46 protein-coding genes are annotated in these 55,230 nt (G+C 66.1%); 27 read left to right on the top strand and 19 right to left on the bottom strand.

Annotation, left to right across the window (positions count from 1 at the left end; translation table 11 throughout):
- Positions 1-207: 207 nt before the first annotated feature.
- The gene (locus BN1263_RS10675; protein WP_058981075.1) at positions 208-531 is read right to left on the bottom strand and encodes a phasin family protein; all 324 of its coding nucleotides are present in this window, start codon (positions 529-531) and stop codon (positions 208-210) included.
- 118 nt (positions 532-649) lie between these two features.
- Positions 650-1,012 (bottom strand): 6-carboxytetrahydropterin synthase QueD, encoded by a 363-nt coding sequence (gene queD / locus BN1263_RS10670; RefSeq protein WP_005407953.1) that lies wholly within the window; start codon positions 1,010-1,012, stop codon positions 650-652.
- 192 nt (positions 1,013-1,204) lie between these two features.
- On the opposite strand from queD, the gene BN1263_RS10665 reads away from it, so the two are divergent.
- Together BN1263_RS10665 and BN1263_RS10660 are read left to right on the top strand one after the other, a co-directional pair.
- Positions 1,205-3,844 carry a TonB-dependent receptor plug domain-containing protein gene (locus BN1263_RS10665; RefSeq protein WP_058981074.1) on the top strand — a complete coding sequence of 880 codons (2,640 nt, stop codon included), beginning with the start codon at positions 1,205-1,207 and terminating at the stop codon, positions 3,842-3,844.
- Between the two features lie 73 nt (positions 3,845-3,917).
- Positions 3,918-6,512: a M14 family zinc carboxypeptidase gene (locus BN1263_RS10660; RefSeq protein WP_058981073.1), complete on the top strand. Its 2,595-nt coding sequence runs from the start codon at positions 3,918-3,920 to the stop codon at positions 6,510-6,512.
- A 535-nt stretch (positions 6,513-7,047) separates the two neighbouring features.
- On the opposite strand, the gene BN1263_RS10655 is transcribed toward BN1263_RS10660, so the two are convergent.
- Positions 7,048-8,460, bottom strand: a complete 1,413-nt coding sequence (locus BN1263_RS10655; protein WP_019660948.1) for a DEAD/DEAH box helicase — start codon at positions 8,458-8,460, stop codon at positions 7,048-7,050.
- A gap of 851 nt (positions 8,461-9,311) precedes the next feature.
- On the opposite strand from BN1263_RS10655, the gene BN1263_RS10650 reads away from it, so the two are divergent.
- Positions 9,312-10,301 carry a fumarylacetoacetate hydrolase family protein gene (locus tag BN1263_RS10650; RefSeq protein WP_058981072.1) on the top strand — a complete coding sequence of 330 codons (990 nt, stop codon included), beginning with the start codon at positions 9,312-9,314 and terminating at the stop codon, positions 10,299-10,301.
- A 14-nt stretch (positions 10,302-10,315) separates the two neighbouring features.
- Complete coding sequence (gene maiA / locus BN1263_RS10645; RefSeq protein WP_058981078.1) at positions 10,316-10,984, top strand: maleylacetoacetate isomerase; 669 nt, start codon at positions 10,316-10,318, stop codon at positions 10,982-10,984.
- A 33-nt stretch (positions 10,985-11,017) separates the two neighbouring features.
- Here maiA and BN1263_RS10640 read toward each other — a convergent pair whose 3' ends face one another.
- The 3 genes from BN1263_RS10640 to BN1263_RS10630 all read right to left on the bottom strand — a co-directional run bounded on the left by BN1263_RS10640 (position 11,018) and on the right by BN1263_RS10630 (position 15,014).
- Complete coding sequence (locus tag BN1263_RS10640) at positions 11,018-12,514, bottom strand: UdgX family uracil-DNA binding protein (protein ID WP_058981071.1); 1,497 nt, start codon at positions 12,512-12,514, stop codon at positions 11,018-11,020.
- On the bottom strand, positions 12,495-13,778 hold the full coding sequence (locus BN1263_RS10635) for a putative DNA modification/repair radical SAM protein (protein WP_058981070.1): 1,284 nt from the start codon (positions 13,776-13,778) through the stop codon (positions 12,495-12,497). Before BN1263_RS10635 ends, BN1263_RS10640 begins: the two co-directional genes overlap by 20 nt.
- A gap of 108 nt (positions 13,779-13,886) precedes the next feature.
- Entirely contained in the window at positions 13,887-15,014 is a 1,128-nt protein-coding gene (locus BN1263_RS10630) for a PilT/PilU family type 4a pilus ATPase (protein ID WP_014035879.1), read from the bottom strand.
- A gap of 121 nt (positions 15,015-15,135) precedes the next feature.
- On the opposite strand from BN1263_RS10630, the gene BN1263_RS10625 reads away from it, so the two are divergent.
- The 15 genes from BN1263_RS10625 (at position 15,136) to BN1263_RS10555 (ending at position 32,136) form a co-directional block, all read left to right on the top strand.
- Positions 15,136-15,501, top strand: coding sequence for a DUF4398 domain-containing protein (locus tag BN1263_RS10625; RefSeq protein WP_058981068.1), 366 nt, complete (start codon positions 15,136-15,138; stop codon positions 15,499-15,501).
- On the top strand, positions 15,498-16,382 hold the full coding sequence (locus BN1263_RS10620) for an OmpA family protein (RefSeq protein ID WP_080398806.1): 885 nt from the start codon (positions 15,498-15,500) through the stop codon (positions 16,380-16,382). The genes BN1263_RS10625 and BN1263_RS10620 overlap by 4 nt, the downstream gene beginning before the upstream one ends.
- A gap of 323 nt (positions 16,383-16,705) precedes the next feature.
- Positions 16,706-16,942, top strand: coding sequence for an HP1242/YdcH family protein (locus tag BN1263_RS10615; protein WP_005407964.1), 237 nt, complete (start codon positions 16,706-16,708; stop codon positions 16,940-16,942).
- A 301-nt stretch (positions 16,943-17,243) separates the two neighbouring features.
- Positions 17,244-18,614: a pyridoxal-phosphate dependent enzyme gene (locus BN1263_RS10610; protein WP_058981066.1), complete on the top strand. Its 1,371-nt coding sequence runs from the start codon at positions 17,244-17,246 to the stop codon at positions 18,612-18,614.
- A gap of 123 nt (positions 18,615-18,737) precedes the next feature.
- Positions 18,738-19,919 (top strand): cystathionine gamma-synthase, encoded by a 1,182-nt coding sequence (locus BN1263_RS10605; RefSeq protein ID WP_058981065.1) that lies wholly within the window; start codon positions 18,738-18,740, stop codon positions 19,917-19,919.
- 2 nt (positions 19,920-19,921) lie between these two features.
- On the top strand, positions 19,922-20,716 hold the full coding sequence (locus BN1263_RS10600; RefSeq protein WP_019338011.1) for an ABC transporter permease: 795 nt from the start codon (positions 19,922-19,924) through the stop codon (positions 20,714-20,716).
- Entirely contained in the window at positions 20,706-22,064 is a 1,359-nt protein-coding gene (locus BN1263_RS10595; protein ID WP_058981063.1) for an ABC transporter ATP-binding protein, read from the top strand. Before BN1263_RS10600 ends, BN1263_RS10595 begins: the two co-directional genes overlap by 11 nt.
- Positions 22,065-22,102: 38 nt before the next feature.
- On the top strand, positions 22,103-25,513 hold the full coding sequence (locus BN1263_RS10590; protein ID WP_058981061.1) for a class I SAM-dependent methyltransferase: 3,411 nt from the start codon (positions 22,103-22,105) through the stop codon (positions 25,511-25,513).
- Positions 25,510-26,538, top strand: a complete 1,029-nt coding sequence (locus BN1263_RS10585; protein ID WP_058981059.1) for a GHMP family kinase ATP-binding protein — start codon at positions 25,510-25,512, stop codon at positions 26,536-26,538. Before BN1263_RS10590 ends, BN1263_RS10585 begins: the two co-directional genes overlap by 4 nt.
- Positions 26,535-27,113, top strand: a complete 579-nt coding sequence (locus tag BN1263_RS10580) for a D-sedoheptulose-7-phosphate isomerase (protein WP_058981057.1) — start codon at positions 26,535-26,537, stop codon at positions 27,111-27,113. Before BN1263_RS10585 ends, BN1263_RS10580 begins: the two co-directional genes overlap by 4 nt.
- Before the next feature lies 1 nt (position 27,114).
- Positions 27,115-27,807 (top strand): sugar phosphate nucleotidyltransferase, encoded by a 693-nt coding sequence (locus tag BN1263_RS10575; protein ID WP_058981055.1) that lies wholly within the window; start codon positions 27,115-27,117, stop codon positions 27,805-27,807.
- Positions 27,807-28,415 carry a D-glycero-alpha-D-manno-heptose-1,7-bisphosphate 7-phosphatase gene (locus BN1263_RS10570; protein ID WP_080398805.1) on the top strand — a complete coding sequence of 203 codons (609 nt, stop codon included), beginning with the start codon at positions 27,807-27,809 and terminating at the stop codon, positions 28,413-28,415. Before BN1263_RS10575 ends, BN1263_RS10570 begins: the two co-directional genes overlap by 1 nt.
- Before the next feature lie 51 nt (positions 28,416-28,466).
- Positions 28,467-30,809: a hypothetical protein gene (locus BN1263_RS10565; RefSeq protein ID WP_144435341.1), complete on the top strand. Its 2,343-nt coding sequence runs from the start codon at positions 28,467-28,469 to the stop codon at positions 30,807-30,809.
- Positions 30,810-30,820: 11 nt separating this feature from the next.
- Positions 30,821-31,300, top strand: coding sequence for a GtrA family protein (locus BN1263_RS10560; RefSeq protein WP_058981051.1), 480 nt, complete (start codon positions 30,821-30,823; stop codon positions 31,298-31,300).
- Positions 31,297-32,136, top strand: coding sequence for a glycosyltransferase family 2 protein (locus tag BN1263_RS10555; RefSeq protein ID WP_058981049.1), 840 nt, complete (start codon positions 31,297-31,299; stop codon positions 32,134-32,136). The genes BN1263_RS10560 and BN1263_RS10555 overlap by 4 nt, the downstream gene beginning before the upstream one ends.
- Positions 32,137-32,157: 21 nt before the next feature.
- On the opposite strand, the gene BN1263_RS10550 is transcribed toward BN1263_RS10555, so the two are convergent.
- The 4 genes from BN1263_RS10550 to BN1263_RS10535 form a co-directional block, all read right to left on the bottom strand.
- A complete protein-coding gene (locus tag BN1263_RS10550; RefSeq protein ID WP_058981047.1) occupies positions 32,158-33,123 on the bottom strand; it encodes a glycosyltransferase family 2 protein in 966 nt (321 codons plus the stop codon).
- Complete coding sequence (locus BN1263_RS10545) at positions 33,113-33,805, bottom strand: NAD-dependent epimerase/dehydratase family protein (RefSeq protein ID WP_058981045.1); 693 nt, start codon at positions 33,803-33,805, stop codon at positions 33,113-33,115. Before BN1263_RS10545 ends, BN1263_RS10550 begins: the two co-directional genes overlap by 11 nt.
- Positions 33,806-33,975: 170 nt before the next feature.
- Positions 33,976-34,917 carry an electron transfer flavoprotein subunit alpha/FixB family protein gene (locus BN1263_RS10540; protein ID WP_058981043.1) on the bottom strand — a complete coding sequence of 314 codons (942 nt, stop codon included), beginning with the start codon at positions 34,915-34,917 and terminating at the stop codon, positions 33,976-33,978.
- Positions 34,917-35,663 carry an electron transfer flavoprotein subunit beta/FixA family protein gene (locus BN1263_RS10535; protein ID WP_058981041.1) on the bottom strand — a complete coding sequence of 249 codons (747 nt, stop codon included), beginning with the start codon at positions 35,661-35,663 and terminating at the stop codon, positions 34,917-34,919. The genes BN1263_RS10540 and BN1263_RS10535 overlap by 1 nt, the downstream gene beginning before the upstream one ends.
- Before the next feature lie 262 nt (positions 35,664-35,925).
- On the opposite strand from BN1263_RS10535, the gene rfbB reads away from it, so the two are divergent.
- From rfbB to rfbD, 4 genes are read left to right on the top strand one after another with little or no spacing between them, the layout of a single operon-like run.
- Positions 35,926-36,981 carry a dTDP-glucose 4,6-dehydratase gene (gene rfbB / locus BN1263_RS10530; protein WP_058981039.1) on the top strand — a complete coding sequence of 352 codons (1,056 nt, stop codon included), beginning with the start codon at positions 35,926-35,928 and terminating at the stop codon, positions 36,979-36,981.
- A 14-nt stretch (positions 36,982-36,995) separates the two neighbouring features.
- Positions 36,996-37,883 carry a glucose-1-phosphate thymidylyltransferase RfbA gene (gene rfbA / locus BN1263_RS10525; RefSeq protein WP_058981036.1) on the top strand — a complete coding sequence of 296 codons (888 nt, stop codon included), beginning with the start codon at positions 36,996-36,998 and terminating at the stop codon, positions 37,881-37,883.
- Entirely contained in the window at positions 37,880-38,437 is a 558-nt protein-coding gene (gene rfbC, locus BN1263_RS10520; RefSeq protein ID WP_004141806.1) for a dTDP-4-dehydrorhamnose 3,5-epimerase, read from the top strand. Before rfbA ends, rfbC begins: the two co-directional genes overlap by 4 nt.
- Positions 38,434-39,327 carry a dTDP-4-dehydrorhamnose reductase gene (gene rfbD, locus BN1263_RS10515; RefSeq protein ID WP_058981034.1) on the top strand — a complete coding sequence of 298 codons (894 nt, stop codon included), beginning with the start codon at positions 38,434-38,436 and terminating at the stop codon, positions 39,325-39,327. The genes rfbC and rfbD overlap by 4 nt, the downstream gene beginning before the upstream one ends.
- 75 nt (positions 39,328-39,402) lie before the next feature.
- On the opposite strand, the gene BN1263_RS10510 is transcribed toward rfbD, so the two are convergent.
- The 3 genes from BN1263_RS10510 to BN1263_RS10500 form a co-directional block, all read right to left on the bottom strand.
- Positions 39,403-40,806, bottom strand: a complete 1,404-nt coding sequence (locus BN1263_RS10510; RefSeq protein ID WP_058981032.1) for a mannose-1-phosphate guanylyltransferase/mannose-6-phosphate isomerase — start codon at positions 40,804-40,806, stop codon at positions 39,403-39,405.
- Between the two features lie 12 nt (positions 40,807-40,818).
- A complete protein-coding gene (locus BN1263_RS10505; protein ID WP_058981030.1) occupies positions 40,819-42,165 on the bottom strand; it encodes a phosphohexomutase domain-containing protein in 1,347 nt (448 codons plus the stop codon).
- A 97-nt stretch (positions 42,166-42,262) separates the two neighbouring features.
- The gene (locus tag BN1263_RS10500; protein WP_058981028.1) at positions 42,263-45,580 is read right to left on the bottom strand and encodes a DEAD/DEAH box helicase; all 3,318 of its coding nucleotides are present in this window, start codon (positions 45,578-45,580) and stop codon (positions 42,263-42,265) included.
- A 158-nt stretch (positions 45,581-45,738) separates the two neighbouring features.
- Between BN1263_RS10500 and BN1263_RS10495 the strand changes: the two genes are divergently transcribed.
- Genes BN1263_RS10495 through BN1263_RS10485 form a run of 3 tightly spaced genes read left to right on the top strand, consistent with a single transcriptional unit; the run spans position 45,739 to position 47,739 of the window.
- A complete protein-coding gene (locus BN1263_RS10495; protein ID WP_058981027.1) occupies positions 45,739-46,470 on the top strand; it encodes a CoA transferase subunit A in 732 nt (243 codons plus the stop codon).
- 1 nt (position 46,471) lies between these two features.
- On the top strand, positions 46,472-47,104 hold the full coding sequence (locus BN1263_RS10490; protein WP_058981026.1) for a CoA transferase subunit B: 633 nt from the start codon (positions 46,472-46,474) through the stop codon (positions 47,102-47,104).
- A 47-nt stretch (positions 47,105-47,151) separates the two neighbouring features.
- Complete coding sequence (locus BN1263_RS10485; protein ID WP_058981025.1) at positions 47,152-47,739, top strand: alpha-ketoglutarate-dependent dioxygenase AlkB family protein; 588 nt, start codon at positions 47,152-47,154, stop codon at positions 47,737-47,739.
- Between the two features lie 4 nt (positions 47,740-47,743).
- On the opposite strand, the gene BN1263_RS10480 is transcribed toward BN1263_RS10485, so the two are convergent.
- Genes BN1263_RS10480 through BN1263_RS10465 form a run of 4 tightly spaced genes read right to left on the bottom strand, consistent with a single transcriptional unit; the run spans position 47,744 to position 51,262 of the window.
- Positions 47,744-48,385 carry an ABC-type transport auxiliary lipoprotein family protein gene (locus BN1263_RS10480; protein ID WP_021202701.1) on the bottom strand — a complete coding sequence of 214 codons (642 nt, stop codon included), beginning with the start codon at positions 48,383-48,385 and terminating at the stop codon, positions 47,744-47,746.
- Positions 48,382-49,308: an MlaD family protein gene (locus tag BN1263_RS10475; protein WP_019660980.1), complete on the bottom strand. Its 927-nt coding sequence runs from the start codon at positions 49,306-49,308 to the stop codon at positions 48,382-48,384. The genes BN1263_RS10480 and BN1263_RS10475 overlap by 4 nt, the downstream gene beginning before the upstream one ends.
- A gap of 3 nt (positions 49,309-49,311) precedes the next feature.
- On the bottom strand, positions 49,312-50,139 hold the full coding sequence (locus BN1263_RS10470; RefSeq protein WP_021202702.1) for an ABC transporter ATP-binding protein: 828 nt from the start codon (positions 50,137-50,139) through the stop codon (positions 49,312-49,314).
- A 1-nt stretch (position 50,140) separates the two neighbouring features.
- Complete coding sequence (locus BN1263_RS10465) at positions 50,141-51,262, bottom strand: ABC transporter permease (protein WP_058981024.1); 1,122 nt, start codon at positions 51,260-51,262, stop codon at positions 50,141-50,143.
- A 91-nt stretch (positions 51,263-51,353) separates the two neighbouring features.
- Here BN1263_RS10465 and BN1263_RS10460 point away from each other — a divergent pair, with 91 nt between their 5' ends.
- On the top strand, positions 51,354-52,613 hold the full coding sequence (locus BN1263_RS10460) for a threonine/serine exporter family protein (RefSeq protein ID WP_019660983.1): 1,260 nt from the start codon (positions 51,354-51,356) through the stop codon (positions 52,611-52,613).
- Positions 52,614-52,722: 109 nt separating this feature from the next.
- Here BN1263_RS10460 and BN1263_RS10455 read toward each other — a convergent pair whose 3' ends face one another.
- Together BN1263_RS10455 and BN1263_RS10450 are read right to left on the bottom strand one after the other, a co-directional pair.
- Positions 52,723-53,106 carry an H-NS histone family protein gene (locus tag BN1263_RS10455; protein WP_010480700.1) on the bottom strand — a complete coding sequence of 128 codons (384 nt, stop codon included), beginning with the start codon at positions 53,104-53,106 and terminating at the stop codon, positions 52,723-52,725.
- Positions 53,107-53,327: 221 nt separating this feature from the next.
- Positions 53,328-55,031, bottom strand: coding sequence for a proline--tRNA ligase (locus BN1263_RS10450; protein WP_058981022.1), 1,704 nt, complete (start codon positions 55,029-55,031; stop codon positions 53,328-53,330).
- Between the last annotated feature and the right edge of the window lie 199 nt (positions 55,032-55,230).

Raw genomic sequence — 55,230 nt, 5'->3', positions numbered from 1 at the left:
CGGCGCCGGGACATTTGCCCAGGCCCCTGCCTGTCCCGGCGGGGCCCCTCAGTTCGCAGAGACATCGGACGAAGACGCACTCCGGAATCCGGACGCCAGGCAAAAAAGACCCGGCAGAGGGAGGGATCTGCCGGGTCCGGATTGCATGGGGGGAGGGACCCACGCAATGAGCGTTGCGTCGCGTCAGTGGTTGCTCGCGTCCGCCGTTTATTCGTTGTAACCCTGCACCAGTTCGGACCACGCCTTGCTGGCCACCAGGCCGAGACCGACCACGTCCTGCTGGGCCTGGCCCAGCCGCTGCAGGTTGTCCTGCCACAGCTGTGCGCCCTTGTTGAGCATCCCGGCCGCGTCGTCGCTGCGGGCCAGTTCGCCCAGCCAGCCGCCGGTCGCGGTCAGGTTGCGCTCCATCACCTTCAACTGCACGCCGAACATGCTTTCCGCGTTCTCCAACGCCAATCGGTTTGCGCGCGTTGCGGCGGCGGCGAACTGACGGGTGGCATCACTGAAGCGATCGCTGAAGGCGGCGGCCATGGGGGGCATCAGGGAGTGGCTTGATGCATTGCAGCATACGCCGTTGATGCGGCAATGCAACAAAAATAACAAAGGCGCTCAGGGCGCCTTTGAAAAGCCTTTCAGATCAATGGGTTGATCAGGCCGTCGGGCCGCGGTAGCGACAGCCGGAGGTGCAGGTTTCGTGCACGGTGATCTCGCTCAGCGCCGGCAGGCTGGGCTTGAGTTCGTTCCAGATCCACACCGCCAGGTTCTCGCTGGTCGGGTTCTCCAGGCCGGGGATGTCGTTGAGGTAGTGATGGTCCAGGCGGTCATAGATCGGCTGGAAAGCCGCCTTCACGTCGCCGAAGTCCATGATCCAGCCGGTCTGCGCGCCGGGCTCGCCCTCGACCTTCAGTTCCACCCGGAACGAGTGGCCATGCAGGCGCGCGCACTTGTGCCCCGGCGGCACGTTGGGGAGGCGGTGCGCCGCCTCGAGCATGAAGACTTTGAAGATTTCCATGGCGCGATTGTACGCCGCAGGTGGCCGGCCATCCTGAGCGGTTGTTGGGCTTTCGTGAATTAATTCTTTCCATCCGGATGAAGAGATGATAGTTTCTCTTATATCCGTATGAAGAGATGTTATTGGCCGGACCCCGGCCAGGCATGGACTACTGCGGAACTACGTCGCCCTTTCCACCTCCCCCACATCGTCATGCCCAAGCACACCCTGCTCGTGGCGGCCCTGGCCGTCGCTCTGGCCGCGCCTTTGTCCGCCGCCGCCGAAACCTCCGCCGACGCCAGTGGCGAAGCCAGCACCCTGGCCGCCGTGCGCGTCACCGGTTCCAACATCAAGCGCACCGATACCGAGGCCTCCAACCCGGTGCAGGTGATCGGCCGCCAGCAGTTGGAACAGACCGGCAAGGCCACCGTCGCCGACGTGCTGCGCTCGATCTCGGCCAACACCGGCAACGCTGCCAACGAAACCACCAACAATGGCTGGGCGTCCGGCTCGGCCGGCATCGGCCTGCGCGGCCTGTCGCAGAAGAACACGCTGGTGCTGCTCAACGGCCGCCGGCTGGCCAACTACGGCTTCCCGGCCGGTGGCCTGTCCGACACCTTCGTCGATCTCAATGCGCTGCCGCTGGTCGCGGTCGAGCGCATTGAGGTGCTCAAGGACGGCGCCTCGGCGGTGTACGGCTCCGACGCCGTGGCCGGCGTGGTCAACATCATCACCCGGCAGAACTTCGAAGGCGCCGAGATCGGCGGCAGCTTCGGCGGTGCCGACCAGGGCGGCCTGCACGAGCAGAACCTGAAGTTCGTCGGCGGCCTCGGTGATCTGGACACCGATGGCTACAACATCCTCTTCAGCCTGCAGGGGTACAACCGTGAGCGCCTGGACCAGGACGAACGCAACCTGACCAGGAGCGGCATCTACACCGACAAGCCGGGTGGCCGCTGGAACGGCTGGGCGGCCAAGGGCGCGCGCTACCTGGTCAACGGCGTCTCGGTGCCGATGCTCGATGCCAACGGCAACTGCCCGGCCGGCACCACCCGCGTTGCCAGCGCGCCGATCGATGGCCTGTCCGGTGATACCTGCGGCTTCAACCAGGCGCCGTTCACCACGCTGATTCCCTCGACCAAGCGCTACCAGGCCTATGCCAACGGTACCTTCCGCCTGAACGACAACGTCGAGGCCTTTGGCGAAGTGCTGTACAGCCAGATCAAGAGCGCCGCCTGGTTCGGCAGCAGCCCGTTCTTTACCCTGGAAAGCGGCCGCTTCGCGTTGAACGCCAACAGCGGCCTGGCCGAGCCGGTGTCGTCGCTGCTGCCGGCCAACAATCCGTACAACCCGTACGGCCGTGCGATCCCGATCGAGTACACCTTCTTCGACCTCGGCGGCACGATCAAGACCAACCGTTCCACCGCCTACCGCGGCGTGTTCGGCCTGCGTGGCACCACCGCGTCGTGGGATTGGGAAGTGGCCGCGTTCGGTGCACGCAGCAGCGAGCGCGAGAGCGTGTCCGGTGGCTTCGCCAACCGCTGGGCGCTGGCCGATGCGCTGGCCACGGGCAGCTACAACCTGCTCAACCCGGCGGCCACGCCGCAGTCGGTGCGTGATTCGATCAACATCGCCACGCTGCGTCCGGCCGAATCCAAGCTGCAGGGTATCGATGCGAAGATTTCCGGCAGCCTGGGCCATACCTGGGCCGGCGAGATCGGCTTTGCGGCCGGTGCCGAGTGGCGCCGCGAAAAGCTCGACTCCAACAACCCATGGCAGATCGATGCCGGCCTGCAGGTGCGCCCGGCCATTGCTGAAGTGCACGGCAAGCGCCAGGTCAGTGCGGCCTACGCCGAAGTGAACGTGCCGCTGGCCTCGACGCTGGAGCTGTCCGCCGCCGCGCGCGCTGATCACTACGATGATTTCGGCGATGCGTTCTCGCCGAAGATCGGCCTGCGCTGGCAGCCCCTGGATGTCCTGCTGGTGCGTGCGTCCGCTTCCAAGGGCTTCCGCGCACCGTCGCTGTCGGAAAACTCCAACAGCACCAGCATCGCCTACGGCAGCGTGGTTGATCCGCGTGATCCGGACGTGCCGGGCTCGCGCCAGAACCCGACCTTCTTCACCGTCGGTAACAACGCACTGAAGCCGGAGCGAACCAAGAGCGTGAACTTCGGCGTGGTGCTGTCACCGTGGGCCAACACCAACCTGAGCGTGGACTATTACCGCATCCAGCTGGACAACCTGGTCGGCACCAACAATACCCAGACCCTGGTCAACGACAACGTGGCTGGCGCCGTGCAGCGCGATGAGCGCGGCAAGCTGCAGGCGGTCTACAACCGCTACCAGAACCTGAGCGAGCTGAAGACCTCGGGTATCGACGTCGAACTGCGCCAGCGCATCCCGACCGCGGCGCTGGGTGACTTCACCGTGTCCTCGGCCTATACCCACGTGCGCGACTACCGTCGCCCGACCGTGGTCGGTGGCCCGCTGGTGGACTACGCCGGCAGCAACCTGGGCGCGACCCTGCCCAAGGACAAGGCCACCACCACGCTGGACTGGAAGTACGGTGATTTCAACGCCGCAGTAACCTGGTACTACACCAGCAGCTACCGCCAGGAAGCCAGCACCGCAGCCAAGGCCGTGCAGCAGCGCGTCGGCAGCTATAGCCAGTACGACCTGTACCTGGGCTACACCGGCATCGACAAGCTGACGCTGTATGCCAAGGTGCAGAACCTGGCTGACAAGACGCCGCCGTACGACGCTTCGTTCCCGGGCATCCGCGCGCCATACGACTTCAGCCAGTACGACCTGCGCGGCCGCTACTTCACGCTGGGCTTCGATTACCGCTTCTGATCCATCCGCTGCGGCCGGTTTCTTCAGGGAGCCGGCCGCGCGACCGTCTGCCGTTGTGTCCTGGGGAGTCACCGTGTCCTTGCATCGTCGTGCCGTTCTTCCGTTGCTGATCGCCGCCGCCACCGCACTGTCCTGCCCGCAGCCAGCGCAGGCACAGAGTGCGTACTTCTTCCCGCAGGCCGTCGACGCGGCCGCGTTCGATACGTCCATTCCCACACCCGAGCAGTTCCTCGGCTACCCGATCGGCAGCCGTTACACCCGGCACGACCAGCTGGTGGCGTACTTCCAGGAACTGGCCCGGCGCTCGGACAAGATCAGCGTGCGCGAGATCGGCCGCAGTTACGAGGGCCGCCCGTTGCTGATCGCCACGGTAACCGCTGCCGGCAACCACGCGCGGTTGGAACAGATCCGCCAGCAGCACGCGACCCTGGTCGATCCGGCGCAGCCGCGCAGTGCGGCGGGCGACAGCCCGGTGGTGGTGTGGCTGGGTTACAGCGTGCATGGCAACGAGACCTCCAGCGCCGAGGCGGCGATGCTGACCGCCTACTACCTGGTGGCCAACCGCAGTGCCGAGACCCAGCAATGGCTGCAGCAGGCGGTGGTGCTGTTCGACCCGGCGCAGAATCCGGACGGTCGCGATCGCGCCGCCAACTGGCACAACGCGTGGGCCTCCGATCCGGCCTCGGCCGACCCGGCTGACAAGGAGCACGTCGAGCCGTTCCCGCAGGGCCGCACCAACCACTACTTCACCGATCTCAACCGTGACTGGCTGGCCCTGACCCAGCAGGACTCGCGGCCGAAGGTGGAGGTGTTCCACCAGTGGTACCCGAACGTGCAGATCGACTTCCACGAAATGGGCAAGGACAGCACGTACTACTTCGAGCCTTCGCCGAAGAGCATGCACAGCCCGTTGATTCCGGCGCCGTCGTACGAGTTCAACAAGACCCTGGCCAAGTACCACGCGCAGGCGCTGGATGCCTTGGGTTCGCTGTACTACACCGGCGAGAATTTCGACAACTTCTCGCCGGTGTACGGCTCGACCTATCCGGACTTCCACGGCGCGGTCGGCGTCACCGTCGAGCAGGCCAGTTCGCGTGGCCGCGTGCAGGAATCGGTGAATGGCCTGCTGACCTTCCCGTTCACCATCCGCAACCAGGTCGCCACCGGGCTGGGCACGGTGCGTGGTGCGGTGGCCGAGCGTAGTGGCCTGTTCGACCTGCAGAAGCAGTTCTTCCAGAGCGCGCTGAAGCAGGCCGCACAGCAGCCGATGAAGAGCTTCGTGTTCGGCGACGCGCACGATCCGGCACTGACCCGCCGCCTGCTGGAACTGTTGCTGCTGCATCGCATCGAGGTACGTGCGCTGGAGCGTGCAGTCACCGTCGATGGGCAGCGCTTCGATGCCGGCAGCGCTTACGTGGTGCAGGTGCAGCAGGCGCAGTTCCGCCTGGTGCATTCGATCTTTGCCGAGACGCCGCCGATCAAGGGCGACGTGTTCTACGGCAGCACCAGCTATGCAATCGCACCGGCCTACGGCGTGGCCTTCGCCGGTAGCCGCAGCCGTATCGAAGGCGGCGCACGGGTGACTGCGTTGCCGGCGCAGCAGGGCGCGGTGCTGGGTGGCCAGGCCGGGTTCGCCTACGCGATCGACTGGCGCGACTACAACGCCGGGCGCGCGCTGGCCGCGCTGCAGGGCAAAGGCGTGAGCGCACGTGCGGCATTCCAGCCGTTCACCACCGCGACCGCGCAGGGCGACGTCAGCTTCGCCGCCGGCAGCCTGGTGATTCCGGTTGCCGGGCAAGCGCTGCAGGGCGCGGCGCTGCTTGAGGCAGTGACATCGGCCGCGCGCGAGGCAGGTGTGCAGGTGCACGCGCTGTCCAGTGGCCGCAGCCGCGAAGGCATCGATCTGGGCAGTGACGGCGTCAAGGCGCTGCGCAAACCCGCGGTTGCGCTGGTGATGGGTGAGGGCGTGGCCGCCACCGAGATCGGCTCGGCCTGGTTCCTGCTCGACCAGCAGTTGCATTTGCCTGCCAGCAAGCTGGACCCGCAGCAGCTGGGCAAAGTGTCCCTGGACCGCTACACCACGATCGTGCTGTCCGGGGGGACCTACACCGGCGTCGATACCACGGCGGTGGCTGCGCTGAAGCGCTGGGTGCAGGCGGGTGGCTCGCTGGTTACCTACGGCAGTGCATCGAAGTGGGCGATCGAGCAGAAGTTGGCCGACGGCGAGAAGCTCGGCAAGGAAGAAGAGACTGCCGACGAGAGCCGCCGTGCATTCGGTGACCAGCGCGACATCGCCGCGATCGAGCGGGTCAGCGGCAACATCCTGAGCGCCGATGTGGACACCAGTCATCCGCTGGCGTTTGGTGTGCCACGCCGGCAACTGGCGATCAACAAGGAGAGCACGGTGACGCTGCAGCCGAGCACGAATCCGTTCTCGACGGTGGTACGCATCGACACACCGCCGCGGGTGAATGGCTATCTTTCCGAGCGCAACCGTGCGCGGGTGGCGGGCAGCGCGTGGGTGCTGGTGTCGGCGCAGGGGCAGGGCAACGTGGTGCTGTTTGCCGATGACCCGGCGCACCGCAAGTACTGGCACGGCACGGACCGGCTGCTGATCAACGCGATCTTCTTCGGGAATCTGGTGAATCCGAGTAAAGCGCGGGGTTGAGGCGTGTGGCGCCGAGTCGTTGTTGTGCTTGGGAGGCAGGGGGCCTCAGCCAGGACACGCCGTGAACCCATCCATGGGGGCTCGATGGCGCCATCCTTGGCGCCAACGGTCCTGGCTGAGGTCCCCTGCCTCCCATGACAGTTTCCTGCGGGCGCGGACGCATCAGACCCCAAGGCGGGAGCAAGGGCAAAAGCAAAGGCAAAGGCAAAGCCAGGAATTGCGGCTTCGGCTTTTGAATTTGAATTTGAATTTGATCTTTCTTCTACCGGCTACCCTGCGGGAGAAGTAGGCGCTGGTGATCTCTGAAGCGGCGCAGGGCGCAGTGGGTGCAAAACCGTGAGCGCCATGGATGGCGCGATCGAGCCCCCATGGATGGGTTTACGGCGTGTTTTGCACCCACTGCGCCCTGCGCCGCCCCAAGCCAAACCATCCGCGTGCTTTCACCCACGGTAGCCGGCAAAAAAAAGACGGCGCGTCAGCGCCGTCCCTCGATAGCCCCCCGCGCAGCGGGAAGCACCCTCCATGTCAGCTGGGATCAGCCAGCGCGACCACCGCCGCCACCCTGGCCACGACCACGGCCGCCACCATTGCCACCACCGCCACGGCGCTGGCCCTGGCCGGCACCTGCACGCTGCTGGCCATTTCCACCGCCTTCGCGGCGGCCACCGCCGGCCTTCTTCGGGCCGGCATGCGCATGGCGCGGCGCATCACCGTGCGGACGGCGTGCGTGGCTCTTGCGCGGTGCGCGCTCGCCGGTATCGTGCTCGGCCTTGCCCGGCGCGCTGTTGCCCCAGCGGATCGGAACCTGCAGTTCGAAGCCCGGTACATCGCGGATGTCCATGTCGCGGCCCAGCAGGCGCACGATCGCGCGCAGCAGCTTCACTTCATCCTGCGCCACCAGCGAAATCGCCTGGCCGGTCGCGCCGTTGCGGCCGGTACGACCGATGCGGTGCACGTAGTCCTCGGCCACCATCGGCAGGTCGAAGTTGATCACCTTCGGCAGCTCGTTGATGTCGATGCCGCGCGCAGCGATGTCGGTGGCCACCAGCACGGTCACGCGGCCGGCCTTGAAGTCGCCCAGCGCACGCAGGCGCTGGCCCTGGCTCTTGTTGCCATGGATCGCCGCGGTCTTGATGCCCGACTTTTCCAGGAACGTGGCCAGCTTGTCGCTGCCGTGCTTGGTACGGGCGAACACCAGGGTCTGCTCGCGGCTGTCCTGCGCCAGCAGGTGCAGCAGCAGGTCGCGCTTGCGGCCGGCATCGACCGGGTGCACGCGGTGGGTGATGGTTTCGGCCACGGTGTTCTTCGGCGTCACCTGGATCTGTTCCGGGTTGCGCATGAACTCCAGCGCCAGCTGGCGGATGTTGTCCTCGAAGGTGGCCGAGAACAGCAGGGTCTGGCGGTTCTGCTTCGGCAGCTTGGCCAGGATGCGCTTGATCGACGGCAGGAAGCCCATGTCGAGCATGCGGTCGGCTTCGTCCAGCACCAGCAGTTCAATGCCGGACAGGTCGACGCTGCGACGCTCCAGGTGGTCGATCAGGCGGCCCGGGCAGGCCACCAGCAGGTCCACGCCACGGCGCAGGATGTCCAGCTGGTTGCCCATGCCGACACCGCCGTAGATGCAGGCGCTGGGGATACGCAGGTACTTGCTGTAGCCGCGCAGGCTGTCATGCACCTGGGTGGCCAGTTCGCGGGTCGGGGCCAGGATCAGCGCACGCGGCTTGCGCGGGCCGGCACGCACTTCCTGCGAGGCGGTGCCCAGGTGCTGCAGCAACGGCAGGCCGAACGCGGCAGTTTTGCCGGTACCGGTCTGTGCGCCGGCCAGCAGGTCGCGACCGGCCAGCGCCAGCGGGATCGCCTGCTGCTGGATCGGGGTCGGGTTTTCGTAGCCCTGCTCGGCAAGCGCACGCAGCAGGAAGGGCGCCAGGCCCAGCGATTCAAAAGACATTGAGATTGCTCCAGGTACAAGAAACGCCTGTCCGAACGGACAGACGGGGGCAGATCAAAGTGATCGGCTGACTCGGAGCGTTCCCGTGAACCGCGCTGCGAGAAGTTGGGTGCAGCCGGCACGAAGCGCCGGCTGGAATGCGTGACGAACGGCGTCGGAGTGGGGGCGGGCGAAGAGGGCGGACCCTGGTCGCCGGCGATCCCGGAGGGAAACGGACGGCCGCTGCAGACCTGCCTAGTCTAACCGATGGCTGAACCTCGCGCAAAAAGCCCCGTTCAGGTAAGGGGGGGCTCTCTGCAGGGCTGCGCCCTGCACCCGCAGAGGCCAAAGCGACGTCAACGTCAAAAGCGGGTTTCCTGAGGGATGGCGGGGTGGGTCCGGTGGCAGGGGACGCTGCAAGTACGTCCATGTAAGCTCGGTCGCCGCATCCATGCGGCTCACGCCCCTGCCACCGGACCCACCCCGCCTTCGACAGTTTTCCGCGATCTGTCGAATCTCATTCGATCAATTTCGGTGTCTGACGGATCTCGACGATGAATGATGTGGATGTTCGATCAGTCATTGGGAACCTGTCGGGGGTGGGGCGGTGTGGGCGGGCAGGACCGTTGGCGCCATGGATGGCGCCATCGAGCCCCCAGGGATGGGTTTACGGCGTGTCCTGCCCACCCACACCGCCCCGCCATCCCACGGGATGCAGGCTTTTGACGTTGCCGTTGCTTCTGCAGGTGCAGGGCTGCAAGCCCTGCCGACCCCCACTACGATAGGGTGGGCCGATGCCGCGCTGCAGCTTGGCGTCGTCGCAGATTTGATTACACTTGAAACTTGTTTGCCCACGACTCCGGACACCACCCATGAAGCTTGGTTCTTTGAAGGAAGGCGGCCGCGACGGCACCCTGATCGTCGTTTCGCGTGACCTGCGCCACGGCGTGCGCGCCACCGGCATCGCCGCCACCCTGCAGCAGGCCCTGGAGGACTGGAGCCACATCGCACCGCGCCTGAACGCCCTGTACGAATCGCTCAACGCTGGCGACGCCGATGGCGTGTTCGACCTCGATCCGCAGGCGCTGGCCGCACCGATGCCGCGTGCCTATGAGTTCGTCGATGGCAGCGCCTACCTGCCGCACGTCGAGCGCGTGCGCCGCGCCCGCGGTGCCGAGGTGCCCGAGAGCTTCTACACCGACCCGCTGATGTACCAGGCCACCAGTGCGGGCTTCTACGGCCCGCGCGATGCGGTCAAGGTGGTCAGCGAGGACTACGGCATCGACCTGGAAGCGGAGATCGTGGTGATCACCGACGACGTGCCGATGGCGGCCACCCCGGAACAGGCCGCCAGCCACATCCAGCTGGTCGGCCTGGTCAACGATGTCTCGCTGCGCAACCTGATCCCGGGCGAGCTGGCCAAGGGCTTCGGCTTCCTGCAGTCCAAGCCGCGTTCGGCGCTGTCGCCGGTGTTCGTCACCCCCGATGAGCTGGGTGCTGCGTGGCAGGACAGCAAGGTGCACCTGCCGCTACTGACCCACATCAACGGCCAGTGGTTCGGTGCGCCGGAGGCGGGCGTGGACATGCAGTTCAACTTCGCCCAGCTGGTCGCGCATGCGGCCAAGACCCGCCCGCTGGATGCCGGCACCATCGTCGGCTCGGGCACCATCGCCAACGAAGACACCAGCAAGGGTGCCTCATGCTTCGCCGAGCAGCGCGTGGTCGAGACCCTGCGTGACGGCAAGCCGAGCACGCCGTTCATGTCCTTCGGCGACGTGGTCCGCATCGAGATGCTCGACGCTGCCGGCAACAGCATCTTCGGTGCGATCGAGCAGCGCATCGAACAGGCGGCCAGGCCCTGAGCATGGAGGCGGCGATGGAGATTCCGGTCGACGACGGCATCGTGCTGTACACCTACTGGCGATCCAGCGCCGCCTACCGCGTTCGCATCGGCCTGGAGCTGAAGGGCCTGGCCTGGGAGGCGCGGCCGGTGCATCTGGTGCGCGACGGTGGCGAGCAGCACCGGGATGCCTATCGCGCGCTCAATCCGCAGCAGCAGGTGCCGACGCTGCTGCATGAGGGGCATGTGCTGACCCAGTCGCTGGCGATCCTCGAATACCTGGACGAGCGCTTTCCGCAGGTACCGCTGCTGCCGGCCGACGCCGCCGGCCGTGCGCGGGTGCGGGCGCTGGCCCAGTTGGTGGCCTGTGATATCCACCCGATCAACAACCTGCGGGTGATGCAGTACCTGGAGCGCACGCTGCAGGTGCCCACCGACGCACGCACGCAGTGGACGCTGCACTGGATCGCCGAGGGCTTTGCGGCGATGGAAACGCTGTTGGCCAACAGCCGCGACACCGGCACCTTCTGCCACGGCGACCGTCCCGGCCTGGCCGACATCTGCCTGCTGCCGCAGCTGTACAACGCCCACCGCTTCGGCCTGGACCTGGCGCCGTACCCGACCTTGCGCCGCATCGAGGCGGCCTGCCAGGCAGTGGATGCCTTCGACCGCGCGCGTCCGGAACACCAGCCCGACGCTGCCTGACGGGCCGCTTCGCTCGCCGGGCGCGGCCCGGCGCTACCGGTCCCCGGTCCGTGGTAGCGCCGGGCCATGCCCGGCGGATGCCCCATCCCCTCGCAACATCTGCCGAAGGTCTTCCCGGAACAGCCGATAGCCGGCCTCGCGGCGTGCATCGTCGGTCTGCCGCAGCACCCACGCCGGGTGCACCGTGGCGTAGCCGCGCGTGCCATCTTCGAGGGTGTGCCAGCGTCCGCGGTCGCGTGAGAGGTCGAAGTCACGACCGAATACCGAGGCTGCCGCTGTCGCGCCCAGGCACACGATCACCCGGGGCCGTACACGCGCGATCTCACCCATCAGCCAGGGGCGGCAGGCTTGGATGTGGCGGCTTTCCGGTCGCTTGTGCAGCCGCACCTTGCCGCGCCGCTCATGGTGGAAGTGCTTCACCGCGTTGGTGAGGTACAGCTGGGCGCGATCGATTCCCAGCTCCGCCAGTGCGCGGTCCAGCACCTGGCCGGCGGGTCCTGCGAACGGCTGCCCGCGCAGATCCTCGGTGTCGCCGGGTTGTTCTCCGACCAGCATCACCTCGGCCCCTGCCGGCCCCTGGCCGAACACGGTCTGCGTGGCCTGCTCCCACAACGGGCACTGGCGGCAGGCGCTGGCCTGTCCGCGCAGATTGTCCAGACTGCTGGCATCGGTTGCCGGCGCCGCAGCGTTCGCACGTGGGCGAATCCTGCGTTGCGGCGCCTGCGCCGGCCGGTCATGCATCTCCTGCACGCGGTCGGCCGCATCGCGCACCAGGCGTGGCAGCAACTGTGCTTCAGGCAGATGGCGCCAGTACTTGGCCGGCATTTCCTGCATCATCATCCGTGTGTTGAGCCGCGCCGGATTGAAGATGCTGGCGTAGTAGGTCTGCCACAGCGACTCGCGTGCATCCTCGGCCGGGGCATCCTCACGCCGTGCACCGGGGCCGAAGGCAAGCGCCTGCCCATCCCAGGCGACGCTGCGCGAAGGCGTGAGGATGGCCCAGCGCATGCCGGTGAAGCGGCGCGCGAAGAAGGGCGCGACCCGGTCGACGATGTGGTGCTGTGGCTCGAACCAGGCGATGAACGCATCAGGCTGGCCAGGCACCTCGCGGAAGCGCACGAATGCCTTCATCTTGTGCGTGTCACGGCGGACCGCCTGTGCCATGGCCAACGCCCGCAGTACGTCGGCATCGGCGGGGTTTGACAGCACCGAGCGTTCGTCATGGGTGATGCGCCACAGCAACCGGTACAGGAGGGCCATGCGCTGTCCGTCGCGATGGCACAGGCAGGTGGCCGCCAGCTCCAGGAAGTCGCGCGGTACCGTCGGTGCGCCAGCATCGGCCTGTGCGGGCGCCGAGGTGACCGCTGGCGCGTCCAGCAGTGATGCGTCGCTACCCTCGAGCCAGTCCAGCTGCTCCGGCGCGACGCCGCGCAGCAGGGCTTCGCGCGCACCGCTGCGCCAGGCGTCCAGCGACCATGCCGGATCCACCCGCAGCGACCAGCGCTGCGCGTCAGGCTGCGGGCGGGGCATCGAACAGCGAACCCTGGCGCGGCGGCGGGGCCAGCTGCGCGCGCAGCGCCGCCGGATCGTCCAGCGCTTTGCGCGGGTGATGGTCGGCCAGCAGCACGAACGGCAGCAGCTTGCTCATCGGTGCCTTCAGGCGCGCGATGTCGGCCACGCGCAGCCGCCCGTGGCGGCGCGCCATCAGCACGCGTTTGACGTTGCGCACGCCAAGGCCGGGCACGCGCAGCAGCATCTCCTTCGGTGCCCGGTTCAGATCGACCGGAAAGCGCTCGGGATGGCGGATCGCCCAGGCCATCTTCGGGTCGATATCCAGGTCGAGCATGCCGTCCTGGGTGGTATCGGTAATCTCATCCACGCCGTACCCGTAGAAGCGCAGCAGCCAGTCGGCCTGGTAAAGGCGATGTTCGCGCTGCAGCGGTGGCGGCTGCAGTGGCAGCTGCCGGCTGGCGTCCGGAATCGGGCTGAACGCGGAGTAGTAGACCCGGCGCATCCGGTAACTGCCGTACAGGCTGTCGGCGCTGGCCAGGATCTGCTGGTCGTTGGCCCCGTCCGCGCCGACGATCATCTGCGTGCTCTGCCCGGCCGGGGCGAAACGGGGAGGGCGCGGGCGTGCGCTGCGGCTGGCCGTCGGCGCCACCGCTGCGGGGGCCTTGCGCGCCTCCTTGGCTTCCTCGATGCGCCAACGCAGTTCGCCCATCGCGCCACGGATGGAATGAACCGTCTTCTCCGGCGCCAAGGCGCTCAGGCCGGCTTCGGTCGGCAGTTCCACGTTGATGGACAGGCGGTCGGCATAGCGCCCGGCACTGGCCAGCAGTTCCGGCGAGGCCTCGGGAATGGTCTTGAGGTGGATGTAGCCGGCGTAGCGGTGTTCTTCGCGCAGTTGCCGGGCCACCTCCACCATCTGCTCCATGGTGTAGTCCGCATTGCGGATGATGCCGCTGGAGAGGAACAGGCCCTCGATGTAGTTGCGCTTGTAGAAGTCCAGGGTGAGCGTGACCACCTCGTCTACGCTGAAACGTGCACGCGGCACGTTGCTGGAGACCCGGTTCACGCAGTAGGCGCAGTCGTAGATGCAGAAATTGGTCAGCAGGATCTTCAGCAGCGAAACGCAGCGGCCATCCGGTGTATAGCTGTGGCAGATGCCCACGCCCTCGGTGCTGCCGATACCGCCGCTGGCGCGCGAATCGCGCTTGCCCGAGCCGCTGGAGGCGCAGGAGGCATCGTATTTGGCGGCATCGGCCAGAATGGCCAGCTTGCGGATGGTTTCCATTGCGGAAACCTACGGATGAGCGGTCTCAATGGATGAGATCGGCCCTGAATCCTTCAGGCTTGCGCCGGGCATGGCCCGGCGCTACCGGTGTCGAAAGAGCTGCGCGGATCAGAACCCGTGGGTGATGCTCGGCGCGCCGGCCGAGAAATCCGCGTACGGGTCGTGTTCGCCGCTGCTGCCTTCGGACAGGCGGAACTTCAGGGCCAGGCCATCGCGCGAGTCGGCCGCGCGCAGCGCTTCTTCCTGCTCGATGATGCCGGCCTTGGCCAGCCGGAACAGGCACTGGTCGAAGCTCTCCATGCCTTCTTCCAGCGAGGCTTCCATCGCCGCCTTGATCTCGTGCACCTGGCCGCGGCGCAGCAGGTCGCGGATCATCGGCGTGTTGATCAGCACCTCGGTGGCCGGCAGGCGACGGCCCTCCTTGTTCTTCACCAGGCGTTGGCTGATCACCGCACGCAGGTTCAGCGCCAGGTTCATCAGCACGTTCTTGTGCGCGCTTTCCGGGAAGAAGTTGAGGATGCGCTCGATGGTCTGGTCGGCGTTGTTGGAATGCAGGGTGGCCAGGCACAGGTGGCCGGTCTCGGCGAAGGCGATCGCCGCCTCCATCGTTTCCGCATCCAGGATCTCGCCGATCAGGATCACGTCCGGCGCTTCACGCATCGCGTTCTTCAGCGCGTTGTGGAAGGCATGGGTATCCAGGCCGACCTCGCGCTGGTTGACGATCGACATCTTGTGCTTGTGCAGGTACTCGATCGGGTCCTCGATGGTGAGGATGTGACCGGTGGTGGTGCTGTTGCGGTGGTCGATCATCGACGCCAGCGAGGTGGACTTGCCGGAGCCAGTGGACCCCACCACCAGCACCAGCCCGCGCGGGGTCATGATGACGTCCTTCAGCACCTGCGGAAGGTTCAGCTCCTCGATGCTCGGGATGCGGCTGCGGATGGCGCGGATGACCATGCCGACCTCGCCCCGCTGCTTGAACACGTTGACGCGGAAGCGCCCGGCGTCGGGCAGGGCGATGGCCATGTTGAGCTCGAGTTCGCGCTCGAACTGCGGCACCTGGCCCTCGTCCATCAGCGAGTAGGCAATCTTCTTCACCATGCCCGGCGGCAGGCCGGTGTTGCCCAGCGGATAGAGCTTCCCCTCGATCTTGATGTAGACCGGTGCCCCGGTGGTCAGAAACATGTCCGAAGCGTTCTTTTCGGTCATCAGCTTCAGGAAGTAGCCGATATCCATTGCGAATTTTCCCCAACGAAACGGCCGACGCCCGTTGCCAGCACGGTGTCGGCTTGACGACAATGGCCGTGAACCGACAACCGGTACGGCCTCCCCAATGAAACGACTTAGCTTCGCACGAATGCGCCATGGCCTGTATGTGATGGCGTTTGCATTCGCACTGTCTGCCCCCGCCTGGGCGCAGGACGCCGCCCTGGAACTGGCGCAGGCCCGGCAGGCGGTCGACAAGGCCACCCAGGCCGATGCCGACCAGTACGCCCCGGACCTGATCGGGCTGGCCCGGCAGGGGCTGGAGCAGGCCCAGCGCGCCGCAAGCGACCGCCGCGAGCGCAAGAATGCGCCGGCAATGGCCCTGCGCGCCGCCGCCGATGCCGACCTGGCCCGCGTCCGCAGCGAGGAAGCCACCGTCAGCGCGCAGCTGCAGCTGCGCCGCAACGAGGTCAACCAGCTGCAACGCCAGCTGTCGACCGGGGAGGACCGCCGGTGAAGCCGATGACCGCCGCAACCCTGGCCGCGCTGCTGGCGCTGCCGACCCTGGCCGTGGCCGCCGACAACCCGATGGTGGCGCAGCTGAGCCAGCGCCTGATGGCCATCCAGGCCAACCCGGATACCGCTGAGCTGGGCGCGTTCGAGCGCATGCAGGCCCAGCAGGCCATCGCCACCCTGGACAAGGCCAAGCGCCGCGATCAGGAGCTGGCCACCTACCTGGCCGAGCGCCGGGTCGAGATCGCCGAGACCGCCGTGCGCACCGCACTGGCCGCGCGCGAGGTGGACCGCCTGGATCGGACCCGCAGCGACCTGCTGATCGAGGCCAGCCGCCGCGATGCGGCCCGTGCCCGCCAGGAAGCCGAGCAGCTGCGCATGCAGGCGCAGATGCAGGCCGAGGAGGCCGAACGGTTGCGCCAGGCCGCCGAAGCCGAGACCCTGGCCCGCCAGGACGCCGAGAACGCCCTGACCAGCGTGGCCGGCAAGCAGCAGCAGCGTCTGAGCGCCGCACAGCAGAACGCCGCCAAGCTGGCCCGCGAGGAAGCCGAACTGGTGTCCGGGCAGAAACTGCCGGGCTCGAAGTTCGATGGCCGTGGCGAAGTTTTCACCTTCGGTGGTGACGCGTTCGCCGCAGGCGCCTCCAGCCTGTCGGGTGGCGCCCGCAACCAGGCCAAGGCCCTGGCCGAGTACCTGAACATCGGCAAGAAGGGCCGCCTGCGCATCGAGGCCTACGACAGTGCCAACGGCGTGGGCCAGAAGCGTGCCGAAGCGCTGCGCGACGCCCTGGTCGCGGGTGGTGTCGCCAGCAACCGCATCCAGGTCAGCGGCAAGAAGGCTGCGTCCACCCGGGCGCGCTCGGCCGAGGTCATCATTGCCCCGTAATGCATTGATATTGTTTGTTTTTCGTTGTGATGAGCATTCAGCCTGAACCCCGCCCCGGCGGGGTTCGGTCTTTTGACGCAGGGGTCTTGTACCCCGCCTTGAGCAGGCGTAGGGTCAATCGTCCGGGACGCAATGCCGCGGACCGGACGATGGGAGGGCCGGGCCGATGCAAGCAGGGCGCGAACCGCAGCAGATCGACGTGCGCAGGCCAGTGCCGCAGGTCGTTGCACGCGTCCAGGTGGCCATCGACCGGCGCTCCTCCATGAACAACGCCCCGTGCCTTTCGGCCGGGGCGTTCGTGTATCTGTCGAAGGAGGTCCATCATGTTTGAAGATCAGCCCCAGAGCGAGATCGACGCACGTCGCGCGCGTGATCCGGAGTTCAGGGCACTCCATGACCAGCACCGCAAGTTGAACAAGAAGTGCATGGACGCGGAGTTGGGTGTACTCCCGATCGATGATGTCACCCTGGGTCGCATGAAGCGCGAGAAGCTGCTGGCCAAGCAACGTCTTCTGCGAATGTACGAAACACCGCTCCCAACGACGTCCCCCACGCTTTGACGCACATCGTCGCGCCCGGAACGGCGTGACCCGGCCATCGATGGCCCTGCCGGGGGCTCCTGCCCCGGCATCGCGGCCGCGCCGATGAGGCGGCCGCGCCAAGGCACCACAGGCGGTGGTGCCTTGGCCTTCAGGCACAACTCACCGATGCGGGCGGCACCGGTCTCCTCGTCGATCCGGGGCCGTCCGCATCCCTTTTTTGCGGGCTTCCGGCCCCGCGGCGCAACGACCTGACATTCATCGCCATCCGACGGATAATCATCGGTCCGGCCCTGCGCGGCGCGAATCGAAAGTCCTCCGAATGCCCATTCATTCTTCCGTCCTCGAACTCATCGGCCAGACCCCGATCGTCAAGGCCCAGCGCCTGGACACCGGCGTCTGCGAGCTCTACCTGAAGCTGGAGAGCGCCAACCCGGGCGGATCGATCAAGGATCGCATCGGCCTGTCGATGATCGAGGCGGCGGAGCAGCGTGGCGACCTGAAGCCGGGCGCGACCCTGGTTGAAGGTACCGCCGGCAACACCGGCCTGGGCCTGGCGCTGGTGGCACAGCAGAAGGGCTACAAGCTGATCCTCGTCGTTCCCGACAAGATGAGCCGCGAGAAGATCTTCAACCTGAAGGCGATGGGCGCCGAAGTCCGCCTGACCCGCTCGGACGTGGCCAAGGGCCATCCGGAGTACTACCAGGACCTGGCCAAGACCATCGCCGAGCAGACCCCGGGCGCCTACTTCATCAACCAGTTCGGCAACCCGGACAATCCGGCAGCGCACGAATTCGGTACCGGCCCGGAGATCCTGGAGCAGATGGGGGGTGACCTCGACGCCATCGTGTTCGGCTGCGGCAGCTCCGGCACCATGACCGGCCTGTCGCGCGCGTTCGCCAAGCTGTCGCCCAAGACCGAGCTGGTGCTGGCCGATCCGGTCGGCTCGATCCTGGCCGAATACATCAACGACGGCGTGCTCAACGACAAGTCGGGCAGCTGGCTGGTGGAGGGCATCGGCGAGGACTTCCTGCCGTCGATCTCCGATTTCAGCCGTGTCAAGAAAGCCTATGCAATCAGCGACGCCGAGAGCTTCCACACCGCGCGCGAGCTGCTGGGCAAGGAAGGCATCCTGGGCGGTTCGTCCACCGGCACCCTGCTGGCCGCAGCGCTGAAGTACTGCAAGGAGCAGACCACGCCGAAGAAGGTGCTCGTACTGGTCTGCGATACCGGCAACAAGTACCTGTCGAAGATGTACAACGACTACTGGATGCTGGACAACGGCTTCCTGCAGCGCCCGCAGCACGGCGACCTGCGCGACCTGATCCTGCGTCCGTACGGCCAGCGCGACACTGTCGTCATTGGCCCGAACGACCTGCTGACCACCGCCTACCAGCGCATGAAGCTGTATGACGTGTCGCAGCTGCCGGTGATGGACGGCGAGCAGCTGGTCGGCATCGTCGATGAAAGCGACGTCCTGCTGCATGTCTATGGCGACGAAGCGCGCTTCCGCGACACGGTTGCCACGGCGATGGTCAGCAAGCTGGACCGGCTGGACGTGAAGTCGCCGATCGAGGCCCTGCTGCCGGTGTTCGACCGCGGCCAGGTGGCGATCGTGATGGACGGCGATGCTTTCCTGGGCCTGATCACCCGTATCGACCTGCTGAACTACCTGCGCCGTCGCGTGCAGTAAGCCGCCGATCACGGCAGTTCACCGCTGAATTCCGGTTTATTCGCGTCAAAGCTCGTTAAGGCTGCGCTGATAGACTCCCGATCCTTTGACGGCGCCGCACGTCGGCGCCATTCAGGAAACGACATGTCCAACTCCTCTTCGCCCGACCGTGCGCTGGCCCTGGCCACGCTGGCCATCCACGGTGGCCAGTCGCCCGACCCCAGTACCGGTGCGGTGATGCCGCCGATCTACGCCACCTCGACCTATGCCCAGTCCAGCCCGGGCGAGCACCAGGGCTTCGAGTACTCGCGCACGCACAACCCGACCCGTTTCGCCTATGAGCGTTGCGTGGCGTCGCTGGAAGGCGGTACCCGTGGCTTTGCGTTCGCTTCGGGCATGGCGGCCAGCTCGACGGTGATCGAGCTGCTGGACGCCGGCAGCCACGTGGTGGCGATGGACGATATCTACGGCGGCAGCTTCCGCCTGTTCGAGCGCGTGCGTCGCCGCACCGCCGGGCTGGATTTCAGTTTCGTCGACCTGACCGATCTGGCGGCGTTCGAAGCCTCGATCACGCCGAAGACGAAGATGGTGTGGATCGAGACCCCGACCAACCCGATGCTGAAGATCGTGGACATCGCTGCGGTCGCCGCCATCGCCAAGCGCCATGGCCTGATCGTGGTGGTCGACAACACCTTCGCCTCGCCGATGCTGCAGCGCCCGCTGGAGCTGGGCGCGGACCTGGTGCTGCATTCGGCCACCAAGTACCTCAATGGTCACTCGGACATGGTCGGCGGCATGGTGGTAGTCGGCGACAATGCCGAGCTGGCCGAGCAGATGGCCTTCCTGCAGAACTCGGTGGGTGGCGTGCAGGGCCCGTTCGACAGCTTCCTCGCCCTGCGTGGCCTGAAGACCCTGCCGCTGCGCATGAAGGCACATTGCGCCAACGCGCTGGCCCTGGCCCAGTGGCTGGAAAAGCACCCGGCGGTGGAGAAGGTGATCTACCCGGGCCTGCCGTCGCACCCGCAGCACGAGCTGGCGGGCAGGCAGATGGCCGGCTACGGCGGCATCGTCTCGATCGTGCTCAAGGGCGGTTTCGAGGCGGCCAAGCGCTTCTGCGAGAAGACCGAGCTGTTCACCCTGGCCGAGTCGCTGGGCGGTGTGGAAAGCCTGGTCAACCACCCGGCGGTGATGACGCATGCCTCGATCCCGGTCGCACGCCGGGAGCAGCTGGGCATCAGCGATGCGCTGGTGCGGCTGAGCGTGGGTGTTGAGGAGTTGGGGGATCTGCAGGTGGATCTGGAACGGGCGCTGGGCGGGAACGTCTGAGAATGGGCATCCTTTCGGTCTTCGGCAAGCACCGCTCGCTTGCCTTCGAGCTGACCCAGCGCGAGGTTCTTGGGCGCTACCGCGGGGCCAGCTTCGGTCTGCTGTGGTCGCTGATCAGCCCGTTCCTGATGCTGCTCGTCTATACCATGGCCTTCGGCTACATCATGAAAGGCCGCTGGCCCGGATCGACCGGATCGACCACCGACTTCGCCCTGATCCTGTTTGCCGGCCTGACCGTGCACGGCTTCTTTGCCGAGTGCTTCACCCGTGCACCGCAGCTGATCGTCAGCAACACCAGCTACGTCAAGCGCGTGGTGTTTCCACTGGACCTGCTGGTCTGGAGCATGGCGTTCTCGGCGCTGTTCCACCTGCTGATGAACATGGTCGTACTGCTGATCCTGCACTTGTGCGTGAAGGGCAGCGTCCCACCTACCGCGGTGCTGCTGCCGGTCGTGGTGTTGCCGCTGGTCATCCTCACCGTGGGCGTAGGTTGGATCGTTTCCGCGCTGGGTGTGTACCTGCGCGACATCGGCCAGATCGCCGGCGTCATTGCCACCGCAATGCTGTTCCTGTCCTCGGCCATTGTGCCGCTGGATTCGGTGCCGGCCAGCTACCGCATCGTGTTCGAGCTCAACCCGCTCACCTTCATCATCAACCAGGTGCGTGAAGTAGTGATCTGGGGGCGCCTGCCGGACTGGACTGGCCTGGCCATCTACACCGTGATCGCTTGCGTGGTCGCCGTCATCGGCCACCGCCTGTTCAACAAGCTGCGCGTGGGGTTTGCCGATGTCCTCTGAAACTGCCCTGGCCGAGACCGTCATCCAGGTCAACGGTGTCGGCAAGTCGTATCACATGTACGAGCGGCCCTCGCATCGCCTGTGGCAGGCCCTGGCCGGCAAGCGCAAATCCTTCTACAAGGATTTCTGGGCACTGCGCGAAGTCAGCTTCTCGGTCCGTCGCGGACAGACGGTAGGCATCGTCGGGCGCAACGGGTCGGGCAAGTCGACCCTGCTGCAGATGATCGCCGGCACCCTGAACCCCACCGAAGGCAGCATCACGGTGAAGGGGCGCGTGGCCGCGCTGCTTGAACTGGGCAGTGGCTTCAACCCCGAGTTCACCGGCCGCGAGAACGTCTATCTCAATGCCACCATCCTGGGCCTATCGCGTGCCCAGATCGATCAGCGATTGGAGAGCATCCTCGCCTTCGCCGACATCGGTGAGTTCATCGATCAGCCGGTACGCAGCTATTCCAGCGGCATGTCGGTGCGCCTGGCTTTTGCGGTGATCGCGCATGTCGACGCCGACATCCTGATCATCGATGAAGCACTGGCCGTGGGCGATGCGTTCTTCTCGCAGAAGTGCATGCGCTTCCTGCGTGAGTTCCAGAAGAACGGCACGCTGCTGTTCGTCAGCCACGATGCCGCCGCTGTCACCAACCTGTGCGAGAACGCGGTGTGGCTGCAGAACGGACGCATGCGCCTGTCGGGCACCTCACAGGAGGTGGTCGAGGCGTACATGACCGAGCAACATGTGGTCGGCCGTCGTGAAGTGGGTGGCGAAACCATCGTGGTCGAGAAGAAGCAGCGCCGCAGCACTGCTGAAGCTCCCGATTTCCGTCGTGATCAGTTCCGCGACGAGGGTGTCATCAACCGCATCGCGCTGTTCGAATTCGATCCGGAGAATGTGGGGCAGGAGTTCGGCGCGCAGGGCGCGCGCATCGTCGACGTGGCCATCCGTGGCGACGACGGCGGCGCACTGACCCTGGTCGAAGGGGGCGAGCTGGTTACCCTGCAGGTCACGGTGAAGCTGGAGGAGTCGCTGGACAACCTCATTGTCGGCTTCTACGTGAAGGACCGGCTGGGCCAGCGCCTGTTCGGCGACAACAGCTATTTCGCCTGCAAGGATGCGCCGGTGGGTGGCGCGGCAGGGCAGACCGTGCGGGCCACGTTCCAGTTCCGCATGCCGGTGATGCCGTCCGGCTCCTACATGATCGATGCAGCCGTCGCCTCTGGCGACCTGCATGACCACACGCAGCAGCACTGGATCCACGACGCCCTGGAGTTCCGCGCGCTGGACGAAACCATGCGCTTTGGACTGATCGGCATCCCGATGCTGAATATCACCTTGCAGAACAACGATGTCTGAGCGGCCCCTGTGCGCGCTCGACCTGAGGGAAGTGGAAGATGGCAGACGAGTTGATCATTGAAGGTGCGGCGGATCCGACCGCAGCCATTTTTCGTCACGGTGCAATGTTCACCCGCCCGGAGTTTCTGGAGACATCGGGCTGGCTGGAGCATGTTCCGTTTGCATTCTGGGTGATCCAGGCGCATCGGCCGCGCTCGCTTGTCGAGCTCGGTTCCCACCGTGGCATCTCGTATTTCGCGTTCTGCCAGGCGGTCAAGGAGATGGGCCTGGACACGCGCTGCCATGCGGTCGACACCTGGGAAGGTGACTCGCAGGCTGGTTACTACGAAAACGATATCCATCGCAGCGTCGTCGAGCGCAACGAACGCAGCTACGCTGCGTTCTCGACCCTGCTGCGGATGACCTTCGACGACGCGCTGGACGAAGTGCCCGATGGCTCGGTCGACCTGCTGCATATCGACGGCCTGCACACCTTCGAGGCGGTCTCGCACGACTTCACTACATGGCTGCCGAAGATGTCCTCGCGCGGCGTGGTGCTGTTCCACGATACCAACGTGCATACCGAAGGTTTCGGTGTCCAGCGTTTCTTCGCGCCGCTGCGCGAGCGCTACCCGAGCTTCGAGTTCCTGCATGGCAATGGCCTTGGCGTCATCGCTGTGGGCGGCGACATTGGCGAGACCATGAGAGCACTGTTCGCCAGTGCTCGCGTGCCGGCCGCCGAGGCCTTGGTCCGTGGTGCGTTCTCACGCCTGGGCGCAGCCTGCACCGATCGCGTTTGTGCCGAGACTGCCGAGGCTGAAGCATCGCGGCTGGGCTCCGAGAAGGAATCGATCTACGCGTGGGCACTGTCGCTGGAGTCAGAGCTGGAAGGGTCCAAGCGTGATTACCACCGCCTGGAAGCTGAGTTCGAAGATCGTACGCGCTGGGCACTGGAGCTGGACAAGGTTGTCCAGGCTACAGGGGGCCACAACGGCGCCGCTGAGTTGCGTGCGCGCAATGATGCGCTGCAGGCGCAGCTGGAACAGGTGCAGGGCGAGAAGGCGGACGTCGAAGCTGACCTGCAACGGCACCAGGCAGCATCGCAGCACGAAGCGGCCGAGCTGCGCCGACTGTTGCAGGCGGCCCATGAGACCGTTGCCAGCCGTTCGGAAGTCAGCCGTGAGCTGCAGCGGCGCTCTGGTCTCGCCTTCCGGCCCGGTACGGAAGGCGCCTCCGAGCTGGAAGTGCAGCGCGTCATCCGCGAATACGACGAGCAGCTGGAGAGCCTGAACGATGCTTTCGCAAAGGTGCTCGCTTCCAAGTCCTGGCGCATAACGCGTCCGATGCGCTTCGCTTCGCGCCTGCTGCGCGGGGATGTGCCCGCCATTATCGCGTCGCTGCGTGCAAGTGGCTTGGCGCGCTACCCGCTGCTGGCACCGCTCGCACGCCCGGTGCGGGGCTGGCTGCTGCGCCATGACAAGGGTCAGGTCGAGCCGCCTGCCGGCCTTGCACTGCCGTCAGTGGTGGAAGACCCGGACGAAGTGCTGAAGACCCTGTCCTTCCCGGAGCATGAATTGCCGGAAGTCAGCATCGTCATTCCCACCTACGGCAACCTGCCGCACACCCTGGCCTGCCTGCGCTCGATCGCTGCGCATCCGCCGGCAGTGAGCTATGAAGTCCTGGTGCTGGAGGATGCCTCTGGCGATCCCGAGATTGAGAAGCTTGTGCCTGTGCCGGGCCTGCGCTTCCATCACAACCCGCAGAACCTCGGCTTCCTGCTGTCCTGCAACCAGGCGCTGGAACTGGCCCGGGGCCGCTACACCTATTTCCTCAACAACGACACCGAAGTACGTCCGGGCTGGATGGACCAGATGCTGGACGTGTTCCAGCGCATGCCCGACTGCGGCATGGTTGGTTCCAAGCTGGTCTACCCCGACGGCCGCCTGCAGGAAGCCGGTGGCATCATCTGGCGGGACGGCTCGGCCTGGAACTACGGCCGCCTGGATAACCCGGCCGACAGCCAGTACAACTACCTGCGGCCGGTGGACTACTGCAGCGGCGCGAGCCTGCTCATTTCCAGCGCGCTGCTGCGTGAGCTGGGCGGCTTCGATCCCGAGTTCGTGCCGGCCTACTGCGAGGACTCGGATCTGGCGTTCCGCGTGCGCAAGGCGGGTTACCAGCTCTACTACTGCCCGACCTCGGAAGTCGTGCATTACGAGGGTATCTCTCATGGCACTGATACCGGCAGCGGCATCAAGGCCTACCAGATTGCCAATCAAAAGAAGCTGCGCGAGCGCTGGCAGGACGAGCTGGCACGGCACGAAGCCAATGGCGAGCACGTGGTGCTGGCGCGCGACCGTGCCTGGCAGAAGGAAACGGTGCTGATCGTCGACCACTACGTGCCGCAGCCTGATCGTGACGCTGGTTCGCGGACCATGATCGCCTTCATCGATGCGCTGCTTGCACGGGGCTGCGTGGTCAAGTTCTGGGCCGACAACCTGTACTTCGATCCGATCTACACCCCGCCACTGCAGGCGCGTGGTGTGGAAGTGATGTATGGCGGCCAGTGGGTGGGCGGCTTCGCGCGCTACCTGCAGGACAACCCGCATGTGCGTACCGTGATGCTGTCGCGCCCGCATATCGCCGAGCATTACATCGATGCCCTGCGCAAGCACCCGGACGTCCGCAGCGTCTACTACGGCCACGACCTGCACTTCCGCCGCATGGACATGGAGGCCAAGCGCAACGGGAGCAGCGATGGCGATGCGCGTTCGATGGAGCTGCTGGAGCGGCGCATCTGGAAAGCCGTCGACCGCGTCCTTTACCCGTCGGCCGAAGAGGCTCAGGACGTGCGCGTGCTGGAGCCATCCGTTGATGCACGCGCGATCCTGCCGTACGCCTTCGACCACTTCAACGATGACGCCGTGCCCGCGCAGCGTGCCGGCATCCTGTTCGTTGCGGGCTTTGCCCACGGCCCCAATGTGGACGCCGCACAGTGGCTGGTCGAGTCGGTGATGCCGCAGGTCTGGGCGCGCCACCCCGGCGTGAAGCTGTCGCTGGTCGGCTCCAACCCGACCGATGCCGTGCGCGCCCTGGCAGGCGAGCATGTCGAGGTGACCGGCTTCGTCAGCGACGAGGAGCTGGCCCAGCGCTACGGCGCCGCGCGCGTGGCCATCGTGCCACTGCGCTTCGGTGCCGGCGTCAAGGGCAAGGTGGTCGAGGCCATGCAGCAGGGCCTGCCGCTGGTCACCACCGGTATTGGTGCGCAAGGCCTGGTCGGCCTGGAGGCGGTGGTCACCGTTGCCGACGAGGCCGATGGCCTTGCCGCTGGACTGTTGTCGTTGCTGGAAGATGACGCACTATGGCTGCAGCGTTCGCGCGCGGCAGCCAGCTACTGCCGCGGCCAGTTCTCGCGCGATGCACTGGGACGTGCCCTGGAAGAGGCATTCGCAATGGAGAAGAAAGCATGATCGTTCGTTCGCGCGCGCCGCTGCGCCTGGGCCTGGCCGGCGGTGGCACCGATGTGTCGCCGTTCTGCGACCAGTTCGGCGGCTTTGTCATGAACGTGACCATCGACAAGTTCGCCTACGCGACCCTCGATGGCTCGCCCGATGGCCTGGTGGAATTCCACGCACAGGATGCGGGCATCTGCGAGCGCGTCGATCCGCTGGCCGTGGAGGCCGGTCCCGGTCCTCTGCAGCTGATGAAGGGCGTCTACCTGCGGGTCTGCAACGACTTCCTGCAGGGCGAGCGTCCGGCCATCCGCATCCGCGCGCACTCCGATGCGCCGCCTGGCTCGGGCCTGGGCTCGTCCTCGACGATGGTCGTCGCCCTGGTCACCGCTTTTGCCGAATACTTCGCATTGCCGTTGGGCGAATACGAGATCGCGCAGTTGGCTTACCGCATCGAGCGCGTCGACCTGCAGCTGTCTGGCGGCAAGCAGGACCAGTATGCGGCGGCATTCGGCGGCTTCAATTTCATGGAGTTCTACGACGCCGACCGGGTGATCGTGAACCCGCTGCGCATCAAGGACTGGATCTGGTCCGAGCTCGAGGCCGGCCTGGTGCTGTACTTCACCGGCGTGTCGCGTGCATCGGCCAAGATCATCGATGAGCAGTCGCGCAATATCAAGGAAGGCAAGGCCAGTTCGCTCGATGCAATGCACCGTTTGAAGGTGGAAGCCAGCCAGATGAAGGAAGCGCTGCTGCGCGGTGATTTCGAGCGGCTGGCGCAGGTGATGCAGTCCGGTTGGGAAGCCAAGAAACTTAGTGCCAGCAGCATCTCCAACCCGATGATCGATGACATCGAAGCGCTGGCGATGCGGCACGGCGCGCGAGCGACCAAAGTGTCTGGCGCCGGTGGTGGCGGCTTCATGATGTTCCTCTGCGATCCGGCACATCGGGTCGACCTGGTGCGCGCGCTTGCGGGCGCTGGCGGCACCGTTTTTGATACACACTTCACCCACCAAGGTGCAACCGCATGGAAAATCGGATGAACGACTTCATCAAGGCTGAATTCGGCAAGACGCTTGAGAACTTCCAGCGCATGTCCGCGGATACCGCGCTGGCCGCGCAGATCGAGCAGGCGGTGTCCCTGTGTGTGAATGCGCTCAAGAACGGTCAGAAGATCCTGTTCGCGGGTAACGGCGGCAGCGCTGCGGATGCGCAGCACTGGGCAGGTGAACTGGTCAGCCGCTTCTACTACGACCGTCCGGGTCTGCCGGCGATCGCGCTGACCACCGATACCTCGATCCTGACTGCCATCGGCAACGACTACGGCTACGACTACACTTTCGCGCGCCAGATCGAAGCACTTGGCCAGGAAGGCGATGTGTTCGTGGCGATTTCGACCTCCGGCCGTTCGAAGAACATCATGCGCGCGCTGGAAGCCTGTGAAGCCAAGGGCGTGCGCGTGATCGGCTTCACCGGTGAGCACGGCGGCGACATGAAGGACCGCTGTGACATCTGTTTCCGCGTGCCGTCCAGCGAGACCCCGCGCATCCAGGAAGGCCATGAGTTCATCGGCCACCTGCTGTGTGCGCTGATCGAAAGCGAGATGTTCCCGCGCTGACATGGCTGCCGACGAGATCTTGATCCTGGCCGGCGGCTTCGGCACCCGCCTGCGCAGTGAGGTGCCCGACCTGCCCAAGCCGCTGGCCCCGGTGGCCGGGCGCCCGTTCCTGGCCTACCTCCTGGACCGCTATGCGGCCGCCGGCATGCGTCGTGCGATCCTGGCAACCGGCTACCTCGGTGATGTGGTGGAGCAGACGGTCGGCGCCCGTTGGGCGGGCATGGACGTGGTCTACTCACGCGAGGAAACCCCGCTTGGCACCGGCGGCGCGATCGCCGCCGCTGCGCGGCTGGCGCAGGGTGAGGGGCTGCACGTCTGCAATGGCGACACCTACCTCGAGTACTCGCCGGCAGCGCTGGAGGCGGCTGCACAAGGTCTGCCGATGTCGATCGCGCTGGCGCGGGTGGACGATGTCTCGCGCTACGGCACGGTGGATGTCGAACGGGGCAGGGTGCGGCGCTTCCATGAGAAGCGTCCGGGTGGTGCCGGCCTGATCAACGCCGGCAGCTATTTCCTCAGCGCGCAGGCGCTGGCCAGCCTGCCAGACGAAGCTGCTTTCTCGTTCGAGAAGCAGGTGCTGGAACCGGCGGTGGCCGCTGGCCGCGTCGGCGCGTTGGTGGAAACCGCTGCGTTCATCGACATTGGCGTGCCGGAGGATTTCCACCGGGCACAGACGCTGTTCGGAGACGTCTGATGGCGCTGCAGCCCAACGTGCCAGGCTTCGTCGCCGGGCCGGTCGCAAGGCGATCCGGCGCGCCGGTGCTTTTCCTCGATCGGGACGGTGTCATCAACGTCAACCATGGCTACGTGCACACTGCAGAGCGTACCGAGTGGGTGCCAGGCATTCTGCCGCTGCTGGGGGAGGCTGCGCGGCTGGGTTACCAAGTGGTGGTGGCGACCAATCAGGCGGGAATTGCGCGTGGCTTGTACAGCATCGATGAATTCACCGCCTATACGCACTGGCAGCACCAGCAGCTGCTGGAGGCCGGTGCACCGCTGCTGGGCACCTGGTTCTGCCCGCACCATCCAACGGCCGGGCTGGGTGAATTCAAGCTCGACTGCCTGTGCCGCAAGCCCGGGCCGGGAATGCTGCTGAAGGCGATAGAGTACTTCTCGCTCGATCCGGCGCAGGCGCTGTTCGTCGGTGACAAGGTCACGGACATGGAGGCCGCTGACGCAGCGCGGATTGGCAGGCGGGTACTGCTGGGCGAAGATGTCGGCGCAGGCGAAGTTCCCGGTGGGACATGCCGGATCGGCACGCTCGATGATGCCGGTGTGCGGAACGCGCTGCTTTTGCCCTGAGAGCGGCAGGCATTGTCCTGCCACCCTTGTATCAGAATGGAGTAGGTAGCAATGGCGGAACAAGGGGCGCTTCCCTCGCGCAACAACACAGGCGGGGGTTTCCCGGAACTACGCGTGGACGCGGTGCTGTGGATGGCCCTGTGCGGCTTGGCAATGGCGGTTGCGTACCATCCTTATTTCTTCGGTGACGAGATGTCGCCCCTGCGCGATGCGTCCGCCGCCGGTTCCTTCGGTCAGGCACTGCAGGTCATCTCGCTGTACAAGCCGCGACTGCTGTTCAATGCCATATGGGCCTATGGTGGCGTCCACGAATGGCCGCGTTGGGCCTTCGGGGCCATCAACGCAGTGGCGATGATGGCAATCGGCGCGCTGGCGGCGCAGTTGGCCCGCCGCTGGTTTGCGGCGACCCGCCTGCAGCTCTGGCTGCTGCTTGGGTGCATCCTGCTGTCGCGGTTCTCTGCGATGGTCTACTTCGATTATGTGTCCGGCATCATCGAGACCCTGAGTTTTGCCTGCTTCCTCGGCGCGGTCTCGCTCTCTGATCGTGCGGTGCGCAGCAACGGCGTGCTGTCCGCACTGGCTGCCGTCGCCCTGGCAACTGCGGCGGTACTGGTGCATGAGCGCTATATCGCCGGTACGTTCGCGCTGGGCTGTGTGATCGCGCTGGCACTGTGGGTGCACAAGGACCTGCGGCGCAACCGTATCGCCTGGCTGCTGGTACCGGGCGTGGCCCTGGTTCCGGGCGCCATCTTCCTGTCACTGGTGGCCCTGATGCACTCGTTGCCGGCGTCCACAGGCACGTCCGGTCAGGAAGTGATGCTCAACGCGGGCACCCTCAAGGTCTTTGCCAGCTATCTGGGCAACGCTTTCCTCGGCCTCAACTTCGGGCGGCCCTGGTTCGTGGGCGCCCTGACTATGGACAGCCGTCGTGGCCTGCTGGTCGCGGTGGTGGCTGCCTGCCTGTTCGCGTTGGCTTGGGGTGCTTTCATCCGTTCGCTGCGCTGCGATCTGCGCGCCGCGCGCGCCGCCTTGGGCCTGCTGATGCTGCTGGGTGCGATGGTGGTGATGGCCAGCCTTCCTGGCGAAGGCCGCCAAGAGGCACGCTGGATGTACCCTGTGGGCACCTTGGTATGCCTGCTGGCGCTTGCTTCGCCCACGGCCTGGGTGCGCCTCGTTCTGCTGCTGCTCACCCTTGGTTTGGGCGCCGTGCACTGGGCCAGTGGTTCGCTGGACCAGACCGCCAATGTCTACGTGTCACGCACCGCGCGCAACCTGAGTGAAGGCATCAACACGATGACCCCGCCTGGCCGCAACGCGCTGTTGTACGGTCTGGGCGAGGATCCATGGGACGTCGGCCACCGGAGTGGCGTACAGACCTTCGCGCAGCGCAATTTCAGGCTGCCGGTGAACATGCAGATCTTCGACCCGGCACGAATCGAAGAGCAGCGGCAATGGGCTGATCTGCTGGTGATCCGTTCGGTGGTGGATACCAACCAGGTCGCCCACTTTGCTTCGGTCAATGGCGAGGTCATGCACATGATCCTGGATCCAGAGCGAATCGACGCGGTGCGTGGCCAGGTCAGCGTCGATGCGCTCTTGGGCGGCGGCAACGAAGGTTGGAAGGACTGGCGCTGGTCGCATCCGGCGGCGCAGGCCGATGCGGTGACGGCCAGCGTCGGCGGTGCAGAACGACGTGAAGGGTTCCGCGAGTGGCCGGCATCGCGGCTGGCTGGCAAAACGGTGGTCTACCGTGCTCGCAGTCCAGGTGGCGATGCGCAGATGCGCCTGCAAGTGAACTGGATGGGGGCAGATGGGCATTTCATCGGTGCCAGCATCCACGTCGTGCATCCGACCGCGGAGTGGCAGGAGTTTCCAATGCTTATGGACGTGCCTGACGGTGCCGAAAGCGGACTGGTCTATGCCAGCGTGCACGATGGTGAGCAGGGTGTGGTGGAGATCGAGCAGATCCGCTTGGAGTCGCATGCGGTCGAGTCGCTGGGTGCAGGGCATGCCTGGGCCGACTGGCGCTGGCAGGGCCAGCCCGAAGTCACCGACGAGGGTGTGGTGTTGAAGGGGGCAGACGAAGTCGCTGGATTCCGTGAGCTCGCCGTCGGCACCGTCGATAACAAGCTGCTGGTGTACCGCGCCCGTACTCTGCAGCCGGGAGCATCGGCAAAGCTGCGCTTGCAGGTGAACTGGATGGACCGGAACGGGCTGTTCCTTGGTGCAAGCATCGACGCCGTGTCGGTCACCAGCGATTCGAAGAACCATGCGATCTTCGTGGTGGCGCCCGCTGCGGCAGCCTCGGCTCTGGTGTACGCCAACCTGCACGACGGCGAGAAGGGCCCAGTCCTGCTGGAATCGGTCGATGTCGTCGGCCTGCCGCGGAAATGAGTGGTTGAACCATGAGCAATGAAGCGCCCCGTTCCAACGGCGTGCCGGCCGCCGGCCCCCCGGGCCCGCTGCAGCGCCTGATCAAGGACCAGCGGGTCCTGTTCCTGCTGGTCGGCGGTGCCAACACCGCCTTCAGCACCGCGCTGTTCGCCGGCCTGGTGCTGCTGCTGGGCCCGGACGTGCCTTCGGTGGCCAGCCTCGGCATCGCCTGGGTGGTCTCGCTGGTACTGGTGTTCTTCGTGTACCGGCGGCTGGTGTTCCGGGTCAGCGGCAACGGCTGGCGCGACTTCCTGCGCTTCACCAGCGTCAACGTCGGCAGCCTGCTGTTGAACATGGGCGCACTGGCCCTGCTGTCCGACGTGCTCGGCCTGCCGGCCATTCCGACCCAGATCGCCATCACCGTGCTGGTGGTGATCTTCAACTATGTCGGCCACAAGTATTTTTCGTTCCGGCGCCGCCCGGAACCCCCTGCTGCGGAGAAGAAGCAATGAACCCACGTGTCTCGGTCGTCGTGCCGGCCTACAGGAACGTCGAGTACCTGGCGCAGACCCTGGATTCGATCCTCGCGCAGGACTACGACGATTTCGAGCTGGTGGTGGCCGACCATTCGTCCAACGACGGCAGCGACGAACTGCTGGCCCGCTACGCGGACCACCCCAAAGTGCGCGTGCTCAGCCCGACGCCCGCTGGCGGCGGTGCCAAGGCCAACTGGGACCGGGTCAGCATGGCGGCCCGCGGCGACCTGCTGAAGCTGGTGTGCGGCGACGATCTGATCGCGCCCAACGCGCTCAGCCGCCAGGTGGCGGCACTGGATGCGCACCCGTCGGCGGTGCTGGTGGCCTGCAAGCGCGACCTGGTGGACGCGCAGGGCAAGGTGATCATCGCCGCGCGTGGCCTTGGCCCGCTTGATGGCCTGGTCAGTGGGCGCGATGCGGTGCGTGCGTCGGTGCTGGCCGGCACCAACCTGTTCGGTGAACCGGGCTGCGTGATGTTCCGCCGCGAACTGCTGGTGCAGGCCGGCGGCTGGGACAACTCCCACCCGTACCTGATCGACCAGGCCAGCTACTCGGCAATCATGCTGCAGGGTGACATGGTGGCCCTGCGCGAGAGCCTGGCCAGTTTCCGCATCAACGCGGGGCAGTGGAGCGTGCGGCTGATGAAGGACCAGGCGCAGCAGGCCATCGATTTCCACAACGCGCTGGCAGCGGCCGATCCTGCCCTGCTGCCGGCGATGACGCTGCGGATGGGCAACCTGAAGGCACGCCTGATGGCGCATGCGCGCCGACTGACCTACCTGTGGCTGGGGCGGCGGATGGGCACGGCCTGAGCAGGCGGCCGCGCCGGTGGGTCAGGGACGATCGTCTTCGTCCCGGCCTGCCACGTTGGTGGTGCGGCCCACGATGTACTGCGGGCGGTTGTTGATGTTCAGCAGCACCCGGCCGACATACTCGCCGATGACGCCCAGCGCCAGCAGCTGCAGGCCGCCCATGAACAGGATGGTGATGATCAGCGATGGCCAGCCCACCGCCATCGCCGGGCTGTGCAGCTTCTGCCACAGCACCACTACCGCCAGCAGGAAGGCCATGCACGAGGCCAGCACGCCGGCCAGCGAGACGAAGCGCAGCGGCACGATCGAGAAGCTGGTGGCCATCTGCAGCCACAGCGAGATGGACTTGCCCAGGCTGTAGCCGGACTGCCCATCACTGCGTGCATGGTGCTGGCCGATGAGCGTGGTGATGCGCTTGGGGCTGGTGCTCTGCACCAGCAGGCCGTCCAGGTACACGAAGGGACCCTGGTAGCGGCGGGCCTCCTCGCCCAGTTCGCGCACGAAGCCGCGGAACGGCGACAGGTACAGGCCCTTGGGCTTGTTCAGCAGGCGCGCGGCGACCATGTCGTTGAAGCGGCTGCCGGCGCGCTTCCACAGCGCATGCTTGCGGCCTTCGAACTGCACGTAGCAGAGGTCCGCACCGTCGTGCAGCGCCTGCAGGATGCGCGGCACATCGGCCGGATCGTGCTGCAGGTCGTCGTCCATGGTGACGATGTAGCGCCCGCGCGCGAAGCCCAGGCCGGCCATGATCGCGTTGTGCTGGCCGGCGTTGCGGCGCAGGTCGACACCGCGCAGCCACGGGTGGTTCTGCGCCTGCGCACGGATCACCGACCATGCATCGTCGGGACCGGCATCGTGGACCAGGATCACCTCGAAGCCATCCTCGCCCAATGCCGGCACCAGGACTTCACCGAGGCGGCGGACCAGGTTCGGCAGGATGGTGGCGCTGCCGTAGACGGGAATGACGACGGAAAGTTCAGGCTTCATGGCGGGTGCCGTAGTACTTCTGGATGACGCGGAACGGGTAGTCTGGACCAAAATCGATGCCGATGTCGCGAGCAACCTGCTCGGACAGCCGGCTGTCGATCGACATGCCTTCGCCGCGGTCGACCAGCACCCGCTGCGCACGCCGGTCCAGGACCTGCTCGAACAGGTCGACGATATGCGGCATCGGCAGCGACCAGGGCGTGGCAATGGCCACCACCGCCGGCGGGGTGCCGTGATCAAGCAGGTGGCTGGCGATGGCGGCCACGTCATCGATGTCGATGAGGTTGCGCTCGGCGCCGGTCCATAGCGTCAACTGCCGCTCCTGCAGGATGCAGTCCCGCAGGAAGTTGGTGAGGGTGTTGGGGTTGCGGGTGTGGCCCACGACCTGCGGCAGACGCAGCACCGTGCCGCGGCCGGTGGCGACCACCAGCGCTTCCATCGCACGCTTATGCTGGAAGTAGGCCGAGTGCTCCTGCGAATTGACTACGTTGCAGCTGCCGAAATACACCACGCGGCGGTAGTCGCCCTGCAGCTGTTCCTGCAGCAGCGCACGCTCGCGCGCGAAGGCGTCCGCTCCGGTCTCGTTGGAGTTGGACACGCCGGACGCGAAGATCAGTGTGTCAGGGTCTGCCGCGTATCGAGGGGCGAAGGCGCGCGCAACCAGGCCGGAACCGACAATCATCGGCCGTGATGGGCCAGCACGCTGGCAAGTTGAGGGGTGTCCGTGTGCATCACGCTTCCAAGAAAACCCGGTTCATGGGAACCGCAGGCGAAAGAGCATACGCGAAGCCGCATGACGCCATTGGTATAAACGTCCCGGACGGCGTGGCCGTCCGGGACGCAGGGCGGTGATCAGCCCAGTGCTGCTTCCAGCTCCGGCAGGATCGCAAATAGATCCCCCACCAGACCGATATCGGCAATCTCAAAGATCGGCGAATCCGGATCCTTGTTGATCGCCACGATCGTACCGGCGTCCTTGATGCCGGTCAGATGCTGGATCGCACCGCTGATGCCCACCGCCACATACAGCTCCGGGGCGATGATCTTGCCGGTCTGGCCCACCTGCAGGTCGCTGGGCACGTAGCCGGCATCGACCGCGGCGCGCGAGGCACCGACGGCGGCGCCGAGCTTGTCGGCCAGCTGGAAGATGACCTTGAAGTTCTCTTCCGAACCGACGCCGCGGCCACCGGAGACCACGCGCTTGGCGCTCTGCAGGTCCGGGCGGTCGCTGGCACCGGCGGCCAGGCCGATGAAGCGGGTGTGGCTCGGCAGGGCAGCATCGACGCTGGCCGCTTCAATGGCGGCACTGCCGCCCTGGGCGGCTTCCGGCCACGACGCGGCGCGTACGGTGGCGACCACGATCTGGTCGGCGGGGGCTTCCACGGTGATGATCGCGTTGCCGGCGTAGATCGGGCGCTTGAAGGTGTGGCTGCCTTCGACGGTCATCAGGTCGGAGACCTGGTTGACGCCCAGCAGGGCGGCCACGCAGGGCATCAGGTCCTTGCCGAAGGTGGTCGACGGGCCGAACACGTGGGTGTAGCCCTTGGCCAGCTGCGCGATCTGCGGCGCCAGCACCTGGGCGATGGCCTGCGCGTTGGCAGCGTTGGCCACGGTCAGAACCTTGGCGACGCCAGCGATCTTCGCGGCCTCAGCGGCAACGGCGGCCGGGTCGGCGGCCAGCACCAGCACGTCGATGCTGGCACCGCTGATGGCGGCTGCAGCGCTGACGGTCTTGGCGGTGGCGGCGTTGAGCTTGCCGTCGTGGTGTTCGGCGATGACGAGAATCCTGCTCATTACAGCAACCCCTTCTGCTTGAGTGCGGCCACCAGTTCGGCCGCGTCCTTGACCATCACACCCTTGCTGCGCTTGGACGGCGCGGCGTACTGGGTGGTCTTGAAGGTGTCGGCGGCTTCAACGCCGAGGTCGGCCAGCTGCAGGGTCTCCAGCGGCTTGGCCTTGGCCTTCATGATGTCCGGCAGCTTGATGAAGCGCGGCTCGTTCAGGCGCAGGTCGGTGGTGACCACCGCCGGCAGGTCCACTTCCAGCGTTTCCAGGCCGGCGTCGACTTCGCGGGTCACCGTGGCCTTGCCATCAGCAATCTCCAGCTTGCTGGCGAAGGTCGCCTGCGGGCGGCCCCACAGCGTGGCCAGCATCTGGCCGGTCTGGTTGGCGTCGTCGTCGATGGCCTGCTTGCCCAGGATCACCAGGTCCGGCTGTTCCTTCTCGATCAGCTTGAGCAGGGTGCGTGCGGCTGTCAGCGGCTGGATGGCCTGGTCGGTAACGACGTGAATGGCGCGATTGGCGCCCATGGCCAGGCCGTTGCGCAGGTGCGCCTGGGCATCGGTCGGGGCGATGGTGGCGACCACCACTTCGCTGGCAATGCCCTTGTCGCGCAGGCGCAGGGCTTCTTCCAGGGCGATTTCATCGAAGGGATTGGGGGACAGCTTGACGCCGTCGGTGACCACGCCGGAACCGTCCGGCTTGACCTGAATGCGGACGTTGTAGTCCACCACGCGCTTGTACGCGACGAGGATTTTCATCTGGTACGGGGTCCTTCAGTAACGGGGAGAACGTCCGGTCCTGCAGCAGCAACCGGTTCGGGGGTGGGATCCCGATTCTAGCTGGCTTGGGACGACCATGCGAACGCGTATGGTCATGTTGCGATGCGGCATGGCTCGCGTGAGTATCGTGCGTCGTTCACGTCACGCAGGCAGTCGTGAAGACGAACCACATGTATCCTGTGCCGCTGTGTCGGGCGCTTCATAGCGCCCCTTGGATGAATTTCGATCAGGAGAACAGGTAGTGCCCACATGGCTTGTCACCGGCGGCGCCGGATTCATTGGCGGTAACTTCGTTCTCGAGGCCGTCGCGCGCGGCGTCAAAGTCATCAACCTCGATGCGCTGACCTACGCCGGCAATCTGAAGACCCTGTCCAGCCTGGACGGCAACCCGAATCACGTGTTCGTGCAGGGCGACATCGGCGATCAGGCGCTGGTCACCCGCCTGCTGGCCGAGCACCGGCCGGACGCCGTGCTCAACTTTGCTGCCGAGAGCCACGTGGATCGCTCCATCGACGGTCCGGGCGCCTTCATCCAGACCAACGTGGTGGGCACCCTTGGCCTGCTGGAGGCGGTCCGTGACTACTGGAAGGCGCTGCCGGCCGAACAGGGCGCGGCCTTCCGCTTCCTGCACGTATCCACTGACGAGGTGTACGGCACCCTGGGTGAGACCGGCAAGTTCAGCGAAATCACGCCGTATGCTCCGAATTCCCCGTACTCGGCGTCGAAGGCCGCCTCGGACCACCTGGTCCGTGCGTTCCACCACACCTACGGGTTGCCGGTACTGACCACCAACTGCTCCAACAACTATGGCCCGTACCACTTCCCGGAGAAGCTGATCCCGCTGGTGATCGCCAAGGCGCTGGCCGGGGAGCCGCTGCCGGTGTACGGCGACGGCAAGCAGGTGCGCGACTGGCTGTTCGTGTCCGATCACTGCGAGGCGATCCGCACCGTGCTGGCCAAGGGCCAGGTTGGCGAGACCTACAACGTCGGTGGCAATTCGGAAAAACAGAACATCGAAGTGGTGCAGGCCATCTGCGCACTGCTGGACCAGCGCCGCCCGCGCGCGGATGGCCAGCCGCGCAGCAGCCAGATCACCTACGTCACCGACCGCCCCGGGCATGACCGCCGTTACGCGATCGATGCGTCCAAGCTGAAGAACGACCTGGGCTGGGAACCGGCCTACACCTTCGAGCAGGGCATCACCTTTACCGTTGACTGGTACCTGGACAACCAGGAATGGGTCAACGGCGTGCTCGACGGCAGCTACCGTCTGCAGCGCATCGGCACCGCGGCCTGAACCCAGGAGACACCATGACCCAGCGCAAGGGCATCATCCTCGCCGGTGGCTCCGGCACCCGGCTGTATCCGATCACCAAGGGCGTCAGCAAACAGCTGTTGCCGGTGTATGACAAGCCAATGATCTACTACCCGCTCAGCGTGCTGATGCTGGCGGGCATCCGTGAAGTGCTCATCATCAATACCCCGCACGAACAGGCGTTGTTCCAGCAGTTGCTGGGCGATGGCTCGCAGTGGGGCATGGACATCCAGTACGCGGCGCAGCCCAGCCCCGATGGGCTGGCCCAGGCGTATCTGATCGGCCGCGACTTCGTGGCCGGCAAGCCGAGCTGCCTGGTGCTGGGTGACAACATCTTCCACGGCCACGGCCTGCGCGACGTGCTCAAGCGCGCCGATGAGCGCACCGACGGTGCCACCGTGTTCGGCTACTGGGTGAACGATCCGGAGCGCTATGGCGTCGCCGAGTTCGACAAGAGCGGCAAGGTCATCGACCTGGTGGAGAAGCCGGAAAACCCGCGTTCGAACTATGCGGTGACTGGCCTGTACTTCTATGACGGCAAGGCCAGCGATTACGCGTCCGAGCTGAAGCCGTCGCCGCGCGGCGAGCTGGAGATCACCGATCTCAACAAGCGCTATCTGGGCGAGAGCAACCTGCACCTGGAAGCGCTCGGCCGTGGCTATGCCTGGCTCGATACCGGCACCCACCAGTCGCTGCTGGAAGCCTCCAACTTCATCGAGACCATCCAGACCCGGCAGGGCCTGCAGGTCTGCTGCCCGGAAGAAATCGCGTTTGGCCAGGGCTGGATCACCGCCGAACAGCTGGAGGCACTCGCCGCGCCGCTGATCAAGAATGGCTACGGCCAGTACCTGCACAAGCTCGCCCTGCGTGGAGTTGTTCCGTGAAAGTGATTGAAACCAAGTTGCCTGGCTGCGTGGTGATCGAGCCGGCGGTGTTTGGCGATGCCCGCGGCTATTTCTTCGAGACCTGGAATGCCGAGCGCTTTGCCGCGCTGGGCCTGCCGGATCGCTTCGTGCAGAGCAACGTGTCGACGTCAGCGCAGGGTGTGCTGCGTGGCCTGCATTACCAGTGGCCGCGCCCGCAGGGCAAGCTGGTCAGCGTGCTGGAAGGCGAGGTCTATGACGTGGCCGTCGACATCCGTCGCGGCTCGCCGACCTTCGGCCAGTGGGAAGCGGTGGTGCTGAGCGCGGAGAACAAGAAGCAGTTCTGGATTCCGGAAGGCTTCGCCCACGGTTTCGCCGTCCTGTCCGAGCGAGCGGTGTTCAGCTATCTGTGCACCGAGGTCTACCTGAAGGACTTCGATGCCGGCGTGCGCTGGAACGATGCGGATATCGCCGTGGACTGGCCAGTCAGTGCACCGACGTTGTCGGCCAAGGACGAGAACGCGCCGTTCCTGAAGGACATCGCCGAAGACCGCCTGCCGGTCTACGTGCCATGACCGTTCTGGTCTTCGGTGGCAACGGCCAGGTCGGCCAGGAGCTGCTGCGCGCGCTGGCGCCGCTGGGCAAGGTGGTCGCGACCACCCGCAGCGGCACTCTGCCGGATGGCAGCGCCTGCGAAACCGCCGATTTCGGCCAACCTGAAAGCCTTCCGGCCCTGCTGGACCGTCTTCAGCCGTCGGTGGTGGTGAATGCTGCGGCCTATACCGCCGTTGATCGTGCCGAGCAGGATGTGGAAGCTGCGTTTGCGGCCAACGCGCAGGCGCCTGGCATGATCGCGCGTTGGTGTGCGGCCCATGGCGTGCCGTTCGTGCATTACTCCACCGACTACGTGTTCGATGGCCAGGGCACCGCGCCGTACCGCGAGGACGAGCCGACCGCGCCGCTGGGTGTGTATGGCACCAGCAAGCGCGATGGTGAGGATGCGGTACGCGCGGCCGGCGGTCGCCACCTGATCTTCCGCACGGCCTGGGTGTATGCCTCGCATGGGGCAAATTTCCTGCGCACCATGTTGCGCGTCGGCGCCGAGCGCGACCAGCTGCGTGTGGTGGCCGACCAGGTCGGTACGCCGACGCCGGCCGCGCTGATCGCTGATGTTACTGCGCAGGCGCTGCGGCATCCGGGCCAACTGTCCGGTACCTGGCACCTGACCGCCAGCGGCCAGACCAGCTGGCATGGGTTCGCCGAAGCGATCTTCGCCGAAGCGTTGGCCACCGGCGTGTTGGCGAAGGTGCCGGCGGTCGAGGCGATTCCCAGTTCCGAGTATCCGACCCCGGCCAAGCGCCCGGCCTGGTCGGTGCTGGACAACCGCAAGCTGCAGCAGGATTTCGGCATCGTACTGCCGAGTTGGCAGGATGGCCTGAAGCGGGTGATGGCGGAGATTGCCTGACCCGGCAGGCGGCGTGCCGACCAACGGTCGGCACCCACCCCGACCAACGGTCGGTCGCCTCCAGCGGGCGCCGGGTCAGCTGCGCCCGTAGGTATCCTCGAAGCGCACGATGTCGTCCTCGCCAAGGTAGCTGCCGGACTGCACTTCGATCAGTTCCAGCGGCAGCTTGCCCGGGTTGCGCAGGCGATGGGTCACGCCCAGCGGGATGTACGTGCTCTGGTTTTCGCTGAGCAGGATCACTTCGTCGCCGCGGGTCACTTCCGCGGTGCCGCTGACCACGATCCAGTGCTCGGCGCGGTGATGATGCATCTGCAGGCTGAGTGTGCCGCCGGGCTTGACCGTGATGCGCTTGACCTGGAAGCGTGCACCATTGTCGATTGAATCGTACGCGCCCCACGGGCGGTAGACCTTGCGATGCCACGTGGCCTCGCTGCGGCCTTCGGACTTCAGCTGACCGACAACGGTCTTGACCTCCTGCATGCGGTCGGCCCTGCCGACCAGCACCGCGTCGTCGGTCTCGACGACAATCACGTCATCCAGGCCGACCAGTGCCACCAGGCGCCGTGCATAGGCATAGGTGTTGCGGCAGTCGATGGCGATCACATCGCCCTGATGGGCGTTGCCATCGCCGTCCTGCTGCGAGACATCGCGCAGGGCTGTCCACGAGCCGACATCGTTCCAGCCGGCGTCCAACGGAATCACCACGGCGTCGGCGGTTTTTTCCATCACGGCATAGTCGATGGAATCAGAGGGAACGGCGGCGAAGGCGTCCTTGTCCAGGCGGGTGAAATCCGAATCGCGGCGGGCCTGCTGCCAGGCCTGGCGGCTGCCGGCCAGCATGCCGGGCTGGAAGCGCTCCAGTTCCTGCAGGTAGCGCGAGGCCTTGAACAGGAACATGCCGCTGTTCCAGTAATACTGGCCGCTGCTGACGTAACCGCTGGCGGTCTCGAGGTCGGGCTTTTCGACAAAGCGCTCGACCGCACGCAGACCCTGCCCATCGGCGGCCTTGATATAGCCGTAGCCGGTTTCCGGACCGGTCGGCACGATGCCGAAGGTCACCAGCTTGCCGGCCTCGGCAGCGCCCGCTGCAGCCTGCACGACTGCGCGGAACGCGGCTTCATCGGTGATCACATGGTCCGAGGGCAGCACCAGCAGCAGCGCATCGGCGCCGTCGCGGGTGGCTTCCAGGGCTGCGACCGCGATTGCCGGCGCCGTGTTGCGGCCAACCGGTTCCAGGATGATGGCCGCCGGCTCGGCGCCGACCTGCTGCAGCTGCTCGGCAGCGACAAAGCGGTGCTCCTCGTTGGCGATCACCAGCGGGCCATGCGCGGCGATCGGCGCCACCCGTTTCCAAGTGGCCTGCAGCATCGTCAGTTCGCCCGCCAACGGCAGGAACTGCTTCGGGTACGCCTCGCGCGACAGCGGCCACAGGCGGGTCCCGGAGCCACCGGACAGAATGACGGGCTGGATGATGCTCATGGTCGTCCTTGATTACTGCTGGATTAGGCGGGAAATTTCGTCGGTACGCGCCTGCATCAGCGCGGCGTCACCACGGGCTTCGACATTCAGGCGCAGCAGCGGTTCGGTGTTGGAGCTGCGCAGGTTGAAGCGCCAGCCGCCGAAGTCGGCACTGATGCCGTCGGTGTGATCCAGTACCGGTGATTGCGCCGCGAAGTGCTCCATCACGCGGGCCACGGCAGCCTTGGCATCGGCCACCTTGAAGTTGATCTCGCCACTGCACGGATAGGCCGCCATGCGGTCTTCGACCCACTCGGCCAGTGAGCGGCCGCTCTCGGAGATCAGCTGCGCGATCAGCAGCCACGGGATCATGCCGGAGTCGGCATAGGCGAACTCGCGGAAATAGTGGTGGGCGCTCATCTCGCCACCGTACACGGCGTCTTCGGCGCGCATCTTTTCCTTGATGAAGGCATGGCCGCTCTTGCACTGCACCGGCACACCGCCCGCCTGTTCGACCATATCCACGGTGTTCCAGACCAGGCGCGGGTCATGCACGACCTTGCCGCCGGGATTGCGTGCCAGGATCGCCTTGGCCAGCAGACCGACCAGGTAGTAGCCCTCGATGAAGCGGCCGGTGTGGTCGAAGAAGAAGCAGCGGTCGAAGTCACCGTCCCAGGCAATGCCGAAATCGGCACCGTGTTCACGCACCGCATCGGCGGTGGCGGCGCGGTTCTCCGGCAGCAGCGGATTGGGAATGCCGTTGGGGAAGCTGCCGTCCGGTTCGTGGCAGATGCGGATGAACTCGAACGGCAGGGGGGGGGCCAGCAGGTCGACGATCGCGCCCGCGCCGCCGTTACCGGCATTCACCACCAGCTTCAGCGGCTTGAGCCTGCTGGCATCGACATAGCTGAGCAGGTGCTGGATGTAGGCGCTCTTGTCGTGCTGGGCAACCTGCCCGGCACGCGGCGGCTGGGCCTCGGACGTATCGGCGGAAACCGCGTCGGAGATTGCGAACAGGCCGGTATCGGAGCTGATCGGCCGGGCATTCTCCTTGACCAGCTTCATGCCGTTGTAATCCATCGGGTTGTGGCTGGGGGTGACCATCACGCCGCCTGCCGCGCCCAGATGGTCGGTCTGGAAATAGACTTCTTCCGTGCCGCACAGGCCGATGTCGATCACCTCGCGCCCGGTACCACGCAGGCCGGTGGCCAGTGCATCCTGCAGCGCCGGGCTGGTCAGGCGCACATCGTGGCCGAGGACCACTGGACCGGGAGCGAGCTGCGCGGCCAAGGCGACGCCGATGCGGCGGGCCAGGTCTTCGTTCAGTTCTTCCGGCACACGGCCGCGGATATCGTAGGCCTTGAAGGCGGGCAGGGGCATCGATCAGTTCCTTTGTGAGCTCAGTCCCCAATTGTAGTCCCAGTCATGTATGGGAATCGTTTCCATCGGGGAACGCCACCTGACTGGCGTCCGGAGGTCAGCTTCGTGTCGACCGCTTGCCCGCTTTGCGCAAACGCTTGCCGGGCAGGCCCGGCAACGGCGCCAGCAGCGCCTGCACGTCTTCTTCGCTGAAGCGTGGCCCCGTAGCGCCGCCGCCTTCGAGAATCGAGTCGGCCAGCGTGGCCTTGCGCTCCTGCAGCTCGGCAATCCGTTCTTCGATGCTGCCTGCGGCGATCAGCCGGTAAACGAACACCGGCTGCTGCTGGCCGATGCGATGGGCGCGATCGCTGGCCTGGTTTTCGGCCGCCGGATTCCACCACGGGTCGAAGTGGATGACGGTATCGGCGGCGGTCAGGTTCAACCCGACGCCACCTGCCTTCAGGCTGATCAGGAATACCGGCACCTCGCCCTGCATGAAGCGCTGCACCGGCGTGGCCCGGTCCTGGGTGTCGCCGGTCAGGGTCACATAGGCCAAGCCCAGCTGATCCAGTGCCTGCGCGATCAGCGAAAGCATGCCGGTGAACTGCGAGAACACCAGGACGCGCCGGCCTTCCTCGACCATCGAAGGCAACATGTCGCGCAGCAGCTCGAGCTTTGCCGAACCGGCATTGCGGGCCGGGGTGTCGCCCGGCAGCAGGCGCGGATCGCAGCAGACCTGGCGCAGCTTCAGCAACGCATCCAGTACCACGATGTGGCTGCGCGCCAGCCCGCTGCCGCTGATGGCTTCGCGCACCTGCTTTTCCATCGCTGCGCGCACGGTTTCATAGAGATCACGCTGGCCGCCTTCCATTTCCACCGCGCGGGTAATGACGGTCTTGGGCGGAAGCTCTGACGCCACCTGGTCCTTGCGCCGGCGCAGTATGAACGGACGCAGCCGTTGCGCCAGCAAGGTGGCGCGGCGGTGGTCGCTGCCACGTTCGATCGGATGGCGCCAATGCTGGTTGAACTGTTTCTCGCTGCCTAGCAGGCCGGGCAGCAGGAAGTCGAACTGCGTCCACAGCTCGCCCAGGTGGTTTTCCAGCGGCGTGCCGGTCAGGCACAGCCGGTGGCGCGCCTGCAGCGTGCGCAGGGCGATGGCCGCGCGTGACTTCGGATTCTTCACCTGCTGGGCTTCATCCAGAATCAGCAGATGGTAGGTATGTGCCTGCAGCGCCTGCTCGTCGCGCCACAGCAGAGGGTAGGTGGTCAGTACAAGGTCGTGCCCGGCAATCGCCTCGAACAGCGTTTCACGTGCCGGCCCGTGCAGGGTCAGCACGCGCAGGCCCGGGGTGAAGCGTGCCGCTTCGCTCTGCCAGTTGTGCAGCAGCGAAGTGGGCACCACCAGCAGCGCCGGACGGTCCAGGCGACCGGCTTCCTTCTCGACCAGCACATGCGCCAGCGTCTGCACGGTTTTGCCCAGGCCCATGTCATCGGCCAGTACGCCCCCCAGGCCCTGCTGGCGCAGGTACTGCAGCCACGACAGGCCTTCGCGCTGATAGGCACGCAGCGTTGCCACCAGCCCTGCCGGCGGCGGCACTTCGCCCACTGCGGGTGCCTGCATCAGCCGCTGCACCAGAGCCTGGGTGTCCTTGCGCCCCCGGAACTGAAGGCGCGCCGTGTCCTGCAGCGCCTGCAGGCGGCCACGGTCAAGCGCAGACAGGCGCAGCGGCGCGCCACGCTGGGCGAACAGGTCCGCCAACAGGGCCATGATCGGTTTCAGTCGTGCGGCCCGCAATGCCAGGCGCGCGTTGTCGCCCGTCGTCAACAGGATGTTCTCATCGTCGCCGATGGCGTCCAGCTGGCCACGCATCCATCGGGGATCGGACTGCAGCACCTGCTGCAGCAGCGGAACCATCGACACGTTGCGGCCTTCCACCTGGATGTCCAGGCCCAGGTTGAACCAGCCCGCATCCGCCGGGTCCGCCTGGATGTCCAGGTCGATCTCCTCCACCCGGGTGATGCGATGGCGGAAATCCTCGTCCGCCTCCACCTTCCAGCCCAAGGCTTCCAGGCGCGGTACGTCGTCCAGCAGGAACCGTGTCCAGTCATGGGTGCGCAGCTGGAACTGAGGTCCTGCGCCCTCCAGTGGCGCCCGCGGCGCCGTGTCGCGATGCAGCCCCACCGTGCGCAGCTCGGCCTCGCGCCGTGATTCCTCGGCCAGGTCGCGGGGCAGCAGCGCAAGCTGGCCCTCCGGATCGTGGGCGAACAGGCTCGGATCATCCAGGAACCGCACGTGCTCGTCGTATTCGAAGGCCACGGTGGCGATATCGGCCCATTGCGAAGGGTCGCGTGGGCCGAGCCACGGCGGACGGAACTCGACCGTATGCAGGCGCAGCACGGGGGTCATGGCGCTGATCTGCAGCGTAGGCAGTGTGTCGCCTGCACCGGGGCGCGGCAGCGCGGGGTCGATCTGTTGCAGCAGTTGCGCCACGATCGGTTCCTCATCGGGGAGCAGGTGGGGAAGGGCGAGGAACGCGTCCGCGTCCTCTGGCTTGACGTCCAGCAGGAGAAGGCCGACTTCACCGGAGACCGGATCCAGGTAACCGGCACTAGATCCCAGTACGAGGCCTTCCGCATCGCCTTCCACGCTCAGTGCCGGCGCCAGCAGCAACCTGCCGTGAGTCGTCTCTGCGCTCCACCCCAACGTACCGCGACGTGGTGTGCCGGGCCTGGCCGGCACGCGATCATGCATGCCACATGACACCCAGCCATGCCCGCTGGACACGATCGACTGCAGGATCGTGCCGACGTCGAACCACTCCGGCGGTTTCACCGACTGATGCAGGGCCCACAGCTGCGCCACCGCGGCCAGGTCGGCCTGCGTCAGGTAGGCGGGCGGTTCCAGCAACAGCTGAGGGGTGATTTCCTGCCACTTGTCGAACTCGATCGTGTCATCGAGGGCGTACTTGACGCGACGGAGCAGGATGGAAGGCCGGTGATTGAACGTGGACAGCTCGAAGATGATGCCGTTTCTACGTGACCGGGGAGGCTGGGCTCTGGCGGACTGCCAGCGTGACAGCTGTTCCAGCAGTTCGCGGCGTGGCGACTGGACCGGTTCGTGCTCCGACGCTGGATCGTCATCGCCCAGGTCTGCTGCATCCAGCATGTGGGCGACCAGCACGGCCGCCACGTGCTTGCAGTGATGGCCGACAGGGCACGAGCATTCACTTTTCAGGCGGCTGCGAGGATGGCGCAGGCTGGCTTCCAGATCGATTTCCACCCTGTAGGGATATCTGGCCGAGCCTTTCACTTCGGCGATGAGCATTCCACTGGTCAGATGCATGTTGCGGACGCCGGACAGGCAACGTTCGCTCTTTTCCAGTGTCCACGCGTCCATCCAGCGGAGCAGGTCTTCTTCGGTGTAGGTATGGGCCATCAACGAGGGTGGGCCGGGCATGGGGCCGGCCATTGGCAGGGGAACCAAGCATTCTACGGAACCCAGTGCGATGCCCGTGCAATGCTGCGGCGCATCCAGGCCCTTCGCCGCCCTCCAGCTAGAATGCGGTCATCCTCAACGTGCAGGGTAGTACAGCAATGCAGCAATCGACTTCCACCGGCAAGCGCAGCAAGCGCTTCGCCAGTGCGGCGGAGGCCCTGCAAGGGGTGGTCGCCGATGGCCAGACGCTGGCCGTGGGCGGCTTCGGCCTGTGTGGCATTCCCGAGGCATTGATCGCGGCGCTGCGCGACAGTGGCGTCAAGGGCCTGACCGTGATCTCCAACAATGCCGGCGTCGATGGTTTCGGCCTGGGCCAGCTGCTGGAAACGCGGCAGATCAAGAAGATGATTTCGTCCTACGTGGGCGAGAACAAGGAGTTCGAACGGCAGTTCCTGGCCGGCGAGCTGGAGCTGGAGTTCAACCCGCAGGGCACCCTGGCCGAGCGGCTGCGTGCCGGTGGCGCAGGTATTCCGGCGTTCTTCACTGCCACCGGCTACGGTACGGTGGTGGCCGAGGGCAAGGAGACCCGCGAGTTCGACGGCAAGCACTACGTGATGGAAACTGCGCTGCGCGCCGACGTGGCGCTGGTCAAGGCCTGGAAGGCCGACGAGGCTGGCAACCTGGTGTTCCGCAAGACCGCGCGCAACTTCAACCCGGCCTGCGCGATGGCCGGCAAGGTCTGCATCGTGGAAGTGGAGGACGTGGTGCCGGTCGGTGCGATTGATCCCGACCAGGTTCACCTGCCGGGCATCTATGTGCACCGCATCGTGCACAACGCGCATCCTGAGAAGCGAATCGAACAGCGCACCAGCCGCGCGGAGGGCAACTGACATGGCGTGGACCCGCGATGAAATGGCGGCCCGTGCCGCCCAGGAACTGACCGATGGCGCCTACGTGAACCTTGGCATCGGCCTGCCGACCCTGGTCGCCAACCACATTCCCGACGGCGTGGATGTGTGGCTGCAGTCGGAGAACGGCCTGCTCGGCATTGGCCCGTTCCCGACCGACGCCGAGGTCGACGCCGACCTGATCAACGCCGGCAAGCAGACGGTCACCGCACGTGCGGGCGCCAGCTACTTCGGCAGCCACGACAGCTTCGCGATGATCCGCGGTGGCCACGTCAACCTGGCCATCCTCGGCGCCATGCAGGTCACCGACAAGGGCGATCTGGCCAACTGGATGGTGCCCGGCAAGATGGTCAAGGGCATGGGCGGCGCGATGGACCTGGTCGCCGGCGTGCAGCGCGTGGTGGTACTGATGGAGCACACCGCCAAGAACGGCGAGCACAAGATCCTGGCCGAATGCACGCTGCCGCTGACCGGCGTGGGCGTGGTCGACCGCATCATCACCGACCTGGCGGTGTTCGACGTCACCGATGCTGGTCTGGTGCTGGTGGAAGCGGCGCCGGGTGTCAGCAATGACGAACTGAAGGAAAAAACGGGCGTGGCGTTCGCGCGCCGCTGACGTTCCGGGGCGGCCTTCGGTCGCCCCCCCTTTCCCTTGGGGCGCCCATGCTGTTCCCCCACGACCTTCCCGATGCCGACGTCCGCCACCTCCCGGCCTGGCTGTCTCCCGCCGAGGCCGATGCCTTGCAGCGCGATCTGCAAGCCGGCGTGCCGTGGGAGGTCCATCGCATCCGCATGTTCGGCAACTGGGTGGATTCGCCAAGGCTGAGCTGCTGGATTGGCGATCCGCAGGCGCGCTACCGCTATTCCGGGGCTGAATTCGTTCCGCACCCATGGCCACCCGCGTTGCAGGCCGTGCGTGAGCGCTTGCAGGCAGAAGGCTTCGGCCACTTCAACAGCGTACTGCTGAACCGCTATCGCGGCGGCGGCGACTACATGGGATGGCACAGCGATGACGAGCCGGAGTTGGGTCCGGCCCCGGTGATTGCGTCGCTGAGTCTGGGCGCATCGCGTCGATTCCTGCTGCGCCGGCGCGATGATCCGGCGCGCAAGGCCGAGTACCTGCTCGGCCATGGCGATCTGCTGGTAATGGCGGGGCAGACGCAGAGGTTCTACCAGCACGCGCTTCCGAAGATGGCGCGGGTGCAGGGTGAGCGGATCAACCTGACGTTCCGCTGGATTGCGCCGCGCTGATCGATCAGCGCGCGACGTTAGGCTGGTCGGCCTGCCCGCTCACCAGTGTCCACCCCACCACATCCTGCGCCAGTTGCTGCAGGCCACGTTCGAACGCCGCGGTCACCGCCGGTACGTCGGTGCTGCCGACCGGCTGCGCCTGGCGGAACGTACGGTCGGCCACCACGCGCTGGTCGGCGACGTGGATCAGCTTGGCGTTGACCTCGATCACCACGGTCGGCGTGGCCTGGCCCTGGTAATCCGATTCGAAGCGGCGCACGTCGGTGGACAGCTTGTAGTCGGCACGGATGCCGGCGGTGCTGCGCGCCACGCCGCGGATGCGCCCGGAATCCTCGAAGCCGCGCAGCAGGGTGTCCTCGATCATGTCGGTGGCCGGCTGTGCCCAGCTGGCGCCCTTGTAGATTTCCATCTGCGAAGGCGTCGGCCGCACATTGATGCGCGGGCTGTCGACCAGGCGCGCGGCGCTCGGCTTGGCCAGTACCAGCTGCCAGCTGGCCTGTGGCCACGCCGGGTCGGCCTTCACCTGCACCGAGGGCGAGTACAGCGTCACTGCGGTTTTCTCGCTGCTGCCAAGGATGGAGCAGCCGCCCAGCAGGGCGACCATCGAAGCGGCCAGCAGCAGGCGCGGAAGGGGGGGCGGGCTCATTTGGGTTCGAACTCCTTCGGTGCGTCGCGGCCCAGCAGGTAGCGCGCGGGGTTGTTCTCGAGGCGGTCGCTGACCCGGCGCAGGTCGCGGATCAGACCGCGCAGTTCGGTCAGCGTCGGACCCAGCTGGCCAAGGCCATCGTTGGCAAAGCTGTTGATCGCGGCGCGGTTCTCGCCAAGGATCGAATCGGCGTTGCCGGCGGCCGAGTCGAGCTTGGCCAGGGTGGCATCGAGCTTGTCGATGATGCCCGGCAGCTGCTGCACCAGGTTCCTGTCCAGGCGCTCGATGGTGCCGTTGGTGGTCTTCAGCGTGGTGTCCAGGCTACGGGCGGCATCGCGCGCGCTGAGCAGCAGCGCCTGGGTACCCTGGTCGCGGTCGGCCAGGCCACCGCTGATGGTCTCCAGGTTGGCCAGCGTTGCATTGATCGAGGCTACATTGCGGTCGCTGAGGATCTGGTCCATGCGCTCGACGATGCGGTTGGCAACATCGGTGATGTTCTGCAGCGCCGACGGCGTGGTCGGTATGATCGGTGCCGGGTCCTTGTTGACTGTGGTCAGCGCCGGCGACTGCGGCGTACCGCCGCTGAGCTGGATGATCGACGGGCCGGTGAGGCTGGTGATCGCCAGCTTGGCGCGGGTATCGGTCTTGACCGGCGTGGTCGAGTTCAGGCGGATGCGTGCGACCACCTGGCGCGGGTCGTCCGGCACCAGGTTCAGTTCGACGATCGACCCGACCGCGATGCCGTTGTACTGCACCGGGCTGCCCACCGACAGGCCGGTCACCGCCTCGCGGAACACCACGCGGTATTCCTGCCAGGTGCGGTCGGAAGAGTACTTGGCCGCCCACAGGCCGAACGCCAGCAGGGCCAGGCCGGTGATCAGGGTGAACGCGCCGATCAGCACGTAGTTGGCTTTGGTTTCCATGGCTCAGGCACTCTCGATCTGTTCGCCACGCGCGGCGCGCGCGCGGGGTCCGTGGAAGTATTCCTGGATCCACGGATGATCCAGTTTCTCGATTTCCGGGAGGGGGGCGTTGGCAACGACCCTGCGGTCGGCCAGCACGGCCACGCGGTCGCAGATGGCGTACAGGGTGTCCAGGTCGTGGGTGATCAGGAACACGGTCAGCCCCAGCGCTTCCTGCAGGGTCTTGATCAGTCGGTCGAACGCGGCCGCGCCGATCGGGTCGAGGCCGGCGGTGGGTTCGTCCAGGAACAGCAGCGGCGGGTCCAGCGCCAGCGCCCGGGCCAGGCCGGCGCGCTTGCGCATGCCGCCGGACAGCTGCGAGGGCAGCTTGTTGATCGCGTCGGCGGGCAGGCCGGCCAGCTTCACCTTCAGCAGTGCCAGCTCGTAATGCCAGCGCTCGGGCAGTTCGCGGTGGTGTTCCTTCAGCGGCACCTGCACGTTCTCGCCCACGGTCAGTGACGAAAACAGTGCGCCGTCCTGGAACAGCACGCCGGTGTTGCGTTCGATGTGCAGGCGGCTCTCGGCGTCGTCGGCACGCGCGTCGCGGCCCAGCACTTCGATCTGGCCTTCGTCGGGCGTGCGCAGGCCCAGGATGGAGCGCATCAGCACCGACTTGCCGGTGCCGGAGCCACCGACCACGCCCAGGATCTCGCCGCGACGCACGTCCAGGTCCAGGTCTTCGTGCACGGTCTGGCTGCCGAAACGGTTGACCAGGCCGCGCACGCGGATGGCCAGCTCGTGGCCGTCGTCGTCCTGCATGGGAATGTCTTCGGGCGTCGGATGCGTGCTCATGTCACCAGCCCATGTGCATGAACCACAACGCCGCGAAGGCGTCGATGATGATCACCAGCGAGATCGTCTGCACCACGCTGGAAGTAGTGCGTTCGCCTACCGACTGTGCCGTGCCTTCGACCTTCAGGCCTTCCAGGCAGCCGATCAGGCCGATCACCAGCGCGAACACCGGCGCCTTCGACAGGCCGACCAGCATGTGCCGCACCTCCATGGTCTCGTGCATGCGCGCGATGTACATCTGCGGCGGGATGTCGAGGTCGAACGCACCGACGGTGATGCCGCCGGCCAGGCCGGCGATCATCGCGATGAAGGTCAGCAGGGGCAGGGTGACCAGCAACGCCAGCAAGCGAGGCAGCACCAGCAGGTCGACCGGGTCCAGGCCCAGCGTGCGCATCGCATCGATTTCCTCGCGCGCCTTCATCGCGCCGATCTGTGCGGTGAAGGCGCTGGCGGTACGGCCGGCCAGCACGATCGCGGTCAGCAGCACCGCGAACTCCCGCAGGAAGGCGATGTTGACCAGTTCGACCACGTAGATCTCGGCGCCGAAGTCGCGCAGGATGGTCGAGCCGAGGAAGGCGATCACCGCACCGACCAGGTAGGACAGCAGTGCCACCAGCGGCACCGCATCCAGCCCGACCTGCTCCATCTGGTGCACGGTGGCGGTAAGGCGGAAGCGGCGCGGTTCCTTGACCAGGCGGGCCGCCTTGACCAGGTTCTCGCCGAGGAAACTGCACAGCGCCTTGATGTTGTGGCCGGTGGCATGGACGCTGACACCCAGCCGCTCCAGTGCCGCCAGCACGCCGAAGTCGCGCTTGGGCTTGGGCCGGTCGTCGGCGACTTCCTCGATGGTGCACACCAGCGCCTGGTGATCCGCGCGGAACTTCAGTGCGTCTTCGCCGAGGTCGGCGCGATGGGCCACGCGCAGCACCTGCAGCACGCCGGCCGAATCCATCTTCTCGATGGCGGTGGCATCGATGCCGGTCAGCGTGTCAGGAACGCCACGCAGGACCTCGGCCGCGGCCAGCGCGGTCTTCAAGGTCCAGGTGCCGGACAGGCGGATCACGCCCGGATCATGGGCGTCCTGTTCGAGCTGGGGGGCGTGGTTCGGGGTCACTTGGGCCATTCCGGTCGCAGCATAACGTTCTGTATTGGCCATCGCGTCGAACTCGGATGAATTTCTCCGGTCAGGCCCCGCCTAGGTAATACTACGGCGCATGTCCGCAGATGCTCACACGATCCCCACGCCCCAGGCCACCTACGCGCAGCGGGTGGCCTTCGTTTCCGAGATCGCCGGACGCCTGCACAGCTATGGCACCACGGCCCAGCGCCTGGAAACGGCGGTGGTGGCACTGGCTCGCCAGCTCGACCTGGATTGTGAACCGTGGTCGAACCCCACCGGCATCATCCTCAGCTTCAGCGATCCGGCGCAGGCGATCGGCTCCAGTGACATCACCCGCGTGATCCGCCTGGCGCCCGGCGAGAACGACCTGCACAAGCTCAGCGTCGCCGACCATATTGCCGAAGAAGTGGCCAACGGCCGGATGAGCATCGCCCAGGGCCACACCGCGCTGCGCCAGCTGGACAAGGATCCGGGCCGGCGCGGCAAGCTGCGCACGATCCTCTCGTTCACCCTTGGCGCGGCCGGCGTGGCCGGCATGTGGAAGCTGCCGTGGCTGGACATTGCGACCGCCGGTGTCATCGGCCTGATGATCGGCCTGCTCGGCATGGTCACCGACCGTCGCCCGGCCACCCGCGAAGCCGCCGAGGCACTGGCCGCGCTGTTGGCCGGCCTGGTCGCCACCCTGGTTGCGTCCTTTATTGGTGCGCTCAACCTCAACACGGTGATCATCGCCTCGCTGGTAGTGCTGCTGCCCGGCATGTCGCTGACCAATGCGGTCAACGAACTGGCCAGCCAGCACTGGGTATCGGGCACCGCGCGCTTTGCCGGCGCGCTGACCACCATCATGAAGCTCAGCGTCGGCGCGATGATCGCGGTGACCCTGGCCGACGTGCTCGGCCTCGACCCGGTGATCCGCGCGGCTCGGCCGCAGGGGCCGTGGGTGGAGTGGGGCTCGCTGCTGACCGCGGCATTCGCGTTCGCGATGCTGTTCAAGGCCAATCGTCGCGACTATCCGTGGGTGATTGCCGCCTCGGTGGCCGGTTATGCGATCTCCAAGTTTGGCGGCCACGCCTGGGGCGCGCCGGCCGGCATCTTCCTGTCGGCGATGCTGCTGACCGCCGGTGGCAATCTGTTCGGTCGTCTGGTCGGGCGTCCGGGCGCGATCATCCGCCTGCCCGGCATCATCATGATGGTGCCCGGCAGCACCAGCCTGCGCGGCGTGCTGACCCTGGTCCAGCAGCAGGACGTGGGCGCCGGCCAGAGCGTGTTCCTTACCGTGCTCAACGTGGTGATGGCACTGGTGGCCGGCCTGCTGTTCGGCAATCTGCTGATGCCCGCCCGCAAGACTCTGTAGAGCCGAGCCCATGCTCGGCTTCGGATATGGATAGCCGAGCGTGGGCTCGGCTCTACAAACAAAAAACGCCGGCTTTCGCCGGCGTTTTTCATTGCATCCCGATCCGGCCTCAGGCCTTCTTGATCAGGAAATCTTCCGGCTTCTTGTTGCCCTTGGCAGTCAGCTCAGCCATCCAGCGCGGCTGCTTGCCACGGCCGGTCCAGGTTTCCTTGGGGTTGGCCGGGTTGCGGTACTTCGGGGCAACCTTGCCCAGCTTGCGGCCGGCGGTCTTCGACGGGGCCTTGGCGGCCGGAGCGGCCTTGCGGGCACGCGTGGCCGGGGCGCTGCCGAAAAGTTCTTCGATGGTGTAACCCTCGGTCTTGGCCAGCTTGGTCAGCTGGGCCCGGACCTTGGTGATCGGCCGGCGCTTGGCGACGATGGTCTGCTGCTTCTTGGCGGTACGGATCAGGGCGCCCAGCTCGCGTGCTGACAGGCCGGTCAGGTCAATGCTCATTTACGGTTACTCCGGAAACTAATGTGTGGACGGGACAAGCCAGTCCATGGCGTCGGCGGACAGAATAGAGATGAATTAATCACAGCACAAATGCAGGCGGGTCATGGCGTGGCGGCATGCAGGCGCCGTCGCGGTGATTTTGACCGGATTATGTCCGCTGCAATATCGGGGAAGACCGCGGCAGAAAAAAAGACCGGGGCAGGGCCCGGTCTTTTTCCTGATCAGCCCTGCAGACGCTGCAGCAGGGAGGCCTTGTCCAGGCTTTCCGCTTCGCTGGCGCGGCGCGAGCGGTATTCGTAGGTACCGGCGGCCAGGCCGCGTTCGCTGACCACCACGCGGTGCGGGATGCCGATCAGTTCCATGTCGGCGAACATCGCGCCCGGGCGCAGGCCGCGATCGTCAAGCGCCGCGTCCAGGCCGGCATCGCGCAGTTCCTGCAGCAGGTTGGCCGCAGCGTCGGCCACGGCAGCATCGCCCTTCGGGTTGATCACGCACACCACCACCTGCCACGGCGCCATCGCGTCCGGCCAGATGATGCCGGCATCGTCATGGTTCTGTTCGATCGCGGCAGCTACCACGCGCGAGATACCGATGCCATAGCAGCCCATCGCCATCACCGCCGCCTTGCCGTTTTCATCCAGCACGGTGGCATCCAGCGCTTCGGCGTACTTGCGACCGAGCTGAAACACGTGGCCGACTTCGATGCCACGGGCGATCTTCAGTTCGCCACCGTCCAGTGCGCGGTCACCGGCACGCACGTTGCGGATGTCCGCCACTTCCGGTTCCGGCAGGTCGCGGCCCCAGTTGACGCCGGCCAGGTGGAAGCCGGTTTCGTTGGCGCCGACGACGAAGTCCGACATCGCCGCCACTTCGCGATCGGCGACCACGCGAATGGGCTTGGCCGGGGCGACCGGGCCAAGGAAGCCCGGCACGCTGCCCAGGTGCTCGGCGATCTCCGCCTCGCTGGCGAAGCGCTGCTCGTCCAGGCCGGCAACCTTGGCCAGCTTGATCTCGTTGACTTCATGGTCACCGCGCACCAGTACCAGCACGAACTGCTGTGCCTTTCCTTCACCCGCGATCAGCGCCACCGACTTCACCGTGCGCTGCAGGTCGATGCCGAGCAGGGCCGCGACCTCCTCGCAGGTCTTCTGGGTGGGGGTGTCGACCTTGCGCATGGCTTCGCTGGCGGCCGCACGCGGCGCCGGATCGGCGGCAATCGCCGCTTCCATGTTGGCCGCGTAGTCCGAGCCGGTGGAGAACACCAGCGCGTCTTCACCGGAATCGGCGATCACGTGGAATTCCTGCGACGCATCGCCGCCGATTGCGCCGGAGTCGGCCTGCACCATGCGGAAGTCCAGGCCGAGGCGGGTGAAGATGCGGCTGTAGGCCGACTTCATGTTCTCGTATTCGCGCACCAGGCACTCGTCGTGCAGGTGGAACGAATAGGCGTCCTTCATCAGGAACTCACGCGAACGCATCACGCCGAATCGCGGGCGGATCTCGTCGCGGAACTTGGTCTGTACCTGGTAGAAGTTCACCGGCAGTTGCTTGTAGCTGGACAGCTCGCTGCGCGCGAAGTCGCAGGCTGCTTCCTCGGCGGTCGGGCTGTAGCAGAACACCTGGTCCTTGCGGTCCTTGATCTTCAGCAGCTGCGGGCCGAACTTCTGCCAGCGCCCGGTCTGCTCCCACAGTTCCTTCGGCTGGATGGTCGGGATCTGGAATTCCACGGCACCGGCGCGGTCCATTTCCTCGCGCACGATGCGCTCGACCTTGCGCAGCACGCGCAGGCCCAGCGGCGACCAGGTGTACAGGCCCGATGCCAGCTTGCGGATCATGCCCGCGCGCAGCATCAGCCGGTGGCTGGTGAGCTCGGCGTCGCTGGGGGTTTCCTTGGTGGTGTGCAGGTGGAACTGGGAGAGGCGCATCGTCGGCTTCGGATAACGGCAGAGACGCCTATTCTGCCAGCCCGGCCGGGGGGGGGGGTATCGGCAGGGCTGCGCCCTGCACCCGCCGTAGTGCCGGCCGCTGGCCGGCAACCTCAGAAGCAACAGTCGAAGCAACAGCGGGCTTCCCGTGGGATGGCGGGGTGGGTCAGGTTGCGGGGGACGCCGTAAACCCATCCCT

It is taken from the genome of Stenotrophomonas thermophila, from assembly GCF_001499715.1.
GTDB classification, from domain to species: Bacteria; Pseudomonadota; Gammaproteobacteria; order Xanthomonadales; family Xanthomonadaceae; genus Stenotrophomonas; species Stenotrophomonas hibiscicola.
This window is presented reverse-complemented; position numbering and strand designations above follow the sequence as displayed.

What these genes read in the sequence shown, in the direction of transcription:
- BN1263_RS10675 (WP_058981075.1), bottom strand. Translation starts at nt 531, where the DNA reads ATGGCCGCCGCCTTCAGCGATCGCTTCAGTGATGCCACCCGTCAGTTC.
- queD (WP_005407953.1), bottom strand. Translation starts at nt 1,012, where the DNA reads ATGGAAATCTTCAAAGTCTTCATGCTCGAGGCGGCGCACCGCCTCCCC.
- BN1263_RS10665 (WP_058981074.1), top strand. Translation starts at nt 1,205, where the DNA reads ATGCCCAAGCACACCCTGCTCGTGGCGGCCCTGGCCGTCGCTCTGGCC.
- BN1263_RS10655 (WP_019660948.1), bottom strand. Translation starts at nt 8,460, where the DNA reads ATGTCTTTTGAATCGCTGGGCCTGGCGCCCTTCCTGCTGCGTGCGCTT.
- BN1263_RS10650 (WP_058981072.1), top strand. Translation starts at nt 9,312, where the DNA reads ATGAAGCTTGGTTCTTTGAAGGAAGGCGGCCGCGACGGCACCCTGATC.
- maiA (WP_058981078.1), top strand. Translation starts at nt 10,316, where the DNA reads ATGGAGATTCCGGTCGACGACGGCATCGTGCTGTACACCTACTGGCGA.
- BN1263_RS10640 (WP_058981071.1), bottom strand. Translation starts at nt 12,514, where the DNA reads ATGCCCCGCCCGCAGCCTGACGCGCAGCGCTGGTCGCTGCGGGTGGAT.
- BN1263_RS10635 (WP_058981070.1), bottom strand. Translation starts at nt 13,778, where the DNA reads ATGGAAACCATCCGCAAGCTGGCCATTCTGGCCGATGCCGCCAAATAC.
- BN1263_RS10630 (WP_014035879.1), bottom strand. Translation starts at nt 15,014, where the DNA reads ATGGATATCGGCTACTTCCTGAAGCTGATGACCGAAAAGAACGCTTCG.
- BN1263_RS10625 (WP_058981068.1), top strand. Translation starts at nt 15,136, where the DNA reads ATGCGCCATGGCCTGTATGTGATGGCGTTTGCATTCGCACTGTCTGCC.
- BN1263_RS10615 (WP_005407964.1), top strand. Translation starts at nt 16,706, where the DNA reads ATGTTTGAAGATCAGCCCCAGAGCGAGATCGACGCACGTCGCGCGCGT.
- BN1263_RS10610 (WP_058981066.1), top strand. Translation starts at nt 17,244, where the DNA reads ATGCCCATTCATTCTTCCGTCCTCGAACTCATCGGCCAGACCCCGATC.
- BN1263_RS10605 (WP_058981065.1), top strand. Translation starts at nt 18,738, where the DNA reads ATGTCCAACTCCTCTTCGCCCGACCGTGCGCTGGCCCTGGCCACGCTG.
- BN1263_RS10600 (WP_019338011.1), top strand. Translation starts at nt 19,922, where the DNA reads ATGGGCATCCTTTCGGTCTTCGGCAAGCACCGCTCGCTTGCCTTCGAG.
- BN1263_RS10595 (WP_058981063.1), top strand. Translation starts at nt 20,706, where the DNA reads ATGTCCTCTGAAACTGCCCTGGCCGAGACCGTCATCCAGGTCAACGGT.
- BN1263_RS10590 (WP_058981061.1), top strand. Translation starts at nt 22,103, where the DNA reads ATGGCAGACGAGTTGATCATTGAAGGTGCGGCGGATCCGACCGCAGCC.
- BN1263_RS10585 (WP_058981059.1), top strand. Translation starts at nt 25,510, where the DNA reads ATGATCGTTCGTTCGCGCGCGCCGCTGCGCCTGGGCCTGGCCGGCGGT.
- BN1263_RS10580 (WP_058981057.1), top strand. Translation starts at nt 26,535, where the DNA reads ATGAACGACTTCATCAAGGCTGAATTCGGCAAGACGCTTGAGAACTTC.
- BN1263_RS10575 (WP_058981055.1), top strand. Translation starts at nt 27,115, where the DNA reads ATGGCTGCCGACGAGATCTTGATCCTGGCCGGCGGCTTCGGCACCCGC.
- BN1263_RS10570 (WP_080398805.1), top strand. Translation starts at nt 27,807, where the DNA reads ATGGCGCTGCAGCCCAACGTGCCAGGCTTCGTCGCCGGGCCGGTCGCA.
- BN1263_RS10565 (WP_144435341.1), top strand. Translation starts at nt 28,467, where the DNA reads ATGGCGGAACAAGGGGCGCTTCCCTCGCGCAACAACACAGGCGGGGGT.
- BN1263_RS10560 (WP_058981051.1), top strand. Translation starts at nt 30,821, where the DNA reads ATGAGCAATGAAGCGCCCCGTTCCAACGGCGTGCCGGCCGCCGGCCCC.
- BN1263_RS10555 (WP_058981049.1), top strand. Translation starts at nt 31,297, where the DNA reads ATGAACCCACGTGTCTCGGTCGTCGTGCCGGCCTACAGGAACGTCGAG.
- BN1263_RS10550 (WP_058981047.1), bottom strand. Translation starts at nt 33,123, where the DNA reads ATGAAGCCTGAACTTTCCGTCGTCATTCCCGTCTACGGCAGCGCCACC.
- BN1263_RS10545 (WP_058981045.1), bottom strand. Translation starts at nt 33,805, where the DNA reads ATGATTGTCGGTTCCGGCCTGGTTGCGCGCGCCTTCGCCCCTCGATAC.
- BN1263_RS10540 (WP_058981043.1), bottom strand. Translation starts at nt 34,917, where the DNA reads ATGAGCAGGATTCTCGTCATCGCCGAACACCACGACGGCAAGCTCAAC.
- BN1263_RS10535 (WP_058981041.1), bottom strand. Translation starts at nt 35,663, where the DNA reads ATGAAAATCCTCGTCGCGTACAAGCGCGTGGTGGACTACAACGTCCGC.
- rfbA (WP_058981036.1), top strand. Translation starts at nt 36,996, where the DNA reads ATGACCCAGCGCAAGGGCATCATCCTCGCCGGTGGCTCCGGCACCCGG.
- rfbD (WP_058981034.1), top strand. Translation starts at nt 38,434, where the DNA reads ATGACCGTTCTGGTCTTCGGTGGCAACGGCCAGGTCGGCCAGGAGCTG.
- BN1263_RS10510 (WP_058981032.1), bottom strand. Translation starts at nt 40,806, where the DNA reads ATGAGCATCATCCAGCCCGTCATTCTGTCCGGTGGCTCCGGGACCCGC.
- BN1263_RS10505 (WP_058981030.1), bottom strand. Translation starts at nt 42,165, where the DNA reads ATGCCCCTGCCCGCCTTCAAGGCCTACGATATCCGCGGCCGTGTGCCG.
- BN1263_RS10500 (WP_058981028.1), bottom strand. Translation starts at nt 45,580, where the DNA reads ATGGCCCATACCTACACCGAAGAAGACCTGCTCCGCTGGATGGACGCG.
- BN1263_RS10495 (WP_058981027.1), top strand. Translation starts at nt 45,739, where the DNA reads ATGCAGCAATCGACTTCCACCGGCAAGCGCAGCAAGCGCTTCGCCAGT.
- BN1263_RS10490 (WP_058981026.1), top strand. Translation starts at nt 46,472, where the DNA reads ATGGCGTGGACCCGCGATGAAATGGCGGCCCGTGCCGCCCAGGAACTG.
- BN1263_RS10485 (WP_058981025.1), top strand. Translation starts at nt 47,152, where the DNA reads ATGCTGTTCCCCCACGACCTTCCCGATGCCGACGTCCGCCACCTCCCG.
- BN1263_RS10480 (WP_021202701.1), bottom strand. Translation starts at nt 48,385, where the DNA reads ATGAGCCCGCCCCCCCTTCCGCGCCTGCTGCTGGCCGCTTCGATGGTC.
- BN1263_RS10475 (WP_019660980.1), bottom strand. Translation starts at nt 49,308, where the DNA reads ATGGAAACCAAAGCCAACTACGTGCTGATCGGCGCGTTCACCCTGATC.
- BN1263_RS10470 (WP_021202702.1), bottom strand. Translation starts at nt 50,139, where the DNA reads ATGAGCACGCATCCGACGCCCGAAGACATTCCCATGCAGGACGACGAC.
- BN1263_RS10465 (WP_058981024.1), bottom strand. Translation starts at nt 51,262, where the DNA reads ATGGCCCAAGTGACCCCGAACCACGCCCCCCAGCTCGAACAGGACGCC.
- BN1263_RS10460 (WP_019660983.1), top strand. Translation starts at nt 51,354, where the DNA reads ATGTCCGCAGATGCTCACACGATCCCCACGCCCCAGGCCACCTACGCG.
- BN1263_RS10455 (WP_010480700.1), bottom strand. Translation starts at nt 53,106, where the DNA reads ATGAGCATTGACCTGACCGGCCTGTCAGCACGCGAGCTGGGCGCCCTG.
- BN1263_RS10450 (WP_058981022.1), bottom strand. Translation starts at nt 55,031, where the DNA reads ATGCGCCTCTCCCAGTTCCACCTGCACACCACCAAGGAAACCCCCAGC.